The sequence below is a fragment of the Sphingopyxis sp. genome (assembly GCF_036261875.1).
Taxonomy (GTDB): domain Bacteria; phylum Pseudomonadota; class Alphaproteobacteria; order Sphingomonadales; family Sphingomonadaceae; genus Sphingopyxis.
The window spans coordinates 1-55273 of the sequence record NZ_DATAJZ010000034.1 but is presented as its reverse complement, the minus strand read 5'-3'; the positions used below and the strand labels follow the sequence as shown (position 1 = coordinate 55273).

The 55273-nt window shown below is 66.1% G+C and carries 54 protein-coding genes (1 of these 54 cut by a window edge); 23 read left to right on the top strand and 31 right to left on the bottom strand.

Annotated features, from left to right (window positions below; genetic code table 11):
• The 6 genes in view from VHO04_RS14960 to VHO04_RS14935 are tightly spaced (at most 60 nt apart) and all read right to left on the bottom strand, a layout consistent with a single transcriptional unit that may run on beyond the window.
• On the bottom strand, positions 1–679 hold the start of the coding sequence (locus VHO04_RS14960; protein ID WP_329629038.1) for a phosphotransferase family protein. 701 nt of this gene lie to the left of the window's left edge; only the first 679 of its 1380 coding nucleotides appear in the window; it begins with the start codon at positions 677–679; its stop codon lies off the left edge, out of view.
• On the bottom strand, positions 676–2874 hold the full coding sequence (locus VHO04_RS14955) for a CaiB/BaiF CoA-transferase family protein (protein ID WP_329629037.1): 2199 nt from the start codon (positions 2872–2874) through the stop codon (positions 676–678). The genes VHO04_RS14960 and VHO04_RS14955 overlap by 4 nt, the downstream gene beginning before the upstream one ends.
• Before the next feature lie 4 nt (positions 2875–2878).
• On the bottom strand, positions 2879–3307 hold the full coding sequence (locus tag VHO04_RS14950; protein ID WP_329629036.1) for a Zn-ribbon domain-containing OB-fold protein: 429 nt from the start codon (positions 3305–3307) through the stop codon (positions 2879–2881).
• Between the two features lies 1 nt (position 3308).
• Positions 3309–4526, bottom strand: a complete 1218-nt coding sequence (locus VHO04_RS14945; RefSeq protein ID WP_329629035.1) for a thiolase C-terminal domain-containing protein — start codon at positions 4524–4526, stop codon at positions 3309–3311.
• Between the two features lie 60 nt (positions 4527–4586).
• The gene (locus VHO04_RS14940) at positions 4587–5813 is read right to left on the bottom strand and encodes an alpha/beta fold hydrolase (protein ID WP_329629034.1); all 1227 of its coding nucleotides are present in this window, start codon (positions 5811–5813) and stop codon (positions 4587–4589) included.
• On the bottom strand, positions 5810–6493 hold the full coding sequence (locus tag VHO04_RS14935; RefSeq protein WP_329629033.1) for a FadR/GntR family transcriptional regulator: 684 nt from the start codon (positions 6491–6493) through the stop codon (positions 5810–5812). Before VHO04_RS14935 ends, VHO04_RS14940 begins: the two co-directional genes overlap by 4 nt.
• A 131-nt stretch (positions 6494–6624) precedes the next feature.
• Between VHO04_RS14935 and VHO04_RS14930 the strand changes: the two genes are divergently transcribed.
• Entirely contained in the window at positions 6625–7740 is a 1116-nt protein-coding gene (locus VHO04_RS14930; protein WP_329629032.1) for an amidohydrolase family protein, read from the top strand.
• A gap of 84 nt (positions 7741–7824) precedes the next feature.
• On the opposite strand, the gene VHO04_RS14925 is transcribed toward VHO04_RS14930, so the two are convergent.
• The 8 genes from VHO04_RS14925 to VHO04_RS14890 form a co-directional block, all read right to left on the bottom strand.
• Positions 7825–9075, bottom strand: a complete 1251-nt coding sequence (locus VHO04_RS14925) for an MFS transporter (RefSeq protein ID WP_329629031.1) — start codon at positions 9073–9075, stop codon at positions 7825–7827.
• Between the two features lie 81 nt (positions 9076–9156).
• Entirely contained in the window at positions 9157–11571 is a 2415-nt protein-coding gene (locus VHO04_RS14920; protein WP_329629030.1) for a TonB-dependent receptor, read from the bottom strand.
• Positions 11572–11662: 91 nt separating this feature from the next.
• Positions 11663–12703: a DUF2889 domain-containing protein gene (locus VHO04_RS14915; protein ID WP_329629029.1), complete on the bottom strand. Its 1041-nt coding sequence runs from the start codon at positions 12701–12703 to the stop codon at positions 11663–11665.
• Positions 12704–12712: 9 nt separating this feature from the next.
• Positions 12713–13507, bottom strand: a complete 795-nt coding sequence (locus VHO04_RS14910) for an SDR family oxidoreductase (protein WP_329629028.1) — start codon at positions 13505–13507, stop codon at positions 12713–12715.
• A gap of 25 nt (positions 13508–13532) precedes the next feature.
• Complete coding sequence (locus tag VHO04_RS14905; protein WP_329629027.1) at positions 13533–14327, bottom strand: SDR family oxidoreductase; 795 nt, start codon at positions 14325–14327, stop codon at positions 13533–13535.
• On the bottom strand, positions 14327–15148 hold the full coding sequence (locus tag VHO04_RS14900; RefSeq protein ID WP_329629026.1) for an SDR family NAD(P)-dependent oxidoreductase: 822 nt from the start codon (positions 15146–15148) through the stop codon (positions 14327–14329). The genes VHO04_RS14905 and VHO04_RS14900 overlap by 1 nt, the downstream gene beginning before the upstream one ends.
• Before the next feature lie 124 nt (positions 15149–15272).
• Positions 15273–16766 (bottom strand): class I adenylate-forming enzyme family protein, encoded by a 1494-nt coding sequence (locus VHO04_RS14895; RefSeq protein ID WP_329629025.1) that lies wholly within the window; start codon positions 16764–16766, stop codon positions 15273–15275.
• An 8-nt stretch (positions 16767–16774) separates the two neighbouring features.
• Positions 16775–17536: an SDR family NAD(P)-dependent oxidoreductase gene (locus VHO04_RS14890; RefSeq protein WP_329629024.1), complete on the bottom strand. Its 762-nt coding sequence runs from the start codon at positions 17534–17536 to the stop codon at positions 16775–16777.
• Positions 17537–17623: 87 nt separating this feature from the next.
• Here VHO04_RS14890 and VHO04_RS14885 point away from each other — a divergent pair, with 87 nt between their 5' ends.
• From VHO04_RS14885 to VHO04_RS14865, 5 genes are read left to right on the top strand one after another with little or no spacing between them, the layout of a single operon-like run.
• On the top strand, positions 17624–18403 hold the full coding sequence (locus VHO04_RS14885; RefSeq protein WP_329629023.1) for an enoyl-CoA hydratase/isomerase family protein: 780 nt from the start codon (positions 17624–17626) through the stop codon (positions 18401–18403).
• Position 18404: 1 nt separating this feature from the next.
• On the top strand, positions 18405–19316 hold the full coding sequence (locus VHO04_RS14880) for an SDR family oxidoreductase (protein WP_329629022.1): 912 nt from the start codon (positions 18405–18407) through the stop codon (positions 19314–19316).
• A complete protein-coding gene (locus tag VHO04_RS14875) occupies positions 19313–20068 on the top strand; it encodes an enoyl-CoA hydratase/isomerase family protein (RefSeq protein ID WP_329629021.1) in 756 nt (251 codons plus the stop codon). The genes VHO04_RS14880 and VHO04_RS14875 overlap by 4 nt, the downstream gene beginning before the upstream one ends.
• Complete coding sequence (locus VHO04_RS14870; protein WP_329629020.1) at positions 20068–21219, top strand: acyl-CoA dehydrogenase family protein; 1152 nt, start codon at positions 20068–20070, stop codon at positions 21217–21219. Before VHO04_RS14875 ends, VHO04_RS14870 begins: the two co-directional genes overlap by 1 nt.
• A 4-nt stretch (positions 21220–21223) precedes the next feature.
• Positions 21224–22105 carry an acyl-CoA dehydrogenase family protein gene (locus VHO04_RS14865; RefSeq protein ID WP_329629019.1) on the top strand — a complete coding sequence of 294 codons (882 nt, stop codon included), beginning with the start codon at positions 21224–21226 and terminating at the stop codon, positions 22103–22105.
• 7 nt (positions 22106–22112) lie between these two features.
• Here VHO04_RS14865 and VHO04_RS14860 read toward each other — a convergent pair whose 3' ends face one another.
• Positions 22113–22670 (bottom strand): TetR family transcriptional regulator, encoded by a 558-nt coding sequence (locus VHO04_RS14860; RefSeq protein ID WP_329629018.1) that lies wholly within the window; start codon positions 22668–22670, stop codon positions 22113–22115.
• 68 nt (positions 22671–22738) lie between these two features.
• Between VHO04_RS14860 and VHO04_RS14855 the strand changes: the two genes are divergently transcribed.
• Genes VHO04_RS14855 through VHO04_RS14845 form a run of 3 tightly spaced genes read left to right on the top strand, consistent with a single transcriptional unit; the run spans position 22739 to position 26225 of the window.
• Positions 22739–23929, top strand: coding sequence for a cytochrome P450 (locus tag VHO04_RS14855; RefSeq protein ID WP_329629017.1), 1191 nt, complete (start codon positions 22739–22741; stop codon positions 23927–23929).
• A gap of 20 nt (positions 23930–23949) precedes the next feature.
• Positions 23950–25425: an aldehyde dehydrogenase family protein gene (locus VHO04_RS14850; RefSeq protein ID WP_329629016.1), complete on the top strand. Its 1476-nt coding sequence runs from the start codon at positions 23950–23952 to the stop codon at positions 25423–25425.
• 11 nt (positions 25426–25436) lie between these two features.
• Positions 25437–26225 (top strand): SDR family oxidoreductase, encoded by a 789-nt coding sequence (locus VHO04_RS14845; RefSeq protein ID WP_329629015.1) that lies wholly within the window; start codon positions 25437–25439, stop codon positions 26223–26225.
• Between the two features lie 24 nt (positions 26226–26249).
• Here VHO04_RS14845 and VHO04_RS14840 read toward each other — a convergent pair whose 3' ends face one another.
• The 4 genes from VHO04_RS14840 to VHO04_RS14825 form a co-directional block, all read right to left on the bottom strand.
• Complete coding sequence (locus VHO04_RS14840) at positions 26250–27020, bottom strand: FadR/GntR family transcriptional regulator (protein WP_329629014.1); 771 nt, start codon at positions 27018–27020, stop codon at positions 26250–26252.
• Positions 27021–27107: 87 nt separating this feature from the next.
• The gene (locus tag VHO04_RS14835; protein WP_329629013.1) at positions 27108–27971 is read right to left on the bottom strand and encodes a glucose 1-dehydrogenase; all 864 of its coding nucleotides are present in this window, start codon (positions 27969–27971) and stop codon (positions 27108–27110) included.
• On the bottom strand, positions 27964–28467 hold the full coding sequence (locus tag VHO04_RS14830) for an SDR family oxidoreductase (protein WP_329629012.1): 504 nt from the start codon (positions 28465–28467) through the stop codon (positions 27964–27966). Before VHO04_RS14830 ends, VHO04_RS14835 begins: the two co-directional genes overlap by 8 nt.
• Entirely contained in the window at positions 28464–29345 is an 882-nt protein-coding gene (locus VHO04_RS14825) for an SDR family oxidoreductase (RefSeq protein ID WP_329629011.1), read from the bottom strand. Before VHO04_RS14825 ends, VHO04_RS14830 begins: the two co-directional genes overlap by 4 nt.
• Positions 29346–29428: 83 nt before the next feature.
• Here VHO04_RS14825 and VHO04_RS14820 point away from each other — a divergent pair, with 83 nt between their 5' ends.
• Genes VHO04_RS14820 through VHO04_RS14795 form a run of 6 tightly spaced genes read left to right on the top strand, consistent with a single transcriptional unit; the run spans position 29429 to position 34318 of the window.
• Positions 29429–30289, top strand: coding sequence for an SMP-30/gluconolactonase/LRE family protein (locus VHO04_RS14820; RefSeq protein WP_329629010.1), 861 nt, complete (start codon positions 29429–29431; stop codon positions 30287–30289).
• On the top strand, positions 30282–30716 hold the full coding sequence (locus VHO04_RS14815) for a nuclear transport factor 2 family protein (protein ID WP_329629009.1): 435 nt from the start codon (positions 30282–30284) through the stop codon (positions 30714–30716). The genes VHO04_RS14820 and VHO04_RS14815 overlap by 8 nt, the downstream gene beginning before the upstream one ends.
• Positions 30717–30757: 41 nt before the next feature.
• Entirely contained in the window at positions 30758–31216 is a 459-nt protein-coding gene (locus VHO04_RS14810; protein ID WP_329629008.1) for a helix-turn-helix domain-containing protein, read from the top strand.
• Positions 31213–32280: a phosphotransferase family protein gene (locus VHO04_RS14805; protein ID WP_329629007.1), complete on the top strand. Its 1068-nt coding sequence runs from the start codon at positions 31213–31215 to the stop codon at positions 32278–32280. Before VHO04_RS14810 ends, VHO04_RS14805 begins: the two co-directional genes overlap by 4 nt.
• A gap of 14 nt (positions 32281–32294) precedes the next feature.
• On the top strand, positions 32295–33575 hold the full coding sequence (locus tag VHO04_RS14800; RefSeq protein WP_329629006.1) for an acyl-CoA dehydrogenase family protein: 1281 nt from the start codon (positions 32295–32297) through the stop codon (positions 33573–33575).
• A complete protein-coding gene (locus VHO04_RS14795) occupies positions 33572–34318 on the top strand; it encodes an SDR family oxidoreductase (RefSeq protein WP_329629005.1) in 747 nt (248 codons plus the stop codon). The genes VHO04_RS14800 and VHO04_RS14795 overlap by 4 nt, the downstream gene beginning before the upstream one ends.
• Here the strand turns inward: VHO04_RS14795 and VHO04_RS14790 are convergent.
• Complete coding sequence (locus VHO04_RS14790) at positions 34315–35295, bottom strand: nitronate monooxygenase family protein (protein ID WP_329629004.1); 981 nt, start codon at positions 35293–35295, stop codon at positions 34315–34317. The two genes, VHO04_RS14795 and VHO04_RS14790, sit on opposite strands and share 4 nt — an antisense overlap.
• A 67-nt stretch (positions 35296–35362) precedes the next feature.
• On the opposite strand from VHO04_RS14790, the gene VHO04_RS14785 reads away from it, so the two are divergent.
• Complete coding sequence (locus VHO04_RS14785; protein ID WP_329629003.1) at positions 35363–36361, top strand: NADPH:quinone oxidoreductase family protein; 999 nt, start codon at positions 35363–35365, stop codon at positions 36359–36361.
• Here the strand turns inward: VHO04_RS14785 and VHO04_RS14780 are convergent.
• From VHO04_RS14780 to VHO04_RS14760, 5 genes are read right to left on the bottom strand one after another with little or no spacing between them, the layout of a single operon-like run.
• A complete protein-coding gene (locus tag VHO04_RS14780) occupies positions 36358–37248 on the bottom strand; it encodes a nitronate monooxygenase (RefSeq protein ID WP_329629002.1) in 891 nt (296 codons plus the stop codon). The two genes, VHO04_RS14785 and VHO04_RS14780, sit on opposite strands and share 4 nt — an antisense overlap.
• A 41-nt stretch (positions 37249–37289) precedes the next feature.
• On the bottom strand, positions 37290–38348 hold the full coding sequence (locus VHO04_RS14775; RefSeq protein WP_329629001.1) for a DUF7065 domain-containing protein: 1059 nt from the start codon (positions 38346–38348) through the stop codon (positions 37290–37292).
• A complete protein-coding gene (locus VHO04_RS14770; RefSeq protein WP_329629000.1) occupies positions 38345–39718 on the bottom strand; it encodes a wax ester/triacylglycerol synthase domain-containing protein in 1374 nt (457 codons plus the stop codon). Before VHO04_RS14770 ends, VHO04_RS14775 begins: the two co-directional genes overlap by 4 nt.
• Positions 39719–39721: 3 nt before the next feature.
• Entirely contained in the window at positions 39722–40708 is a 987-nt protein-coding gene (locus VHO04_RS14765) for an acyl-CoA dehydrogenase family protein (RefSeq protein ID WP_329628999.1), read from the bottom strand.
• 3 nt (positions 40709–40711) lie between these two features.
• The gene (locus VHO04_RS14760; RefSeq protein ID WP_329628998.1) at positions 40712–41923 is read right to left on the bottom strand and encodes an acyl-CoA dehydrogenase family protein; all 1212 of its coding nucleotides are present in this window, start codon (positions 41921–41923) and stop codon (positions 40712–40714) included.
• Positions 41924–42023: 100 nt separating this feature from the next.
• Between VHO04_RS14760 and VHO04_RS14755 the strand changes: the two genes are divergently transcribed.
• On the top strand, positions 42024–42821 hold the full coding sequence (locus tag VHO04_RS14755) for a thioesterase family protein (RefSeq protein WP_329628997.1): 798 nt from the start codon (positions 42024–42026) through the stop codon (positions 42819–42821).
• On the opposite strand, the gene VHO04_RS14750 is transcribed toward VHO04_RS14755, so the two are convergent.
• From VHO04_RS14750 to VHO04_RS14740, 3 genes are read right to left on the bottom strand one after another with little or no spacing between them, the layout of a single operon-like run.
• Positions 42818–43618 (bottom strand): enoyl-CoA hydratase/isomerase family protein, encoded by an 801-nt coding sequence (locus tag VHO04_RS14750; protein WP_329628996.1) that lies wholly within the window; start codon positions 43616–43618, stop codon positions 42818–42820. The genes VHO04_RS14755 and VHO04_RS14750 overlap by 4 nt on opposite strands.
• A complete protein-coding gene (locus tag VHO04_RS14745) occupies positions 43608–44405 on the bottom strand; it encodes an enoyl-CoA hydratase-related protein (protein WP_329628995.1) in 798 nt (265 codons plus the stop codon). The genes VHO04_RS14750 and VHO04_RS14745 overlap by 11 nt, the downstream gene beginning before the upstream one ends.
• A 46-nt stretch (positions 44406–44451) precedes the next feature.
• The gene (locus tag VHO04_RS14740; RefSeq protein WP_329628994.1) at positions 44452–45738 is read right to left on the bottom strand and encodes an FAS1-like dehydratase domain-containing protein; all 1287 of its coding nucleotides are present in this window, start codon (positions 45736–45738) and stop codon (positions 44452–44454) included.
• A 75-nt stretch (positions 45739–45813) separates the two neighbouring features.
• On the opposite strand from VHO04_RS14740, the gene VHO04_RS14735 reads away from it, so the two are divergent.
• Together VHO04_RS14735 and VHO04_RS14730 are read left to right on the top strand one after the other, a co-directional pair.
• Complete coding sequence (locus VHO04_RS14735) at positions 45814–47301, top strand: class I adenylate-forming enzyme family protein (RefSeq protein WP_329628993.1); 1488 nt, start codon at positions 45814–45816, stop codon at positions 47299–47301.
• A gap of 52 nt (positions 47302–47353) precedes the next feature.
• Positions 47354–47626, top strand: coding sequence for a hypothetical protein (locus tag VHO04_RS14730; RefSeq protein ID WP_329628992.1), 273 nt, complete (start codon positions 47354–47356; stop codon positions 47624–47626).
• 162 nt (positions 47627–47788) lie between these two features.
• On the opposite strand, the gene VHO04_RS14725 is transcribed toward VHO04_RS14730, so the two are convergent.
• From VHO04_RS14725 to VHO04_RS14715, 3 genes are all read right to left on the bottom strand, one after another.
• Positions 47789–48463 (bottom strand): alpha/beta fold hydrolase, encoded by a 675-nt coding sequence (locus tag VHO04_RS14725; protein WP_329628991.1) that lies wholly within the window; start codon positions 48461–48463, stop codon positions 47789–47791.
• A 330-nt stretch (positions 48464–48793) separates the two neighbouring features.
• On the bottom strand, positions 48794–50017 hold the full coding sequence (locus VHO04_RS14720; protein ID WP_329628990.1) for an acyl-CoA dehydrogenase family protein: 1224 nt from the start codon (positions 50015–50017) through the stop codon (positions 48794–48796).
• Position 50018: 1 nt separating this feature from the next.
• Positions 50019–51113: an acyl-CoA dehydrogenase family protein gene (locus tag VHO04_RS14715; protein WP_329628989.1), complete on the bottom strand. Its 1095-nt coding sequence runs from the start codon at positions 51111–51113 to the stop codon at positions 50019–50021.
• A gap of 90 nt (positions 51114–51203) precedes the next feature.
• On the opposite strand from VHO04_RS14715, the gene VHO04_RS14710 reads away from it, so the two are divergent.
• The 4 genes from VHO04_RS14710 to VHO04_RS14695 form a co-directional block, all read left to right on the top strand.
• Positions 51204–52004, top strand: coding sequence for an enoyl-CoA hydratase/isomerase family protein (locus VHO04_RS14710; protein WP_329628988.1), 801 nt, complete (start codon positions 51204–51206; stop codon positions 52002–52004).
• 15 nt (positions 52005–52019) lie between these two features.
• Positions 52020–53108: an acyl-CoA dehydrogenase family protein gene (locus tag VHO04_RS14705; protein ID WP_329628987.1), complete on the top strand. Its 1089-nt coding sequence runs from the start codon at positions 52020–52022 to the stop codon at positions 53106–53108.
• Positions 53105–54310, top strand: coding sequence for an acyl-CoA dehydrogenase family protein (locus VHO04_RS14700; RefSeq protein ID WP_329628986.1), 1206 nt, complete (start codon positions 53105–53107; stop codon positions 54308–54310). Before VHO04_RS14705 ends, VHO04_RS14700 begins: the two co-directional genes overlap by 4 nt.
• 16 nt (positions 54311–54326) lie before the next feature.
• On the top strand, positions 54327–55273 hold a 947-nt coding region (locus VHO04_RS14695; protein WP_329628985.1), incomplete at its 3' end, for an acetyl-CoA C-acetyltransferase.

The window sequence follows — 55273 nt, the reverse complement described above, 5'->3', positions numbered from 1 at the left end:
GCTCCCAGTCGAGCAGCGCGGTGACGCGGTCGCCGTCATAGAGGAAATTGCCCGGCCCGGCATCGCCGTGGACGATGACGGGGGGCGGCATATTCGCCGGAATATTCGCTTCCAGCCAGCCGAGCGACAGATGGATCAGCGGATCCCACGCCCGCCCGCTGTTCGCCTTGCGAAGGTCGGCGATGCGGCGGCGGACGAGGGTTTCAGTGGGCTCGATGGGGCCCATTCCCTCGACGAGGCTTGCGGCGACGTCGATATGATGGAGCGCGGCGAGCTGGCCCATGAAATCCCTGGCAAGCGCGTCGCGCTGCGCCGGGTCGGCGATCGCCGCGAAACGGTCGCGGCCCGGCACCAGCCCGCAGACCAGAGCGCGCTGTTCGGGAACCGATGCATGGTAAGGGGCGACCCGCACGCCTGCATCGGCCAGCGTTCCGGACAGCGCGCGCAGGATCGCCGCTTCGCGCAGGAAAGCGGCGTCGTCGCCGGCGCCCGCCTTGTGGACATCGTAATTCATATAGACGCTCGCCGCGCGCCCGTCGGGCCAGGCGAGGTCGAGTTCGGCCCCCTCGCGCGAGGCGCCGCCGCCGCCGCGCGGACGCACCGCCGCGATACGCGCGCCGGTCGCCGCCTCGACCGCAGCCGCAAGCCCTTCTGGCAGTAGTGCGGCGAGGCCCGTCATCCGACGATCTTCGCAGCGCGCAAGGCGGCGATCTCGTCGTCGGAATAGCCGATTTCGCGCAATATCTCGTCGCTATGCTCGCCGACCGCGGGGCAGCAACGCCTGAAGACGACGGGGACGTCGCCGAAATGCCAGAAGGCGCCCGGCTGTTCGACCATGCCGTAGAGCGGCTGCGGCAGGACGGAGATCAGATTCAATTCGCGATTCAGCGGATCGTCGAAAAAGCGATGCATCGCGTCCTCGAAGACAACCATATCGCACGGGACACCGGCGGTTTCGAACGCCGCGAGCAGGTCGGCGGCGTTGCGGTCCTTTGCGGCGGCCTCGAAATCGTCGCCGAGCAGGCCCTGCATCGCCGCCTGCTGATCCGGCTTGTGCGCGGCGACCGCGATCCAGCGGCCGTCCGCGCAGGCATAGATGCGGTGGTAAGGCGAAAAGCCGGTCTGGTCGCCCGTCAGATGATAGGTATCGGTGAGCGCGCCGTCGGGACCGATCAGCCGCTCTCCCTGCGTGAAGGCCGCCATGCCGAGCAGCGAAGTCTGCGTCGTATAGCCGCGCCCGGTCGTGCGCCGCGCGTAAAGCGAGGCCATCAGTTCGACGAGGCTGCTCTGCGCGGTGGCGACGTCCATCGTGCCGGGACGGTTGAAGACGGGGCGGTTGCCCTCGCCCGCATTCTCGAACTCCCAGCCGGCGATAGCGTTGAAGATCGAGTCGTAGCCCGGCCAGTTGCCGCGGCTCCCGCGCTGGCCGTAGGCGCTCGAATAGTTGAAGGCGACCTGCGGGTTGCACCGGCGGATGCCCTCTTCGCTGAGACCGAGCTTTGCCGCGCCCTTGAAGCGCATATTGTGGTGGACGAGCTCGGCCCACTGGATCAGCCGTTCGAGGATCGGCTGCGCTTCCGGCCGCGTCAGGTCTAGCGCGAGGCTGCGCTTCGATCGCGCCGCGGCCTGATAATAGCGGTGCATGAAGCGGATGCGATCGCCGGTCAGCGCCTCGACCTTGATGACGTTGGCGCCCATGTCGCCCATCATCGACGGTCCCATCGGCCCCGCGAGGAACATGCCGAGGTCGAGGACGCGGACGCCTTCGAGGACTTCGGTGGGTGCTTCGCCGGGCGCTGGTGCCGGCTTGGGTGCCCAGCCCTTGTCGCCGCGCTCGCCGAGCCGGGGAGCCGGACGGCCTTGCGGCAGGTCGGCGTCGCTGTGGAAGGGCGTGTTCGGCTGGCGCGTCAGGCCCAGTTCGGGGTCGTCGACCTCGACGACATAGCGGTTCGCCACGACATCCTCGTGGCGCAGCACCTCTCCCATCGGGAAAGCGGGTTCGGCGGCGATGTCGGCGGCGCGAAGATCGGCGAGCCACGCCGCGAGCGGGCGGCGGCGGAAAGCGTCCGCCTGCCCCGCTTCGGTTTCGAGGTCGATGTCGGCCTCGGCCATCACCTCCCACATCGTGGGCATCGTCGCGTAGTCGAACTGGCGCGTCGGATCCATGATCTGCAGCCAGTCGCCGCCCGCGCACTGGAAAAGCTGCACCGCGATCGGGCGCGGCTGATCGGGCGCATAGGTGGCGGGATTGGGCATCGGCCCTTCGCTGTTGCGCGCCCAGACGAGCGGCAGCGTGGCAAGATAGCCCTGAAGGATCGAGGTATGCGCGGCGCCGCCCTTGCCCGATTGCAGCCGCATGACGAGCCGCGCGAGGATCGACGCGGCAGCAAGATGCGCCGCGGACCAGCTTCCCTGCCGATAGCGATAGACGATGGGGCCCGCGCGGTGACCGTCGTTTTCATAAAGAACGCCGAGCCGCGCGGCGACGAGCAGTTCGTCGTCGCTGCGTTCGACATCGGGGTGATCATGGGGCGACCCGGTGATGCCGCAAACGACCAGATGGGGATGCATTTCGGCCAGCGCCGCATCGTCGAGCCCCAGCGTCTTCGCCCGCGCGGGGGTGAACTGATGGAGCAGCGCATCGGCGCCCGCGAGACGCTCGCTCAGCACCGCGCGCCCTTCCGGCGTGTCGAGGTCGAGGACGAGGCTGCGCTTGCCGCGGTTCCAGTTGGCGAAGGGCGCGGTGCCGCGCGCGGGGTCGCCGCCGGGACGTTCGACCTTCAGCACGTCCGCGCCCAACTCCGACAGCATGAGCCCGGCGACCTGCACCGCCATTCCCTCGCCGATCTCGACAATGCGCAGGTCGCCGAGCATCGCGTCAGCTCTTGCGGAAATTGGGGAGAACCCAATCGTCCTGGATCGACGTCCATTCGACCGCGACCTTCATGCCGATATGCACTTCATCGGCGTCGCAGCCGGTGACATTGGCGTTGAGACGCGCACCGGGGGCACCATCGAGATCGACGACGACGGGAACATAGACATAATCCTCGCCCGTCTTCGGATTCTTGTTGCACACGACATAGCTGAAGACGGTCGCGGTGCCGGGAAGCGCAGGCCAGATTTTCTCGCGGCTGCCGCAATGGGGGCAGACCGCGGTCGGCGGCATGCGGAACTCGCCGCATTCGCCGCACTGGCACGCGGTGAGCTTATGCTCCTTCGCCGCTTGCCAGAAAGGCTCGGTGTCGGGATTGGTGGTGATGCGGATCTGTTCGCCGGGAAGCACCCGCGCCGGACCATATGCCATGTCAGTCCCTCCTCAGGATCAGGCTGGAAACGGGAAGCGAGGCGGGACCGCCCGAGGCGAGCGCGAATTCGGCATCCTTCACCTGATTGATCGCGGTGCCGCGCACCTGTTCGACCGCCTCGACGAGATGCGTCATGCCGATGATATAGGCTTCGTTGAGATTGCCGCCGTGAGTGTTCACCGGCACGCCGCCGTTCGCCTTGCCCCCGGTCGTCGCATCGTAGCGGATCTTGCCCGAGAGGACATAGTCGCTGCCCTCGCCGCGCTCGCAGAACCCATAATCCTCGAGTTGCATCAGCACCATCGGCGAGAAATGATCGTAGAGCAAAGCGACGTCCATATCCTGCGCCTTGAGGCCCGATTGCGCCCAGACGCGATTGGCGGTGAATTCATGCCCCGCGCTCGCGAAATAGGGATCGGGCATTCCCATCCAGGCAAAGGCGCGGCCCCATTCGCGCTGACCGCCGTGCGCGCAGGCGTGGATCAGCGCGGGCTTGTGGCGGCAATCCCTGGCGCGGTTCTTCGTCGTCGTGATCACCGCGACGGCGCCGTCGGTTTCGAGACAGAAGTCGAGGCGGCGCAGCGGATCGGCGAGCATCGGCGAGCCCCAATATTCCTCGTCCGACAACGCGTTCTTGCGCACCGCCTTCGGCCGATTGTGCGTGTTCGCCCGCGTCGCCTGGACGATCTCCTTCAGCGCCTCGGGCTTGGTGCCATAAAGGTGCATGTGCCGCCGCGTCAGCATCGACATCAGATGCCCCGGCCCGACCAGTCCCGATGGCTGAAGGAAGCTGTTCTCGGGATTGGGCGCAGCGGCGCCGAAGACGACGCCCAGACGGTGCTGCGGCAATTGCTGCAGCGCCATCAGCGTCACGACATAGGTGCAGTCCTCGTTCATCAGCCCCGCGGTCGCGAGGCCGACCGCGCCGACGCAGCCACCGCCGCCGCTGGTCAGCGTCGCCGAGAAACTGATGTGCGGCATGCCCAGCGTTTCCATCAGGCTCGCCGTGTCGAATTTGTCGAGATAGCCCGCGCCCGCGGTCGAATAATAAGCGAAGCCGTCGATCTGCCTGTGGCTGATCCCGGCATCGGCACAGGCGTTCATGATCGCCTCGGCCGCCATGTCGTTGATCGTGCGCGGCCAGCTTTTGCCGCGAACATAATAGTCGGTCGCCCCGACGCCGACGATCGCGCATTCATCCTGATGCGACCAGGCCATATGCCTCTCTCCCGAGTCCAACTTATATAACTTAGTATGATATGACGCTTTCCGCGAGCGTCAAGCGAAATGCAGCTTCCGATATTTTCCGCGGAAATAGAGCAAGGGGTCGCGGCGGGGTTCGAAGATCGCTTTCAGCACCCGCCCGACCAGGATGAAATGATCGCCGCCGTCGTGGACCGCATCGCGCGCGCATTCGAAGCTGGAGAGCGATCCGGTCAGCACCGGGGTGCCATATTCGCCGACTTCCCACGATGTCGCAGCAAAGCGGTCCTCGCCCTTTCCGGCAAAGCGGTTCGAGGCCGGCTGCTGCCCGATCTGAAGAACATTGACCGCGAAACGCTCCGCCGCACGCAGCACGGCGGCGCTGCCCGCCGTATGGGCGATGCAGACAAGGAGCAGCGGCGGGTCGAGCGAGACCGAGGTGAAGCTGTTCGCCGTCAGTCCGATCGGCGTGCCGTCGGGAGCGATCGCGGTGACGACCGTGACGCCGGTCGCGAAACAGCCGAGCGCGTCGCGGAAGGTGCGCGCGTCGGACCCGGCGCGATATTCGGGCGAGGCGCGCGGCGCGCGGCGTTCGAGGAAATCGACCAGATAGCCGCCGAGCGCGTCGATCCGGTCCTCGCGCACTACCAGCGCGGCATCCTCGACTTCGGCGAATTCGCCGTCGGGCAGCTGCGCGACGAAGGCAGCGGCATCGGCGTGCGAGACGATCTCGCTCACCGCACCGCGCACATAGAGCGTCGGCAGCGCGATGTTCGGCGCCGCCGACGCCATGCGCCCCGCCGCGGCCGCACTGTCGAGCGCGCCCATCATTCTGGCATCCCACGGCGCCTGCCCCGGCGCCAGCCCCGCAGTCGCGCGCAATCGCTCGCCGATCCGGCGCGATACGTCGGGATCGATCGCGACAGGCACATCGACGAGCACGAGCCCCGACGCCAGCAGCGCCGCGTCACGTTCGAGCGCCGCCGCCGCGACCCAGCCGCCGAGCGTCGAGGCAACGACGACCGGCCGCGTGCCGAGTTGAGCGAGCACCGCGCGCAGATCCTCGACGAAGGCGTCGAAATCATAGCGGCCATCCGTCGGCCATTCGCTGCCACCATGGCCGCGCAGGTCCAGGCTGATCACGCGCCGCCCCGCCATTTCGAGCGCTTCGGCGACGCTGCCCCAGACCGCGCGCGTCTGCCCCGCGCCGTGGACGAGCAGCACCGCGGGATCGGTTTCGGCGCCCGCCACCTCGGCCTCCAGCCGGACACCGGCGAAGCCGCGAAATTCGATTATGCTCATGCCATGCCCCTCAGCCATTCGTCGAACTGGCGCGAGCGCCGGTTCATCATCAGCCGCGCAACCTCGGGGTCGCCGTCGATGATCGCGTTGCACAGGCTGCGCTGCATCGCGCGCGTCCGCTCGCGCCGCTCCGGGTCGGCGTAGAGGTCGCTGCCCCGCTCATCGAGCCCGAAGCTGTATCCGATCTCCATCACCAGCTCGACGACCGGGTTACCGCTCATCCCCGCGATCAGCCGCGCGAGCTCGACCTCGGCGGCGATCAGCGCGCGCGGCGTGTCATGATCGTCGATCGCGGCGACGAAGGCCTGCAGCCGCTCGACGTCGGCTTCGCCGCGCTGCCCGGCCGCCGCGACCGCCGCCTCCTCCGACACCGGCCGCGTCACCTGGATCACGTCGCCGAGCGTCGCGCCCTTGAGGCGCAGGAAGCGCGCAAGCGACTGGATCGCATCGCGCGCGTCGGGCCGTTCCGCGAAATAGCCGCCCTTGATGCCGCGGCGAATGCTGATGAGCCGGTCACGCTCGACCAGCTTCGCCGCCTGGCGCAGCGTCGGACGGCTGATCCCGAAGCGCAGGAGCAGATCGTCCTCGGCGCCCAGATGGTCACCCGGGGCCGCCGCCAGGCTGAGATCGGCCAGCGCCCGCGCGGTCCGGCTGGCGAGCGTTTCGACGCGTTCATCCATGAGCACCTCCTAAATCAGATATCTTTTTATCGCCATTATTCGCTTCAATCCATAAAAACATGCGCTTGACTTATATAACTAGGTAGTTGTTTAATGCTCAAAACCAGAGTCCGAGTCGAAAGGAGACTGCCATGAAACCCTTCGTATTCAGCGCCGACAGCCACATCATGGAGCCCGCGGACATCTTCCTCGAAGGGCTGCCTGCATCGCTCAAGGATCACGCCATCCATGCGCGCAAGGAGGGCGAATATCTGATCACCGGTACCAAGGATAAGATCATCTATCGCCTGCGGGTCGGCCAGCATCGCGAGAAGGAGCTGGGCGATGCGCAGCGCAAGGGCATCCGCGAGATTCCCGGCCGCCTGGAGGATATGGAACTCGAAGGCATCGACGCCGAAATCTGTTTCCCGTCACTGGGCCTGTGGCTCTATTGCCTCGACAATGCCGACGCCGAAGCGGCCTCGGCGCGGCTCTACAACGACTGGAACGACAGCTTCCTCGGCGGTCACCGCAACCGCTTCGTGCGCTGCGGCATGCTGCCCGTGCTCGACTTCTCGAACACGCTGGCCGAGCTCGACTATCTGGCATCGAAGGGCTTCACGGCGGCGATGCTGCCGGCCGTCTCGCCGCCCAACCTGCCGAAATACAACAACGAAGCCTGGGATTCCGTCTTCGCGCGCGCCGCGTCGCTCGGTATCGTCTTCGTCATGCACACCGGAACCGGCCTCGAAACCGTGATCGTCGAGCGTGGCCCCGGCGCGGGCATCATCAACTACACCAACCAGATGAACGACGCGCAGCACAGCGCCATGCATCTGGTCGCGGGCGGCGTGCTCGACCGCAATCCGGGCGCGAAGGTCGCCTTCATCGAAAGCGGCGCGAGCTGGCTCGTCGCGCTCGCCGAGCGCATGGACGAGGTCTCGGTCGCGCACGCAAACTTCGTCTTTCCGAAACTCAGCCGTTCGCCGAGCCGGATCATAGACGATCAGGTCTGGGCGAGCTTCCAGCACGACCGTGGCTGCATCGCATCGGCGGCGGCGGGCCTTCCCGGCGCGCAGAATGTGATGTGGGGGTCCGACTATCCCCATGCCGAGGGCACTTTTCCGATCAGCCGCCGCATCATCGACGAGCTGTTCGACGGGATGACGGTTAGCGAAGAGGTGCGGCGCAATATCCTGGGTCTCAATGCCGCGCGGCTGTTCGGGATCGAGCCCGCTGTGCAGACGAGCGCGAAGGCCGCGGCCTGACCCATTCTCTTCGGCTTCCTCTCCGATCGGGGAGGAAGCCGAAATATGCCATCCCTCCCTCGCCTCCCGTTCGCGGGGGGATTTTTATATCTCCAGCGGGCGCGCCGTCCGCCCGGCCATGATCGCGGCGATCCCGCCGACGAGCAGGCAGACGCTGAGCACCGCGAGCGCGGGCTGAAGCGACAGCGTGCCGTAGTCGGGCGTGAAATGGCGGCTGAGGAAGCCCGCGACCGTACCGCCGAGGCCCACACCCGCGAGACCGATGAACATGTTGATCGTCGCCGACATCATCGCCCGCATCTGTTCGGGCACCTGCGCGAAGCACAGCGCGATGATCGGCCCGAGATGCAGCGTCATCATGAACTTGACGACGACGAAGCAGGCCAGCGCGACATAGGCGTTGCCCGAAAGGGCGAAACCGAGCCCGAAGGGAAAGGAGATCAGCAGGCCGATCCCGGCGAACCAGCCGTTGAAGCGCGGGTTAGCCTTGCCGTAATGATCGCTGACCCAGCCCGCGACGAGATTGCCGATCACCAGCCCCGCCGCCATCGCGCCGCCGAGCCAGAATCCGGTCTCGGTCTTGTCCATCGCGTGGACGCGCTGAAAAAAGGAGGCGCCCCACAGGATGAAAGCGAAGCCGGTCACCGGGACCATGCAGAGCAGCAGCGCGACCCAGCGCAGCGACGGATTCGATGCCATCGTCCGCAGCACCGCTTCCATGCTCGACTGGCTGTTCGGCGCCGGCTGGGCGAGGCCGCGGCGGCGCGGCTCGGCGGCGAGCAGATAGACCAGTAGCCCGATCACGACCCCCGGCAGGCCGACGATCAGGAAGACGGTGCGCCAGCCATACCATTGCGAAAGCCAGCCCGCGATCGCGAGCCCGCCCGACAGGCCCACGGCATTGGCAGCGAGCAGGATCGAGATTACCGTCGTGCGCCTGTCCTTCGGGAATATCTCAGTGAGCAGCGACATCCCGGCGGGCCCCGCCCCGGCCTCCGCCGCGGCAAGCCCGATGCGCGCCAGCAGCATCTGCCAGAAATTATGCGCGAAGGCCGAGAGTGCGGTCGCCGCACTCCAGATCGAAACGCAGACCGCGATCACCAGCCGCCGGTCGCCGCGATCGGCATAGCGGGCGATCGGGAAGGCCGCGAGCGCGTAGAAGGCTGCGAACGCCATTCCCGTGAGCAGGCCGAGTTGGGCATCGTCGAGCCCGAGCTCGACCTTGATATCATCCTGAAACAGCGTGAAGACCTGGCGGTCGACATAGCTCAGGATCGCGACGATCACGAGCAGCCCGAGGGTCAGGCCGCGACGGCCCGAAGCATCTGAAGACATGATCGCCCTTCCGCAAAAAATAAGGGGAGGCGCGGCCAGGCCGCCCCTCCCCCAGTTGCTCCGTGGAGCGCCCTATGGTCCCTAGAATTTATAGCTGGCGGTCACGCCATAGCTGCGTGGTTCGTTATAGGAGGTGCCGACATAGATGTTGCTGAGCAACAACGTATATTGCTGTTCCTGGTCGTTGGTGAGGTTCTTGCCCCACAGCGCGAGTTCGAAATTCTTTTCCGGCCCGAAGCTGAGCGCGACCCGCGCGTTGAGAAGACCGAGCGACCCCGACTGGGCGACAGCGGCAAGCTGGTCGGCCTGTGCCTGCGTCAGGCCGAGCCCGCCGGGCGCCGTCGAGGTGAACATGTTCACCGGGATGTCGATCTGCGGCATCTTGCCCTGCCAGGCGTAGGTGACACTGGCATCGAGGCCGACGCCGCCGAGATCCTGCTTCAGATTGGCGCCGACCGCGAATTGCTTCTTGACGATGCCGGTGAGCAGATAGTCGCTCTTGTCGACCGTGACGATCGACTGATTGGGCGGCACGCCGTCGAGTGCCTTGCCTTCGTAACGGGTATATTTGGGATCGGTCAGCGCGCCCGATGCGAAGAGCGTGACGCCGTCGACCACCTCGAACGAGGTATCGACCTCGACGCCCCAGGTACGCGTGTCGGCATTTTCGATCACCGTCTGGCTGACGCCGTTCGGCGCAAGGACCGGGCTGCGCTGCGCGCCCTTCACGACGTTGTGATAGCCCGCGATATTGAACTTGCCGCGCCCGTCGAGGAAGCTGGTCTTGAAACCGATCTCCTGTTCATAGACGATCTCGGGGTCTGACGGGATCGAATCCTCCAGCGTCACCGTGCGAAGCTGCATCGCGCCCGAACGATAACCCTTGCTGTGCTTGGCATAGAAAAGGATGTCGGGGGTGATGTCGTAATCGATGCCTGCCGTATAGGAGAGGTTGGTGAAGGTCTTATGCCGTTCGCGATCGCACGACGTCGGCGCAGGCACCGTCGCGGGAGTACAGCGGGCGAAGACGTCGGTATTGTCGACCACGTCGCCCGTCTGCGTGACGACGCGCCGGTCGTCGATCGAATAGCGCAGGCCGCCGGTGACCCGCAGCGAGTCGGTCAGCGCATAGTTGAGCTGGCCGTACATGCCGAAGCTGTCGTTATCGAGATTGCCCTCGAAATTCGACCACAGGGTATGGCCGACATATTCGGGGGGAACCGTCGGGCCGGCGGTGAACTTGCCGTTGAACAGGTTCGAACGCGACTGGTCATAGCCGGTTTCGCGGAAATAGGTCAGGCCTGCGGCGAAGTTCAGCCGATCGTCGAAACCGGTGCCGGTGGCCTGCAGCTCGGACGAATATTGCTTGAGGTCCTGACGACCTTCGGTGAAGTGCGCGACGACGCTCGACCCGTCCAGATCGACCAGGTTGCGGCTCTGAACGCCGCGATAGCCGTTGATCCAGCGGATCTGGCCGAAGCTCGTATCGAGGATGAACTTGGCCGAATAGGTCTGCGTCTTCGCCTTGGTAAAGACGCCGCGCGAATCGGCGCCGACGACGGCGCTGGGCGGGGTGATCGCAACGCGATTCTCATTGCCGTCGAATGCCGCGCGGTCCGCAGCGGCTTGTCCGTCGACGAACGCCTTGGCAGGTCCGAACGCCGCGGGGGCGTTGAAAAAGAGATTGGCGCGCGCCGGACCGTCGATATCGGTGTCGTACCATTCGCCCGACAGGATCACCTCGAGATTGTCCGCAGGACGCCAGCCGAGCTTGACGCGGCCGTTGATCGTCTCGCGCCCCTCATATTTGGTTCCGGTGTTGACGTCGGTCCGGAAGCCATCGCGCTTCTGATAATAGAGAGCGCCGCGCAACGCGAGGTTATCGGTGAAGCCGAGGTTGAGCACAGCCTGACCAGTGCGCTCGTCGAAGCGGCCGTAGGTCGCGCTGAGCTTGCCCGAATATTCGCCATAGCGGGGATTGGCGGTCTGGATCAGAATCGCGCCGGCCGACGTGTTGCGACCGAACAGCGTGCCCTGCGGCCCCTTCAGCACCTGAACGCTCTCGACATCGACGAGTTCGGTGTTGAGACCATAGGCGCGCGCGATATAGATTTCGTCGAGATAGGTACCGACCGAGGGTTCGAGCGTCGCGATATTATCGACCTGAATCTGCCCACGCATCGAGAAGTTGACCGCGGTCGGGTTGTTGCCGGCGCCGCGAATGTTGAAGCCGGGGGTGAAGGTCGCGATCTCGTCGACTTTCGAAATGCCCTGTTCGGTGAGCTTCTGCCCGCTGAAGGCGGTGATCGCGATCGGGGTGTCCTGGATATTCGCATCCTGCTTGGTGATGCCCGTGACGACGATTGCGTCACCATCATATTTCGCTTCGTCCGCCGGAGCCGCCTGGGCAAAGGCCGAGGTCGACGAAAAAGCCATTGCTGCCAGCGAAACCGCCGCCAGCATCCGCATCGAATCGCCCTTCTGCTTGAAATTCATGGCCAACATCCTCCCTGCGAGACTGCTGATGTGCTCGCTTCCCGAGTTATATAACTAAGTGGAACAAGATAGACAAGTGCTTAGCTGATTTTTACCGCAGAACGCATTCCTCCACGCCCGGCTCGCCCGGCAACATCCGCGCGAGTCGCGGCACATCGGCCAGCGCGCGCAGCACGTCGTTGAGATGCGTGCATCCCAGGGTTCCCGCCAGCCGGTCGAGCACCGCCTGGCGAAGCTGCCCCACCGGCTCTCCAACCATCCGCGCCGCCTTCATCGAAGCGCCCGGACATTCGCGGAACGGCAGGATGAGCGGCAGCGCCTGCAACGACACCAGAGTTTCGCTGGCCTCGTCGATCTCGGCATAGACCCGATATTCGTGGATCGCGGTTCGCGTGCCTTGCGGGTTGGGACCGCTGTCCTGAAATCCGGCGTCGACCTTCAGCAGGCCCTCGGCGCGCCATATGTCGATGCGCCGCGCCCGCCGCGCCATCGGCCTCCCCGCCTGCTCCGGCATCTCGTGCCAGCCGATCGGATCGAGCGGATTGACGAGTGGACCGACCTCGGTGGCCGACTGGTCGGCGTGATCGACGCTGCCGTCGGCGGCAAGCGAACTCGCGCCTTCGGTGAAGCCAGTGCAGATATTGACCATCCGCCCCTTGTTGCCCGCCGTCGATTGCGCCCGGCTCGCCCGGATGCGCTCGTGCCAGTCGGGCGTCCAGCGCGACCAGATCCAGCCTGCGACAAGGCTGGCGCCGGCAAAGTCGTCGAGAAGCTGAAAGGTCGGCATCCCGCGAAGATCGCCCAGAGTTTCGGCCAGCGCATGGCGGCTCGCCCCGCCTGCGCGCACTCCCACCAGCTCAGGAACGCGCGGGTGATCGGGGTCGACCGCGATCTCCAATATCTCCCGCAGCGGCGAGGCAAGGATGCGAAAGCCCCCCCGCCCCAGTTCGACCGGCTCGCCGTCGAAACCGGTGAGCAGATCGCGCGCCCGGCCGGTCATGACCCACGGCTGGCCGAAACCGTCGGGCCAGTCCGAATCGATGCTGGTCGTGCGCCGGATCGATCCGGGCCGCCGCAGCGGCGCGGGGCCAGCCGACTGACGGGCGAAGGGAAATATCTGGGGGGCGTCCAAGGCGCGAACCTATTTCGGCGGCATGCGGATGGCGCCGTCCAGCCGCAGAGTCTGGCCGTTGAAATAGCCGTTGCGCGCCAACTCGAGCACCAGGCTGCCGAACTCTTCGGGCTTGCCAAGCCGCTTGGGGAAGGGAACCGAGGCAGCAAGGCCTTCGAACACCGCGGGCGCCTTGTCCTTGACCGCGAGCATCGGCGGCGTCGCGAAGATACCCGGCATGATCGAGTTGACGCGAATGCCAAGGTCCATCAGGTCGCGCGCCAGCGGCAGGACAAGGCCATTGACCCCGGCCTTGAGCGAGCCGTAGCCGACCTGCCCGATCTGCGCATCCTGCGCCGCCGCCGATGCGGTCAGCACGATCGCACCGCGCTCGCCATCGTCGTTCAGCGATTCGGCATTCGCCATGCCGAGCGCCGAAAGCGAGGCCAAACGATAGCTCGCGATCAATATGCCCTGCGCCGAAAAAGCATAATCCTCGGTCGAATAGCGGACATAGCTGCCGCTCGTCTTGTCGTAGCGGACGGTCTTGCCGCCCTTCGACACCTGGGCGCAATGGACGAGAATCCGTTCCTGCCCATGGGCGGCTCGCGCGGCCTCGAAGCCGGCGACGACGCTGTCCTCGCTGGTGATGTCGACCTTGCAGAATTGGCCGCCGATCGCATCGGCCACGGCCTTGCCGCCGTCTTCGTTGAGGTCGAAGATCGTCACCTTGACGCCTTCCGCCGCGAGCGCTTCGGCGCTGGCGCGGCCGAGGCCCGAGGCACCGCCGGTCACCACCGCCGCAATATTGCTGTCGAGTTTCATAGGCTGATCTTTCCTTGTTTTCCGGTCATTGCAAAACTTCGAGATTGCCGCCGTCGACCACGAGCACCTGTCCCGTGATGAAGCCGGCGCGATCGGAGCAGAGGAAAGCCGCGGCCGCCGCCATGTCCTCGGGCGTGCCCATGCGGCGGATCGGCCATTGGCTCACCCGCCCGGCGACATGCTCCTCATAGCTCTGGCCCTGCGCCTCGGCGATCTTCGTGAAGACCTCCCTGAACTGCGGCGTCGCGATGGCACCGGTGCCGAGCGTATTTACCGTGATGCCGAACGGCCCCAATTCGGCCGATAGCGTCTTCGACAGCGCCAGCGCGCCGACGCGATAGGTATTCTGCGCCGCGCGCTGCAATTTGCGATGCGGCGCCTTTACCGAATTGGTGCCGATAGTCAGAATGCGCCCCCAACCCCGCGTCCGCATATGCGGCACGACCGCCTGCACGGCCCAGCGGAACGCCATGACATTGTTGTTATTTGCCGCGGCGAATGTTTCGTCATCGACTTCGAGAAATGCGCCTTTCGGGCCCGAATCGACATTGAAGATCAATATGTCCGGCGAACCGAAAGCCTCCGCAGCCGCCTGCACCGCATTGGCGATGCCGTCTTTCGTCGTGCAATCGGCGGAAATGCCGATCGCCTGCCCGCCAGCTTCCCGCACCTCGGCCACGGCGATATCGATGGTCGCCTGCGTGCGCGCGGCGATGACGGTCGGGCAGCCTTCGCGCGCGAACTCGTGCGCACAGCCCAGCCCGATGCCCTTCGATCCGCCGAAGACGAGCGCGACCTTGTCCCTGATGCCAAGATCCATCAGATCGCCTTTCCCTGCTGCGCCTTCAGCTTTTCCTGAAGGATCGCACTCCGCTCCGCCGGGGCGGCGACGGTCGAGCCCCCATCCATCTTGATCGTGGTGCCGGTGATATAATCGGAGCGCGCCGAAGCGAGGAACAGGCAGGCGTGGGCGATGTCCTCGGGCGTCCCGGCCCGGCCGACCGGCACCGTCGCGCCATAGGCGGCGAGCCCGTCATCGCCGAGCACAGCCCTGGCACGGTCGCTCGCGACCAGCCCCGGATTGACGGCGTTGACCGTGATCCCATCACCCACCACGTCGCCCGCCGCCGCGCGGACGAAGGCGTCGAGCGCAGCCTTCGCCATGCCATATGCGGTCATGTTGGGAACGACGTTGAAGGTGCCGTTGATCGACCCGATCGCGATGAAGCGCCCGCCGTCCTTCGCCTTGGCGAGATGGGGCCGTGCCGCGTCGAGCAGCCACCACGCCGCCTTGGCGATGCTGGCGAAGCCCGCCTCCAGCCGCTCGTCGTCGACATGGCCGAGGCCGCCGTGCGGAATGTCCGCCGCGGCATGGACGATGATGTCGACGCCGCCGAACGCCTTCGCCGTTGCTTCGACCAGTGCGCGGCAATCGGCATGGCGCGCAATGTCGGCGGCGAAACAAGCAGCCACTCCGGCTTCAGCCTCGATCTCCGCCTGAACCGACTCGGCATAGGACAGCGTGCGGGCGCCGAGCATCACCTTCGCGTCAGCCGCGGCGAAGGCCTTGGCGATCCCGCGCCCGACGCCGCGGCCGCCCCCCGTCACGATCACCGACTTTCCGGCAAAGCTTTCAGACATTCTCCGCTCCCATGTCCGCGGGGCTCCAGGCTCCCTAACTTATATAACCTAGTGTTATATCTAATGTGCAGGAGGAAGCCATGGCCGTCAAGGGACTGGAACGGGGAATTAATGGGTCCTGACCCTAGAACCGGTCGTCGGCGAACAGCGCCTCGAGCCCCGGCATCGAGGGTTTCATCGACGGGGTACGCGGAAAATCGGGAACGATGCGAATATGGACCGGCACCTGATAGGCGATCAATCGTTCCCTCAGCCACGCCTTGATCTCGTCCGGCGACGGCGCGACAGCGCCTTCCTTCGCGATGATCGCGGCGGCCGGGACTGCGCCCAATCGCGGGTCGGGCACGCCGACCACCGCCGCCTCGCGAACGGCGGGGTGGTCGCCCAGAACCCGGACGATATCGTCGGGATGGACCTTGAAACCGCCGCGGATGATCGCATTGTCGGCACGGCCACGGATGAAGAGGAAACGGTCGTCGTCGAGGATCGCACGGTCGGTGGTACGCAGCCATTGCATGGCGTTGCCGAGTTGCTTGCCCTTGATTTCGAGCAACCCTTCCTCGCCCGGCGGCAGGATCGCGCCGCTTTCGAGGTCGACGATGCGCGCCTCGATGTCGGAGTGCACGCGCCCCGCAGCGCCGCGCTTTTTGCTCCAATGCGCGCGGAAATCGTCGATGGTCCAGCCGGCGATCGCCCCGGCGAACTCGGTCGCGCCATAGTTGGAGCAGATGGGAATGCCATATTTGTCGAGGAAAGCATCGACCAGTTCGGGCGGCAGCGGCGCCGTCCCCGAAATCAGTGCGCGCAAGCTCTTGAGATCGGCGGGATCGACATCGGCGTCGAGCAGCATCCGCACGGCCGAAGGCACCGCGGGCGCGACCGCGGGACGGTTGCGCCTGACCGCCGACACCCACGCCTCGACCGAGAACTTCTCGAGCAGCGCGATCTTGCGCCCCGCCGCAAGTGCACCGATGCAACCATAGATGCCGCCGATATGCGTCAGCGGATTGACGATCATCGTGCAGCCCGAATTGAGCTTCGGCGGATCGTCGAAGCTGCGCCCGCGCTCATATTTGGTGAAACCGCGAAAGCTCGCGTCGAAGGATTCGCGGCTGAGCGGTACGCGCTTCGGCGCGCCCGTGGTGCCACTGGTCAACATCTCGATCGCGACGCCGGGAGAGGTCCGCATCGAAGCGCGCACCGACGCCTCGACCACGCGGACCCCCTCCAGCCGCGGGCCGATCTCGATCACCGCCGATCCGGCGCGGCGCAGCGCATCGGACAGGCCCGGCCGTGCAAGGTCGGTTGCGTCAGCGATCACGGCCGGCAGCCCCAGCCCGTCGACGTCGGCGAATAATCTCCCATCGGGCAGGATCGGATTGAGGGTCACGAGGCAGCGGTCGGTCGACAGCACTGCGACGATCGCCGCGACATGGCCCGGCCGATTGCGCAGCATGACGCCGACGCGCGCATCCTCGGGCAGCCCCATATCGGCGAGCGCCGCCTCGATCGCGCGGACAGTCTTTGCGATTTCGCGCCAGCTGTAATCGCGCCCCTCGAAATCGATCTCGGTCCGGTCGGGATCGAGCGCCATGATCGCGCGAAGCTTTTCGGTCATCAGCGCCATCAGAGCGCGAGCCCGCCACTCGCCTCGATCACCTGCCCCGTGACCCAGCGCGCGTCGTCGCCGACCAGCATCATCACCGCCCCGGCGATATCCTCCGGTTCGCCGATGCGGCCCATCGGGGTATGCTTTGCGGTCGCCTCGTCCCAACCCGGCTGCGCGCGCAATGCGGCGATGAACTCGGTTGCCACCGCGCCGGGGGCAATGCAGTTGCAGGTGATCTGCCGCTTCGCGACCGCAAGCGCGGTCGAGAAGGTCAGGCTTTGGATCGCGCGCTTGGTCATCGCATAGCCGGCGGCGAAGGGCTGGCCGACCTTGCCCGACATCGACCCGATATTGACGATGCGGCCATGGTCGCGCAGCCGCGGCAGCGCGGCCTGCGTGACGAAATGCGGCCCCTTCACATTGACCGCCATCAGTTCGTCGAACAAGTCCTCCGACGCGCCTTTCAGCGTCCCGTCGCGCCCGCCGCGGCCGATCCCGGCATTGTTGATCAATATGTCGAGATTGGGCGCGCCGCCGAACGCAGCGTCGCAGGCCGCGAAGAGCGCCTCGATCCCGGCGAGCGTCGAAACATCCGCCTGCACGGCAAAGCCGCTGCCGCCCGCCGCCGCGATTTCCGCCACCAACGCCTCGGCGGCGGCGCGGTTGCCGGCATAATTCACCGCGACATGGGCGCCCGACAGCGCCAGCCGCCGCGCGATCGCGGCACCGATGCCCCGCGATCCGCCCGTAACCAAGGCGGTCTTTCCGGCCAGCTCCATGATTTCCTGCCTCCCTGCCTGCTCGACATAATTGACTTAGTTATATAACTCGTGCAAGTCCCGTCGAAAATCAAGTGGGAGCGGACGATGACCGAATTGGTCCTGAGCGAACGCGAAGGCGCGCTGCGCATCCTGACGCTGAACCGGCCCGGTCGGCATAATGCGATGGACGATGCCATGTCGGCCTTGTTCCAGCGGCGCCTGGGCGAAGCGCTGGAAGAAAGCGAGAGCAGCGCGATCCTGATCCGCGCGGCGGGCAAGAGCTTCTGTTCGGGGCGCGACACCAATGTGCTCGGCCACCGCGCGCGCGACGAAAGCGATTTCCACTTCGTGCGGCGGCATCAGGAAGGCCGCCTTCGGATGCAGGAATCGACCAAGCCGATCATCGCGGCGCTGAAAGGCGGCGCGATCGGCGGCGGCTGCGAACTCGCGCTGGCCGCCGATATTCGCGTCAGCGACACGACGCTGAAGCTGGCGTTGCCCGAAATTCTTTATGGCGTGCTGCCCGATACCGGCGGCACGCAGATGATGACGGCGCTGATCGGCCCGTCGCGGACGAAATATATGGTGATGACCGGCCGTCCGATCGACGCGCCGACCGCGCTCGAATGGGGCGCGGTCGATTTCGTCGTCGCGCGGGAGGAACTCGACGATCGCGCGCTGGAGATCGCCCGCGACATCGCCGCCAGGCCGCCGATCAACCTCGCCATGGCAAAGGAGATGGTGAATCTGATGCACGGTCCGACGATCCGCACCGGCACCCGCGCCGAGCTGTACGCGCAATCCTACCTCTTCAAGACCGAGGATTATCAGGAAGCGCGCGCCGCACACCGCGAAAAGCGTGCGCCCAGCTACAAGGGGAAATAGGATGGCCCTTCCCGCTCCGCCCCCGCCCGGCGCGAAAGCGCTGCCCGACGGAACCTATGACGGCCAGGTCGTCGCCGTGACCGGCGGCGGTACGGGGCTCGGCAAGGGCATGGCGGTCGAGTTCGCGCGGCTCGGCGCGAAGATCGCGATCCTCAGCCGCAAGCCCGATCATCTTGAGGCCGGCGTTGCCGCGATGCGCGACGCCGGCGCGGAAGCGATCGCGGTCGCCTGTGACGTGCGCGATCCCGCAGCCATCGCGCGCGCCTTCGACGAGATCGAGGTGAAGCTCGGCCCGGTCGATGTTCTGATCAACAATGCCGCGGGCAATTTCCCCGCTCCCGCGGAAGAAATGACGCCGAACGGCTTTCGCACCGTCGTCGATATCGTGCTGAACGGGACATATAATTGCAGCCGCGAATTCGCACTGCGGCGGCTCGCGGCGGGAAAGCCCGGCGCGATCCTCAACATCGGCGCGACCTATAGCTGGACCGGCGGTCCCGGCACGTCGCATTCGGCGGCAGCGAAGGCGGGGGTCACAAACCTCACCCAGAGCCTCGCGGTCGAATGGGCGCCCGACGGCATCCGCGTCAACTGCATCGCGCCGGGGCGCTTCCCGCACGAGGATATGCCCGGCCACATGACGCGCCACCGCGAGGGCGAGCGCGGCGACAATACGATCCCCGGAATGCGCGTCGGCGAGGTGCGCGAGCTCGGCTGGGCGGCGACCTTCCTCTGTTCGCCCTATGCCGCCTATATCAGTGGTCACACGCTCGTCGTCGATGCCGCCAACTGGCTGCGCCGCAGCCTCGTGATGCCCGAGTTCGTGCCGATCCGCGAACAGTTCGGCAGGCGCGCCGTCGAAAGCGGCAGCGCCAAGGCCGCGATCGCCAGGACGCGAGGGGACCGGGCATGAACGGGGAGCCCCTCATCCTCCGCGCCGATGCCGATGGCATCGCGACGCTGACGCTCAACCGCCCCGACAAGCGCAATGCGGTCAACCGCGACCTGTTCCGCCAATTTCGCGACCATGTTCGTGCGATCGAAACCGACGATGCGATCGGGCTGGTCGTCATCACCGGCGCGGGCGCGCATTTCTGTGCCGGCCACGATCTCAAATCGCCGCCGCACGCCGACGCGCTCGGCTGGCTCAGGCAAGAGATGCTGATCCTCGAAACGCTGACGAAGCTGCGCCAGCCGGTGATCGCGAAGGTGCGCGGCAGTTGCTACACCGGCGGCCTCGAATTCGCGCTGTCGGCCGATTTCATCGTCTGCGGGGAAAGCGCGCGCTTTGCCGATACCCACGGCAAATGGGGGCTGGTTCCCGGCTGGGGCATGTCGCAGCGCCTGCCGCGCCGCGTCGGACAAGCGAAGGCGCTGGAGATGATGCTGACCTGCCGGCCCTATAGCGGCGCGGAAGCGGCGGCGATGGGGCTCGCCAACGCTTGCGTGCCCGACGACGAACTTGACGCGAAGGTCGCCGAACTCGCGGCGCTGATCCTCGGCAACAGCCGCCACAGCAATGCCGAGAACAAGCGGTTGGTCTATGAGACCGACGGCATGGCGCTGTCCACCGGGCTCGGCCACGAACTGATGCGCAACGCCGGTTTCGATCCCGCGATGCGCAAGAAGGGCGAGCCGATCGCGGCCGCGCGGAAGCCGGGCTGATGGATATCGGCTTTTCTCCCGAGGAGACGCGCTTTCGCGAGGAGTGCCGCGAGTGGCTGCACGCCAATGTTCCGGCCGAGAAGCGGCCGCTCGACGCCGCCGATGCGATCGACTTCGACAAGGCATGGCAGCGCCGATTGTTCGATGCCGGATGGGCGGGGATCAACTGGCCGGCAGCCTATGGCGGGCGCGGGCTGTCGATCGTCCAGCAGGTCGTCTGGCTCGAGGAATATGCGAAGGCGCACGCGCCGTGGATCGGCGCCAATTTCGTCGGCATCAACCATGGCGGCCCGACGCTGATCCTCAATGCGAGCGAGGAACAGAAGGCGTATCACCTGCCGCGTATCCTGAAGGGCGAGGCGATCTGGTGCCAAGGCTTTTCGGAACCAGGCGCGGGATCGGACCTTGCCGGAATCAAGACGCGCGGGCGGATCGACGGCGACGTGATCGTCATCAACGGATCGAAGATCTGGACCAGCTTCGCCCACGTCGCTGACTGGCAGGAACTGGTACTGCGCACCGAGGAAGGATCGCGGCGACATAGGGGGCTGAGCTGGGTCATCTGCGGCATGCATACGCCCGGCATCACCGTTCGGCCGATCCGCAAGATGTCGGGGCAGACCGAATTCGCCGAAGTCTTCTACGATGATGTCCGCGTCCCTCTCGCCAATGTCGTCGGCGGGCTCGGCAACGGCTGGAAGGTCGCGATGTCGACCCTGAGCTTCGAGCGTGGCACCGGCTTCATCGCCGATCAGGTCAAGCAGAGTCAGGAGATCAGGGAACTGATTGCCGCGGCGCGCGCAAACGGGATGATCAGAGACGATCGGATCGCGGATCAACTGGCGCAGATGCGCGCCGAGGTCGCGGCGGTGCGGGCGATGACCTATCGCAATATTTCCGAGGTCGTGCGCACCGGCCAGCCCGGCCCCGAGGCGTCGGTCATCCGCCTGTTCACCTCCGAACTCGGCCAGCGGCTCGAACGCATGACGGTGCTGCTGAAGGGCGCCGACATGCTGGATTTCCAGTACGGCGACGACAACGCGGTGCAGGATTATCTGCGGGGGTTCGCGGCGACGATTGCCGGCGGCAGCGCGCAGATCCAGCGCGACATCATCGGCGAGCGGCTGCTCGGCCTGCCTAAATCGAGGTGATCGGATGGACCTGACCCCGAACGACGACCAGATCGCGCTGCGGACCGTCACCGCCGACTGGTGCCGCGACAATATGCCGCTCGAAGGCGCGCGCGCCCGCGCGCCCGACCTGTGGATGCAACTGGATACGATGGGCTGGGCCGGCATGACCGCGCCCGGAATGGATCTCGACCATGCGAGCGAAGCACTGGTCTTCGCCGAACTCGGCCGCTTCCTCGCTCCCCTCGCCTTGCTGCCGAGCGCCGTCGCGGCACGCTGGGTCGGGTTTGCGGGAAAGACCGCGCTGGCGCTACCCGCCGACGGCTTCGTGCGGCTGTTCGACAGCAACGGCGCCGCGCGGGCGCTCGGCCTGTTCGGCGATACGGCGGGGCATTTCGCGATCGGCGATGTGCGATCGGCACCGTCGCTCGACCTCTCGACGCACGTGGCTCGCACCGTGCCGCCATCCTCGATCGACCGGATCGACGATCCGCGCGCGGCGCTCCATCTCCAGTTGCTCGCCGCCGCTTTTGCCGTGGGTTGCGCCGACGCGGCGCGCGACATGGCGGCGGATTATGCGAAAATGCGCGAGCAATTCGAACGGCCGATCGGCTGGTTCCAGGCGATCAAGCATCTGTGCGCCGACATGGCGGTGCGCTGCGCGGTCGCCCGCTCCCAGCTCTATTATGCCGCTTGCGCGCTTGATGCGGGGGACGAGGCCGCCTTTCATGTCGCCGCGGCGAAGCGGCTCGCCGATCAGGCGGCGCTCGACAACGGCCGCGCCAATATCCAGATTCACGGCGGCATCGGCATGACCGACGAAGCTGCCCCGCACCTTTGCCTGAAACGCGCGCATCTGCTCGGCTTCGTGGCACCGGCGCGACCCGACGCGCTGCTCGCAGCCTGAGCCCATGTCAGTCGTCGACGATCGCCTGAAATTCCGCTTCGAGCCAGCGGCGCAGCGCGGGGTCGACGCTTCCCGCGAATTCGGCGAGCCGCAATTGGTCACGGTACGTGAAGAAGCCGATCGACACCATCATGAAGCGCGCGGCCTTCACATGCGCCGCCTCGCCGTCGAACCATTGCGTCAGCGGCTCGAACACCCGGTCGCGCAACAGGCGCTCGGCGACCGCGCGCGCCTCGCTGTCCGCAGCAGCCGCGAACATCAGCGGCAGGGGACTGGTACGACCGGTTTCATCGGTAAAGCGGGCGACGATCTGTTTGCCGAAATCCTGCTTGGGCAGATCGGTCATCAGGCGCGCGTCGAGCGCGGCTTCGAGCGCGGCCTCGAACAGCTTGAGCTTGCCGCCGAAATAGCGGCTGACGAGCGACTGGTTGACCCCTGCCCGCGCGGTGATGTCGCGAATGCCCGCCTCGGCAAAGCCCTTTTCGGCGAAAATCTGCTGCGCGGCATGAAGGATCGCCTGTCGGGTGCGGTCGGCATCGCGCGCGCGCGCATCGGAAATCGTCATTGCCATCATCGCTCCCTAGTTGACTTGATATGTAAACGATCGTTTACTTGCGTCAACGGGAGAGACAGATGACCGAGTCGCAGGCGCCTGCACGTTGGCCGATCCATGAATTCGACTATATCACCGACCCCGGCGTGCTCGCCGACTGTCACGCGCGCTATTGGGAATTGAAGGAAACCGCACCGCCGGTTTTCTGGACCAGCGCGCATGGTGGCCATTGGGTTTGCAACACCGGCTCTTCGGTCCAGCACGTCGTGCGCCATCCCGAGATATTTTCGAGCCGCTATCTCTCGATCCCGCCCAATCCGAACCAACCGAAGATGATCCCCGAGATGCTCGATCCGCCCGAGCACCGGCCGTACCGGCAGATGCTGCGTCCCTTCTTCGAATCGAAGGCGATCGCGCCGCTGGAAGCGCGCGTCGTCGAGTGGACCGACCAGTTGCTGGACGAGATCGAGGCGGCGGGCGCGTGCGAATTCGTATCGTCGCTCGCCTCGCGCCTGCCGGTCGCCGTGTTCATGGAGCTGTTCGGCTTTCCGATGGAGAAGTTCGACGAGCTCCGCCACCTGGTGGTGAGCTTCTTCAACGCGCGCGCCACGCCCGAGGAACGCAATGCGCTGGCCCAGCAGATCATCGGCCACCTCGCGCAGCTGATTCAGGCGCGCATGGCCGAACCGCGCGACGACATGATCTCGAAGATCATCGCTAGCGAGATCGATGGCCGCCCGATGAATTTCGAGGAATTGATGTCGATCGGCTTCCTGATGTTCCTCGCCGGGCTCGATACGGTGACCAACGCGATGAGCTTCGGGATGCGCCACCTCGCGCATGACGAGGCACTACGCCAGCGCGCCATCGACGATCCCGACACCATCCCCAATCTCGTCGAGGAATTGCTCCGCCGCTACGCCTTCGTCGCGACGCCGCGCTATGTCGTCGAGGATGTCGAGCTTGAGGGCGCCCGGCTCAGGGCCGGCGATTGCATTCTCGCGCCGCTCCCGCTCGTGGGATGGGACGAAACGCTGAATCCCGACCCCGAGACGGTTTCGATCGAACGGCAATTCTACCGCCACGCCGCCTTCGGGTCAGGCATTCACACCTGCCTCGGCCTCCATCTCGCGCGGATGGAGCTGATCATCTTCTATCGCGCCTGGTTCGGCCGCATCGGCCATTTCCACCAAGTCACGAAGGGCGACGAGAGCTGCCGCGGCGGCAGCGTCATGGCGCTCGAAAATCTTCATCTGGCGTGGAACGCCTGACAGTATCCGGGAGACAGAATATGGCCAGCACGGCACCGACGGTTCATCTGCATCTGGGGCACGAACAGCGCCCCGCCGGAAGCGGCGGAACCCATCCGCATCTCCATCCGGTCAGCCAGACCGTCCAGGCGGACATTCCCCTTGCCGGGGCGAAGGAAGTCGAGGAAGCGGTCGCCAAGGCCGAGGCCGTGCGCGACGCGTGGCGGCGGACCCCACCCGAGGCACGCCGCGACATCCTCAACCGGCTCGCCGACCTGCTCGAAGCCAACAAGCGGAGGCTCGCCGAGATGGCGGCGCTCGACGGCGGCACGACGCTGAGGGTCGGCGAACGCGGCGTCGATACCGCGGTGGGCTGGACCCGCTACTATGCCGGCTGGTGCGACAAGCTGACCGGCGAACTCCTGAGCAGCTTCGACACGCGCGGCGAATTTTCCTATTCGGTGCCCGAGCCGATCGGCATCGTCGGGATCATCATCACCTGGAACGGACCGCTGATCTCGCTCGGCATGAAGGTGTGCGCGGCACTCGCCGCAGGCAATTGCGTCATCTGCAAACCCGCGGAGATCACCCCCTTCGCGCCCGAACTCTTCGCGCAGCTCTGCAAGGAAGCCGGTGTGCCCGACGGGGTGCTGTCGATCCTGCCGGGCAACGCCGAATGCGGCGAAGCGATCGTGCGCAGCAAGAAAATCCGCAAGATCAGCTTCACCGGCGGCCCGATCACCGCACGCAAGATTCTCGCCGCCTGCGCCGAGGAGATCAAGCCGAGCGTGATGGAACTCGGCGGCAAGTCGGCGAGTCTCGTCTTTCCCGACTGCGACCTGCAGGCCGCGGCCGAGCGCGCGGTCTTCTGGACCGTCGGCTGCCTGTCGGGACAGGGCTGCGCGCTTCCCACGCGCCAGCTCGTCCATGCCGACGTCTATGACGATTTCGTCGCGCGGCTGAAGGCAATCATCGGCCAGTTCAAGGTCGGCGACCCGATGGACCCGACCGTCGCAGTCGGTCCCGTGATCAACAAGGCCGCGGTCGATCGCATCCTCGGCATGTTCGAGCGCGCGAAAGCCGATGGCGCCGCGACGTTCGAACTCGGCGGCGGGCGCTGCGGTGGCAGCCTTGCCGACGGCAATTTCATCGAACCGACCCTGATCGTCGACGCCGACCCCGATCACGAGATCAGTCAGGTCGAGATTTTCGGACCGGCGGTGGTCGTGATGAAGTTCCATGACGAGGACGAAGCCGTCGCGATCGCCAACAACAGCGAATATGGCCTCGCCGCCTATATCCAGTCGAACGACATCCAGCGCGTGCATCGCCTGTCGGAGCGCCTCAATGCCGGCGGCGTTTATGTGAACGGCGGCTTCCAGATCAACCCGCACACGCCCTTCGGCGGGGTCGGCATCTCGGGCTTCGGCAAGGAAGGCGGCAAGGCCGGGATCGACGAATTCCTGCACTACAAGACCGTCACTGTCGGCGTCGGCGCCCCGATCTTTCCGAAATGAGGAGGCAGACAATGACCGATTTCACGAACGAGCAGTTCCGTCTCGACGGCAAGGTCGCCATCGTCACCGGCGCGGGCGGGCGCGGCAACAGCATCGGGCGTGCCTATGCCGTCGGTCTCGCCAATGCCGGGGCCAGCGTTGTCGTCGCCGACCTCAACAAGGACGGTGCCGAACGCGTCGCGGCCGAGATCGACGCGGCGGGCGGCAAAGCCGTCGCGCAACAGGTCGACATCGCCGACGAAGCGTCGGTGGCGGCCATGATGGACGCGGCGGTCCAGGCCTTCGGCGGGCTCGACATCCTCGTCAACAACGCGGCGCTGATGGTCGAAGCCGTCGGAACGCCACTGATCCAGACGCCGCTCGCCGATTTCGAAAAGCTGATGCGCGTCAATCTGACCGGCGCGCTCATCTGCGCGAAAGCCGCGGTGCCACTATTCCAGGCGCGCGGCGGCGGCAAGATCGTCAACCAGCTTTCGGCCGGCGGATTCCCGGCGCAGACCCCCTATGGCATCAGCAAGGTAGCGCTGCTCGGGCTGACGACAACCCTCGCGACCGAACTCGGCCGGATGAACGTCAACGTCAACGCCATCGCACCCGGGATGACCATGTCGGATGCGGGCAAGGCGCTGACGCCGGAGGAAAGCCCGTTCGTCCAGGCAGCGATGGCACGGGTGGTGAAACAGCCACGCGGCGAACCGCAGGATCTCGTCGGGGCGCTGCTGCTGCTCTGCTCTCCCGCGGGCGACTGGATCACGGGTCAGGCGCTCAACGTCGACGGCGGCTTCATCATGCGCAATTGAGGGGTCGCGGCGGCGCGAAGCCTTTCAGGACCGCAGCGAGTCGACGATCCGTTCGCCTTCGCCGCGCGTCGCCCAGGTCTCGTTGGCATTGCGCAGGTGCAGACGCCAATGCGCGACAGCACCCTCGACATCGCCCGCCTCGATCAGCTTGATCAGCTTGTCGTAGGATTTGAAACCGGCACGGAAGCTTTTGACCCGGTCCTCGGTCGAACGGGGGTGGCGCCGCTGATAGTCATTCTGGTGATTGCGACCGAGATTGAGCAGCATCCGGTTGAGGAAACTCAGCGTCTTGTTGCCGCTCGCTTCGACCAGCGCCTGATGGAAATGCGAGATATTGTCGATGAACTCGTCGTAGTGGCCCGACTTCAGCATTTCATCGAGATCGGCGAGCGCTTCCTTGAGCTGCGGCATCCACGGCGTATTGCCCTTCACTGTCGCGAGCCAGCGCACCACCGTGGGTTCGATCGCAAGCCGCGCGGCATAGAGATCGGCGATCGTCGTTCCCTGCGATTCAAGTACATAGCCCGCGTAACGCGATACGAGGTCGGTCGACGGCTGATGGACCCGCGCCCCGCTGCGCGAGCCGCGGACGACGCTGATCAGATTCTCGGCCTCGAGGATGCGAAACGCCTCGCGCAAGGTAGGCCGCGAGACGCCGAGCGTGACGAGCAGCGCACCTTCGGGAGGCAGCGTGTCGCCTTCCTTGAGCTCGCCGCGGACGATCTGCGCGCGAATCTGGTCCGCGACAAGCTCCGAGGTCTTGGGAACCCGGATGCGCGCGCTGTGATTTTCCATCTTCATTCCTGCCCCTGCCCCGAACCCGGTTTCGACTTGGCCTTTCCAGCCTTTAGGGCCTTTGCCGGACCCCCGCAACGCCGCACGTCAGGAAGGGCCGAAGGACAGGCCTTCGTTCAAGGTCCACCGCCCGTCGCGTCCGCGCACCCAGCCCGAAGAGGCCCAGGTTCCGCCGTCGACCGGCAGCAGCACGCCGGTGATATAGCTCGCCAGCGCGCTCGACAGGAAGACCGCAGCGTCGCCGCACTCCATGTCCACGCCTTCGCGCCCCAGCGGGATCAGCCGGTTCATCGCGTCGATTTCCTCCGCGCTGCGCCGTTTCCAGGTCGCCGGATCGACCCGGCCCGCGCGATTGCCCTGATTGCCGGGCGTCACCGTGTGGTCGGGGGCGATGCAGTTGACGCGGATGCCATGTTCGGAGAGCTCGACCGCCATCGATCGGGTGAAGCTGAGCATTCCGGCCTTGCACGCGGCATAGACTGCGAAATTGGGCGCGGCGCGGCTCGCCTCGATGCTCGCGACATTGACGATCGCCCCCCCGCGCTTGCCCGCGACCATATGCCTCGCCGCCGCCTGCGTCGCGACCAGCATCGACATCAGATTGATATCGACGTGCTTGCGCATGCTGCGCTCGCTCTGTTCGAGGAAAGGTCGCGCCGAGACGCCGCCGGCATTGTTGACGAGGATGTCGAGGCGGCCATATTCGGCCGCGGCGCGGTCGATCGCGGCGCGCAGCGCATCCAAGTCCATCACGTCGCCGGCGATCGGCAGCGCGCGAACGCCCTGCTCGGCGATGCGCGCCGCCGCCTCTTCGGCGCGCTCAGGGAAAATGTCGAAGATTGCGACATCGGCGCCCGCTTCGGCGAAGCGCAGCGCGATCGCGCGGCCGATGCCGCCCCCGCCGCCGGTGACGAAGGCCGCCTGCCCGTCGAGGCGGGCGCGGTCAGTCATCGAGCGCAATGCCCACCACCGCGCCGGTCACATAGGCGGCATAGTCGCTCACCAGATAGGCGGCGAGATGGCCGAGCGTATCGCCGGTGTCGCGGGTCAATATGCTGTTCACGCGGACCCCGTCGCGAGCCCATTCGACACCGAGCGTCTTCGTAAGATTGCCGAGCGCACCCGCCGCTGCCGCCTGATCGGTCCCGAGCGCCTGTTCGGGCGCGCCGACGAAGAGTATCGCGCCGCCCCGTCCCCGCACGCGGCATTGTTCGGCAAAATCCTTTGCGCCGAGGAAGCGGCGGTCGAGTCCGGTATCGAGACTGGCACGCCATTCGGCGTGCGTGATTTCGTGCGCCGCCTTGACCGCCGGGGGCGGCGCGACATGCACCCAGATGTCGCGATCGCCACCGTCGACCAAGTCTGCGCCCGCGGCTTCGAGCGCCGCGCGGATCGCCGGACTGTCGCCCTCGATGCACGCGCGCTTGCCGGTCAGCCAACCGCTCATTGCCAGCCCCACGGCCCATCGGCGCGTTCGCGCGGCGGGATGAAATCGGGCATGATAAGCGAGCGGCGCAGGCTCTCACCACCGTCCTGCACGATCACCTGTCCGGTCATGCCGCCGAACAACGGCGTGCAGGTCATCGCCGAGAGCCAGCCGAATTCCCATATGCTGCCGGTGCGCCCGGCAGGGATCATCCCCTGCAGGGGCTCGATCCCCTCGTCGCGGCGGCCCGAAACCGAATCCGCGTGCGGAAAGAAGCCCGCCGCGACAGCGTTGACGCGAATACCGTGGGGTGCCCAGTCGGCCGCCAGCTTCTTCGTCATCGTCGCCTGCGCGGTCTTGGCGGCGGCGCTGTGCGCGTCGCCGGGAAAGCCTGTCCAGATATATTGCGCGCTGTTGACGACGATCGCCCCGCCTTCCCCCCGCGCGATGCGGCGGCGGGCAAATTCGGCCGAGCAAAGGAAGGTGCCGTCGATCGCGATCCGCGTCACCGCGGCCCATGCATTGGCCGAGATATTCTCCGCCAGCACCGGAAAATTGGCGCCCGCATTGTTCGCGAGCAGGCCCACCGGCCCAAGCGCCTCCTCGGCCTCGTCAAACGCAGCGGCGACCGCTTCGGGAAGGCGCACGTCGCAGCTCATCGCGTGGACGGGCACTCCCAGCGCCGCAATCTCCGCCGCGCCGTCCCGCGCGCGTTCGAGGCTGCGCCCCATTACCGCAACCTTCGCGCCGCCCTGGGCAAAGGCCTTCGCCATCGCGAGCCCCATGCCCGAACCGCCTCCCGTGACGAGTACGACCTGCCCTGCAAAAATGTCCGCCGGATAGGGCGGTGCGTCGAATGGTGGCGGCGTCGCCACAATGTGATGCGCTGAAACCGACAATTTTCTCTCCCGTCCGAAAAGGTTGCGCGCAACCCCCGTGCATGTCAAGACATCACTAACTAGGTTATACAGGATGCGCACCCATGGAGATTGTCGCCGAAGGCCTCGCCTTTCCCGAAGGACCAGTCGTGATGGCCGACGGATCGGTGATCGTCGTCGAGCTAGCGGGCGGGCGCATCACCCGCTGCTGGAACGGCCGGACGGAGACGGTGAGCCAGATCGGCGGCGGCCCGAACGGCGCCGCGATCGGCCCCGACGGCGCCCTTTACGTGTGCAACAACGGCGGACTCGATCTCGTCAACTTCCAGAACGCGCGCGGCGCCGGGCACGAGGGCCGCATCGAGCGCGTCGACCTGGGGAGCGGGAAAGTCGAGCGGCTCTACGATAGCTGCGACGGCATAGCACTCGAGGCGCCGAACGACATCGTCTTCGATGCCGACGGCCGGATGTGGTTCACCGACCTCGGCAAGAGCCACGACGGCATCCGCACCGCAAGCGGCCTGTTCAGCGCGCTGCCGAACGGATCGGCGATCACGGCGATCAACCGCCACGCCGTCTCGTATAATGGCGTTGGCCTGTCGCCGGACGGTCACCATGTCCATGTTGCCGACACCCATCAGGCGCGGCTGTGGCGCTATGAGCGCAAGGTCGAATCCCAAAAGCCCGAATGGGTTGCGACCGCGCCAGGCCCCGTGGGCTTCGACAGCCTCGCCGTGACGGCGGCCGGCAATATCTGCGTCGCGACGCTCTATGCGGGCGGTATCACAACGATCACGCCCGACGGACGGATGAGCAAGCGCGACATCCCCGGCGAGCGCTATGTCACCAACATCGCCTTCGGCGGCACCGACCGGCGCGACGCCTATGTCACGCTTTCGACCACGGGGCGGCTCGCAAAGCTGCGCTGGGACGAGCCCGGACTGGAACTGCACTACAATGGCTGACCCAAAGGCGAATCTGGCCGCCGACCGCGATGCGATCCGCGATCTGCTCGCGCGCTATACCTATAATGGCGACCGCGGCCGCGTTGCCGATCTCGCCGCCTGCTTCACCGCGGACGGCGTGCTCGAATTTACCGGCAACGCACCCATCGGCCCGGCCGCGATCGCCGCGGCGCTCTCGTCCGGAACGCGCGATCCGCGGTTGACCTTCGTACGCCACCATATCACCAATCCGCTAATCGCGGTCGACGGCGACCGCGCGACTGCGCGCAGCTATTTCACCGTCCACAGCGATTTCGGACCCGATCACAGCGGCACCTATGACGACCGTCTCCTACGCACGGCCGAGGGCTGGCGCTTCGTGCACCGGCGCGTGCGGATCGACTGGCAAGCGGAGACATCGCTGTTCCGGAAGATGATGACGCGCTGATCGATATTGACACTACAGTGTCAATTAGACATTCAGGTGTCATGTCTGAACGCTTCATCGAGTTCGAACGATTCGCCGACGAGGTTGCGCGGCTGCGCGGACGGATGCGCGCGCTCTATGCCGACACCCGCAGCGCGAGCGGGCTCGCCGAGATGGAGCTCACGGTGCTGACCGCCGTTGTCAACGCCGCCGCACCCCCGACCGTCGCGCAGATCGGCCGCAGCCTCGGCCATCCGCGGCAGGTGGTGCAGCGCGCCGCGAATCATCTCGCCGAACTGGGATTCGTCGCGTTCGAGGCGAATCCCGAACATAAACGCGCGTCGCTGATCGTCGCGACCGATGCGGGCCGTGCCTTGAAGGCGGCCGATCATGCGCGTGCGGAGGCGGTGACCCGGGCGGTGCTCGCGCGGATCGACAAGGCCGCCTTCGCCGACGCCGCTGACCGGCTGCACGCGATCCGCAGCGCGATCGAGACCTATCTGAAGGAAGGCGGCGCATGAACGACGATGCAAGAGCGCTCGCCGATCCCGAACGGCTGACCGCATGGCTCGATGCGAATATCCCCGCGCTCGGTGACGGGCCGCTCGCGGTCGAGAAGATCCACGGCGGCACGTCGAACGTCATCCTGTCGCTGAACCGCGGTGGTGACACGCTGATCCTGCGCCGCCCGCCCGCCGTGCCGCCGCCGGGCAGCGAGAAGAGCGTGCTGCGCGAGGCGCGCGTGCTGACCGCACTGGGCGGCACCGCCGTCCCCCACCCTGTCTGCCACGGGAGCTGCGCCGATCCCGAGGTCATCGGCGCCCCCTTCTATGTCATGGATCTCGTCGAGGGCTGGCCTGCCGACCTTCACGATGGGCGCATCCACGACAGGCCGCCTTTCGACAAGCCGCCGCACGCGCGCGAAGTGCCGTTCGCGATGGTCGACGGGCTGATTGCGCTCGCCAACGTCGATTACCGGGCGGTGGGCCTCGAAGATTTCGGAAGACCCGACAATTTTCTCGAACGGCAAGTCGACCGCTGGGAAGGCCAGATCAAAAGCTACAAGCAGCTTTATGATTTCGAGTGGCGCGAACTGCCCGGCTATGCGCTCGCACGCGATTGGCTGCGCGCCAACAGCCCCGACGATTTCCGCCCCGGCATCATTCACGGCGACGTCGGGACGCCGAACGCGCTCTTTGCCTTTGACCCGCCGTGCCGGCTGACCGCGCTGATCGACTGGGAGCTGTCGACCATCGCCGACCCGCTGCTCGACCTCGCCTGGTTCTGCAACGGCATATGCGACGAGCGCTTTCCCGGCCATGTCCCCGAAAAGGCGCTCTACAATGTCGGCGACTGGCCGACGCGGCAGGAACTGATGGCGCATTATGCCGCGGGCACCGGGCGCAGCATAGCGAGCTTCGATTACTATCTGATCCTGGCGATGTTCAAGGGCGGCTGCATCCTCGAATATAAGGTCGCGCAAGCGGCCAAGGGCATATTGAGCGCCGAGACCGGGCGCTTCTTCGACCGGCTGGTGCGCGGCAATTTCGCCGAAGCCGAAAAACTCATCCGCCTGATCGGCTAACCCAAGGAACGCGCATGATCGATTTCCGCATCGAACCCGAATTGCAGACGAAGCTCGACTGGATGGCAAAATTCGTCCGCGAGGAATGCGAGCCTATGGATATGCTCTTCCCGGGGCACGGCGCGCCCTACGATGTCGCGAACGCGGAAGCGCGCGCCTATATGAAGCCGTTGCAGGAGGAGGTGAAGGCACAGGGCCTGTGGGCCTGCCATCTTGGCGCCGATCTCGGCGGGCCGGGCTACGGCCAGCTCACGCTGGCGCTGATGAACGAAATCCTCGGACGCAGCTATTGGGCACCGACGGTCTTCGGCACCGCCGCGCCCGACACCGGCAACAGCGAAATCCTCGCGATGTTCGGGACCGAGGAGCAGAAGGCCCGATATCTCCAGCCACTGATGGAAGGCGAGATCGTCTCCTGCTTCTCGATGACCGAGCCACAGGCCGGCGCCGACCCCAAGGAATTCACCTGCCGGGCATGGCAGGACGGCGACGAGTGGGTAATCGACGGCGAGAAATGGTTTTCCTCGAACGCGCGCTTCGCCGCCTTCCTGATCGTGATGGTCGTCACCAACCCCGAAAACCCGCCGCACGGGCGCATGTCGATGCTGATCGTCCCGACCGACACGCCGGGGGTCGAGTTCATCCGCCATTCGCAGACGATGGGCGACAGCAAGGGCAAGGACGACGGCACCCACGCCTATATCCGCTACAACAAGGTGCGCGTGCCGCTCGACGCGATGTTCGGTGGCCCTGGCGAGGGGTTCAAGGTCGCGCAGGCGCGGCTCGGCGGCGGGCGCGTCCATCACGCGATGCGCACCGTCGGCAAGTGCCAGCGCGCGATCGACATGATGCTCGAACGCGCGGTGTCGCGCCGGACGCAGGGCAAGCAGCTTTCCGAGCATCAGTTCGTGCAGGGCGCGATCGCCGACTCGATCATCGAGCTCGAACAGTTCCGCCTGCTCGTGCTCAAGACCGCGTGGATCATAGACAATGAGGAGCATGGCGCCGCGCGCACGCATATCGCGATGTGCAAGGTGCAGATGGCGAAAGTCTATCACGACATCGTCCAGCGCGCGATCCAGCTCCACGGCAGCCTTGGCATGACGCTCGAACTGCCGCTCGCCGACATGTGGATGGGGCTGCCCGCGCTGGCGCTCGCCGACGGGCCGACCGAAGTCCACAAGGTGCAGGTGGCCAAGGCCTATCTCAAGAACGCGAAGCCCGCGCCGGGACTCTTCCCCAGCGAGCATATCCCGACCCGCCTTGATGCGATCCGCGAAAGGAGCGCCGCATGACCCCCGATCCGCTGTTCGATTTCACCGGCAAGGTCGCGCTCGTCACCGGCGGGTCGCGCGGGCTCGGCTACCGCATGGTCAAGGCGCTCGCCGAACGCGGCGCCGACGTCATCGTCGCGAGCCGCAAGCTCGACAAATGCGAGGAGGTCGCCGGGGAATGCCGCGCGCTCGGAAGGCGGGCGATGGCACATAGCGTCCATTGCGGGCGCTGGGACGAGATCGACGCTCTGATTGCCGCCGCCTATGCCGAGTTCGGACGCATCGACATTCTCATCAACAACGCCGGCATGTCGCCGCCCTGCCCCAGCCACGAAATGCCCGAAAGTCTGTTCGATTCGGTGATGAACCTCAATTTCAAGGGCCCCTTCCGGCTTGCGAGCCAGATTGCGCACCGGATGAGCCAGAGCGAAGGCGGCGCGATCATCAATATCAGTTCGACCGGCGCGTTGATGGCGCTGCCGATGGTGGTGCCCTATGGCTCGGCCAAGGCGGCGCTCAACGCGATGAGCGTTTCGCTGAGCCGCGAATATGCGCCGAAGGTGCGCGTCAACACGATCAGCCCCGGCCCCTTCCTGACCGACATCGCCGAAGCCTGGGAACCGAACAAGCGCGAGACGCAGCCGGTTGCGTTAGGGCGGCCGGGGCGACCCGAAGAGATCGTGACCGCCGCGCTGATGCTCGCGAGCCCGGCCTCCTCCTATACCACCGGCGCGCTGGTGCGCGTCGATGGCGGGCAGCGCTAACGGCGAAAGCTCGCGAGCCGCCGATCGATGATCGCTTCCGCTTCGGCGATGATCCGGTCGATCAGTTCCTGACAGGTCGGAATATCGTGGATCAGCCCTTGCACCATCCCGGCCCAGAAGACGCCCTTCGAAAGATCTCCGGTCTTCAGCAATTCACGCCCTGCCGTCCCGGCGACCAGTTCCTGCACGTCGGCGAATTTCGCGTCGGGTTGCGCGAGGCGGCGGACGACCTCCTCGCTGACTTCGCTCTTCCCGACACGCGCGGTATTCTTGAAATTGCGGAAAATCAGGAAGCTGCCGCGTTCGTCGTTATCGATATAGGCCTGCTTCACATTGTCGTGCACCGGTGCTTCCTTCGTCGCACAGAAGCGCGTGCCCATGTTAATCCCCTCGGCGCCGAGCGCGAGCGCGGCGACAAGCCCGCGCCCATCGCCGAAGCCGCCCGAGGCGAGCATCGGAATCTTCACCCGATCCGCCGCCGCGGGAATCAGGATCAACCCCGGAACATCGTCCTCGCCCGGATGGCCGGCGCATTCGAAGCCGTCGATCGAGATGATGTCGCATCCCGCCTTCTCCGCCGACAGCGCATGACGCACCGCGGTGCATTTATGGAGGATGGTGACGCCATGCGGCTTCACCCGCGCCCAGATTTCGCGCACCGCGGGGGTTCCCGCCGTCTCCATCACCTTGACGCCGCTTTCGATTACCGCGTCGGCATAGGCATTATAGTCCGGTGCGTTGATCGTCGGAAAGACCGTCAGATTCACCCCGAACGGCCTGTCGGTCATCGACCGGCAGCGCTCAATTTCATCACGCAGGGCCTTTGGCGTCGGTTGCGTCAGCGCGGTGATAATGCCGAGGCCGCCGGCGTTCGACACCGCGCTCGCCATATCGGCGGTGCCCACCGCCTGCATTCCGCCCTGGACGATCGGGTGCTCGATCCCCAGCATTTCGGTAATCCGCGTTTTGAACGCCATCGCCTGTCCCCTTCAATTGATATATAACTTAGTTATACTTCTTAGAACAAGCTGACAAGAGGAAGCCATGCCCGACGACAAGCCAGCCGGACCGCGCGCCGCGATAGCGGAGGAACTCGGCCCACCCGATCATTATCGACTCGCCGCACATGATCCGGGACCGCCTTCGCCTACGCAGGTGCGGATTGCGATCAGGGCAGCCGGGATCAGTTTCGTCGACGTGCTGACTGCCGCGGGCGGCTATCAGGTCAAGCCGCCGACCCCTTTTGTCCCGGGCAGCGAATGCGCGGGCGTCGTCGAGGCGGTCGGCGCCGAGGTGGCGGGGATCGCGGTCGGCGACAAGGTCGTTGCGAGCGGATGGGGCGGGCTGTTCGCCAACGTCGCCAACCTGCCCGCGCGGACGGTCCGCGCCATGCCCGAAGCGCTGTCGTTCGAGGAAGCAGCCGTCTTCCCGGTCAGCTATGCGACGGCGTGGCACGCACTCGTCGACCGGGCAAAGCTGCAGACAGGCGAAACCCTGCTCGTCCTCGGCGCGGGCGGCGCGACGGGCTATGCCGCGGTGCAGATCGGCAGACATCTGGGCACGCGCGTCATCGCCTCGGCGTCGAGCGAAGCGAAACGCGCGCTCGCGACGGCGGGCGGAGCCGACGCCGCAATCGATGCCCGCGGCGCCGACTGGCGCGCGGCGGTCAAGGCGGCGAACGGCGACCGCGGCGTCAATGTCGTCTTCGACCCCATCGGCGGCGAGGCGACCGACCCTGCCTTTCGCTCGCTCGCATGGAACGGACGGCATCTCGTCATCGGTTTTCCTGCCGGCATCGCGGCGCTGCGCACCAACCTGCCGCTACTCAAGGGCGCCAGCCTGATCGGGGTCGACGTACGCCAGTTCGGCATCTTCGAACCCGCGAAAAGCGAGACCAATCGCGACACGATCTTCGCCCTCGCGGCAGAGGGAAAGCTCCGGCCCGCGATCACGCGCACCTATCCGCTCGAGGATTTCCGTGCGGCGATGGAGGATGCCGCGGCGGGGCGAAGCGCGGGCCGCATCGTGCTGACGATGGACTAGGCCCAGCTTTCGGCCACTGCCGCCAGCCGCTCGCGCCAGTCGGCAACGGCCAGCAAGGCCTCGAAATCCCGGTGCAGCCGTGCGACCAGCGCGGGCACTGGCTCGACCGTATCGATCATGCCGACGCTCTGTCCCGCGCTCCAGATGTCGCGCCATGGCCGCGCGCCGTCCGGCATCTCCGATCGCACCGCCGGCAACGACCCGGGATCGAGCCCCGCTGCCTCGACCGACTGGCGCAGCCAATGCGCCGGCACGCCATTCATTGCCGCCGAGACGATGATGTCGTCCGCACCGGCTTCGGCGATCATCGCGCGATGCCCCTCCACGACGCCGCTCTCGGGCGTTGCGATGAAACGGGTGCCCATGCAGGCGATATCACCGCCGAGCGCCAGCGCCGCCGCGATGCCATGCGCATCGGCGATGCCCCCCGCAACGATCAGCAGCCCGTCGAACAGCCGCCGCACCGCCGGAACGAAGGTCATCGGCGTCAGGAAACCCGTATGCCCTCCGGCCCCTGCGCAGGTCAGCATCAGCCCATCGGCGCCCGCGGCGATCGCCTTTTCGGCGTGCCGCATCGTCGTCACGTCGTGGACGACGCGCCCGCCCCAACCGTGGACGCGCGCCACCAGTGCCGAGGGATCGCCAAGGCTCGAAAGGATGAGCGGCACGCGGTAGCGTTCGAGCAGATCGAGCCGGGCCGCCCCGGCGGGATCGTGGCCCCAGCGCGCGGGCAGATTGACGATCGGCGGTGCCCCCTCGACCTGCGCAAGCGCGGCCAGATAGTCCTCGAAATGCTCGAACGGCGTGAAAGTCCCGCCCTGCCAGCCGCCGACCACCCCGGCGCGGCAGCAGGCGACCGCGAGCGGCACCGAGGAGGCTATACTCATCGGCGCGCACATCAACGGTAGCGACAATTTGGCGAACATGGTCAGGCCGTCGCCTTCAGCGCATCGAGCATCCGCACGAAATGCGCCGGATTCCACACATCCTGATCCTCGCCCCAGCCGATTCCGCCATCGATGTCCCAGCGCATGAGCTGGTTCACGCCATAGCCCGCCTCGCTCATCGTGCTGACGACGAAGCCCTCGCTTGCCATCGCACGGCCATGCTCGTCGACGAGTTCGACCTGCATATGCGTGCTCCAGCCGGTCTTCGGGCTGCGGAAAGCGCGCATCCGCGAGCGTGCCGGATCGAGGCTGCCGAAGCGGTCGTCGCGGCGAATCCAGCCCGCATTCATCGGCGCCCAGCCGTCGGCGTCGCCCTCGGCCACGCGGACGAAGCCCAGAAAGCCGGTGCCGTCGCGGCGATGGCCGAAGATATACTGGATGCGCCCCCGGCCGCGTTCGCGCTCGATCTCGCGCCAGCGCGCACCGCCGGGGTGCTTCACGCGATCATGATCGCTCGCATAGGTCTTCGGGCTTGCCGCATAAGGCCCGCCGCGCGGACCCCAGGTGCGGTCGCGCACGCCGATGCCGTCGATGCGGATGCGCTCGCCGCGCAAGGTCATCCAGCCCTCGACATGGCCGAGCTGATCATAGTGCGGCGTCGCCATGAACGGCGGCTTTCCGGGCGGAAAGCGATGCGGCGGGTGGAGACCCGTGTGCGTGAAGTCGAGCGCGAAGCCCCGCGCCGGATCGTCATATTGCAGACGATATTTCATCCCGGGTTCGATCATCTTGAGGCTGTATCCCGCCCCGTATTTATCGCCGGGAAAGCTGATGTCGGTGAGGTCGGGACGGTCGGGCATCGCCGCTTCCTCGACCTTGCGGTAATAGGCCATGCGCGCCGGATCATAGCCTTCGTCGTCCCAGGCGAAGATGCGCCAGGTCACGCTTTTGCGGTTGGGATAATAGGGCGCGTGGATCCAGCAGCCGATCTTGCGCTCCGGAATATTGAACGACCACCAGTTGGTCTCGGTCTCATAGGGGTCGTCGGATAGCTGGTGATAGCGGTCGTCCTCCTGCCGGAACGCCAGGTCTTCGGTCATGGGATTGCCTCCAGTTCGTCGAGCGCGGCCACGAACAAGGCCGCGATGCGGCGCGGATCGGCGATCTTTTCGGCATCGACGATCACGCCCATGTCCAGATGGTCGCCGCTGCGCCGCGAAGTGATATTGAGGAAACGGCCCGATCCGATGATCGGCACCGGATAATTATGACGCTGGCGAAAGCCCGCATAGCTGCGCGCCTCGGCCGGGCCCGGGACGTTCGACAGGGTCAGATTGCCGGGAAGCAGCCTTTTCCCGCCTGCCATGCGTTCGGCGAAGGCGGCGCGCCGGTCGCGCGCGCCATGGGGTTTTTCGGCGGCATCGAGCAAAGCCTCATCGTGATGCGTACGCCGCATTTCGGCCGCCATCGACGTCTGGATCGCACGGAGCCGTTCGATCGGATCGGCGAGATGCGTCGCGAGATGCGGATGCAGCGCGACGATGCGGTTGCCGAACGCTCCATGCTCTGCGCGGCGATAGGAGCGTGCCGAATTGACGACGAGCGGCGTTTCGGGAAGATCGCCGACCTCGGTCAGATAGGCGCGAAGCGCGGAACTGGCGAGAGTCAGGAAGATATCGTTGACCGTCGCATCGAGCCTCTTCCCCACCGCCTTCACGCGCGCGAGCGGCAGGCTGATCGTGGCGTAACGGCGCTTGTCCGAGGTCGGCCCGGACATTTTGAGCTGCGGCGTCGGCGCGCGATCGTCGTTGCAGGCTTCGAGCGCGGCCAGCGCTTGCTTGCGGCGCGCCGACTGTTCGGCGCGCAGGCTTTCTTCGGCAGCGAAGCGCGCTTCGGCCTTCTGCTGCCATTTTTCAGGTTCGGGCAGGCGCGCATCGGCAAAGCGTGCGGTCGCGCGCGGCGCGGCGTCGCTGAGCAGCCCCAGCACGGTCTGGAAACCGATGCCGTCGGCGACGCTGTGGTGCATCTTGAGATAGATGGCGCTGCCGCCCTCCGCGAGCCGCTCGAACAGATGGGCGGCAAAAGGTGGGCCCGAGAGATCCAGGCGCCGCATGTTCAGCGCAGCGATCGCTTCGTAAAGATCGGCCTCCTCCCACGCGCCATCGTGCGGTTCGACGGCGACGAGCGTTTCGAGGTCAGCGCGGGCGATGTCGGCCCAGACGTCGCTGTCATAACCCTCCGGCGACTGATGCAACCGTGCGAGCAGCGGCGTCGCGGGAAGCCGCTCGGCGAACTGACGGCGGATCGCCGCGGCGAAGCCGGCTTGCTGGCCTGCGAGGACGTCAAGCAGGAGCAGCGCGCCGACGTGCATCGGCGAAGCGTCGGTTTCGGACAGGATCATGAAATGATCGTCGGGCCGGAGTCGCCGCACCCCCGGCGCAAGTTGCAGATGATCGCCCGGCCCGCTCATCGCCTACCAGCCCGCAAGCGCCGCAGCCCGCGCACGATGCTCGACAGGACTGCCGAGCCAGGCGCGGTCAAACATCGCGCGGCGGAACCAGTAGTGAAGACCATATTCCCACGTATAGCCGATGCCGCCATGGGCCGCGACCGCAGCGCGCGTCGCACGAACATAGACGTCGCACAGATGCGCCTTCGCCATCGCCGCGGCGCGCGGCGCGTCGGGCAGCGCCGCATCCCATGCATAGGCCGCATACCAGACCAGCGCCCGCGCGGGCTCTACGTCGAGCGCCATATGGGCGAGCTGGTGCTTCAACCCCTGAAAGCGGCCGATCGGCTGGCCGAACTGTTCGCGTTCCTTGGCATAAGCGACGCTCATGTCGGTTACCCTCTGCGCGCCGCCGAGCGCATCGGCCGCGACGAGGATCAGCGCCGCGTCGGCGAGCCGGGCGGCCATCGGATCGCGGGGGCCGAACAGCGTCTTGCCCGCATCCGCTGCGATCGCGACCCGCGAAACCGGCCGGCTACGGTCGCTCGCCCGCGCCGCCTCGATTTCGACGCTCTCGCCCACGGGCACCAGCCTGACGCCAGCATCGCGGTCGACGATCAGGAAGACGTCGGCGGCGCGCGCGCAAGGGACGAATGCGCCGCCGCCATGCACCAAAGTCGCGACCTTTTCGCCGCACATCAGCGCGCCGAGTTGATCGCCGCCGTGCACCGCCACCGCCGCGACCGCGAGCATCTGGCCGATCAGCGGTCCCGCCGCCGCGGCCTCGCCCGCAACCTCGCACGCAAGCGCAGCTTCGAGCAGCCCCATGCCGCTGTCCGGCGTCAATATGCCGGCGAGGCCGAGCGCCATCAGCGCGTTCCAGCTCTCGCGGTCGAAATCCGTCTCGCTATCGGCGAACATGTGGAGGCGCTCGATCGGCCAGCAATCGGCGAGCGTGCCGCGGACCGCGTCCTGAATCGCCGTCTGTTCTTCGGTCAGATGAAAATGCATGGCTCAGCGCTCCCCGCTCATGGCAAGGTCGCGCGGCAGGCCAAGGCCGCGCTCGCCGATGATGTTGCGCTGGATGTTCGATGCGCCGCCCGCGATCGAATTGCCGAGGCTGCCCATGATCTGATCGAGCCATTTTTCGGGGCCGCGCGGCCCACGATTGCCGCGCCCGCCCGCTCCGGCGGGCTCGAGGAAGCCATGCTCGCCGATCAGTTCCTGTGCGAGCAGCGCCATTTCGTGCCCGATTTCGGTCAGCAACAGCTTCATCATCAGCGACACCGTGCCGGGATCCTCACCCGCCGCCGCGCAGCTGAAGATGCGATAGCTCGAATAGCGGTGCGACAGGACGAAGCCCTCGATCTGCGCCAGCTTGTCGCGCACCAGCGGATCGTCGATGCGCCCGACCTCCTTCGCCAACTCGATCAGCTTCGCGAACTGGCGGCCGAGCCCGTCGGCACCGCCGATGCTCGCGCGCTCGTGCTTCAGCGTCGTGCGGCTGACATACCAGCCCTGCCCGCGTTCGCCGACCTGCCACGTTACCGGCGTCTGGGCATTGTCGAAGAAAAATTCGCAGAAAGTGTGATCGCCCTCCTCGCCGGTCATCTGGCGGATCGGGCGGCGCGTGATCCCCGGCTGGTCGAGGTCGATCAGCAGATAGGTGATGCCGTCGTGCTTGGGGGCATCGGGCTCGGTACGCACGAGCATGAACATGTGCGTTGCCTGCATCCCCTGCGAGGTCCAGATTTTCTGCCCGTTGATGATCCATTTGCTGCCGTCGGCCGACAGCTCGCCCTTCGTCCGCACGCTCGCGAGATCCGATCCGGCGCCGGGCTCGGAATAGCCCTGCCCCCAGATATAATCGCCCTCCAGCGTCCCCCGGATGAACAGCTCCTTTTGCTCTTCCGTCCCCTTTTCGAGCAGAGTCGGCACGGTCATGTTCATGCCGTTGCCACCAACCTCCATCGGCGCGCGGACGCGGGCGAACTCCTCGCGGATCACCTGGGCACGGATGACGTCGACGGGCTGCTCCGACCCGCCAAAACGCTTCGGAATGGCGCGATAGAGATAGCCCTGTCCGGTCGCGAGCGTACGAAAGGCGCGGACGAACGCCTTGAGGTCGGCGCCGCGCAGGTCGGACGGCGGCGGCCAATGCGACGACAGGAAGCCACGCACCTCGGCGCGATAGGCTTCCGCCGCCTCGCCATAGCTCAGGTCCATCGCTTTCTCTCCCTTGCCGTCCTCCCGAATCCTATGCCTGACTTATATAACTACGTCAAACATGTTGTGCTGGAGGGCCAGCATGGTAGAGGCGAAGGCGATGACCGACAAAGCCACGACCATTCCCCATTATTTCACCACCGACGACAAGGGTTTCGTCCCCTCGGGCCTCGCGCGCAATCCCTGGTTCGCCAACGCGGTCGCGGGCGGGCCGATCGCGGCGCTGATCGGCCATGTCGTCGAGGCGGCGGGTTTCGACGGTCGCTTCGAAATCTGCCGGCTGACGATCGACATATTGGGGATCGTGCCGCGCGCACGACTGGTTCCGCGGATCACCCCGGTGCGACAGGGGCGGCAGGCACAGTTCCACCGGGTCGAACTGCTCGCGGAGGACCGTTGCGTCGCGCAGGCGCATGTCCTGCTCGCACGCCATCTCGACACACCCGAATTTCCGGCCCCGCAGCCGCATCCCGCGCCCGAGGAAGTGCCCGAAAACGACTTCCTCGTCGGTGCCAGCATGGCGGGGGCGATCCGGACGCGTCCGGTCATGGGCCGGGTGCGCGAGCCCGGGCGCGGCGTGTCGTGGATGCGGATGGACGGCGAAGTGGTGCTCGGCGTGCCGGCTTCGCCCTTCGTCAAGGCGTGCCTGTTCGCCGATTTCGGCAATGGCGTCGGCAGCGCGACCTTCGCGCACGAATGGAGCTATGCCAACCTCGACATCTCCATCCAGTTCCTGCGGATGCCGCGCGGCGACTGGCTGTTGCTCGACGCGCATACCGAAGGCGCGGGCAACGGCCATGCGGTCGCGCAGTCGGTCTTCGCCGACGCCGAAGGGGTTTATGCCAAAGGAACGCAGACGATTTTCGTCGCGGCCGGGCAGAAAATCGAGCGGAGCTAACGCCCCTGGAAGCGCGGCGCGCGCTTTTCGGTCACGGCCGCCAGTCCCTCACGATGATCCTCGCTGCCCAGCAGCAGGGCTTGATTGGGCAGGTTCGCCTGCCATTCGGCCTCCATGCTGCTTTCGAGAGCGCGCTGGATCGACTGCTTGACCGTCGCGTACCCGAGCGGCGCCGACGCCGCGAGTTCGCGAGCCAACGCCATGCCGCGCGCGGCAAGGTCGTCCCGCGGGACCACTTCGCTCGCCAGCCCGATGCTCAGCGCTTCCTCGGCACGCACCTGCTTGCCGCGCAGGCACATCTCCATCGCCCGGCCAAGACCGACGATCCGGGGCAACAGGAACGTCCCGCCGAGCGGCGGCATGATCCCCAGTTTGATCCAGCTTTCCTGGAACATCGCATTGTCGGCGGCGACGCGGAAGTCGCAGGCAAGCGCGAGTTCGCACCCGACCGTCACCGCCGCGCCCTGCACCAACGCCAGCGTCGGCTTGGGGCAGCGATAAATGGCGCGCGCCGCCCCCTGGAAATTGGCGTAGACGGTGTCCTTGATCTCGCTCGCCGCCATGCCGGTCAGGCGCTGGAGAAAGGCGAAATCGGCGCCGACCGAGAAATGCTTGCCTTCGGCCGCGAAGAGGATCGCGCGCACCTCGCGCTCGGCGGAGAGCGCAGCGAAGGCCTCGCGAATTTCGCCGAGCATTTCGGGCGAGGAGGCGTTGCCGATATCGGCGCGCGCGACGACGACCGCCGCAATCCCGTCCTCGTGCCGATCGATGCGGATATGGTCGAAATCAGCCGCCACCTTGCTCTTCCCGTTTCTTCTTTTCGCGCCAGATCAGCGCGGTCGCGCTGGTGGCGAGGCCCATATTGAGGGCCTCGGCGTCGAGCGCCGCCTCGAAAGCCCAATCCTCGGCATTGTTGAGGTTGGTCTTCATATAGCGATAGCCCATCCGCGGCCCGTCGGCGAGGCGGCGTGCCGCCTTCTTCGTTTCGATCGCCAACGCCTCATCGTCGAACAGGCGCGTATAAAGCCCCTTCGCGAAGGCCTCCTCGGCCGACAACTTCTCGCCGAGCAGGAACAGTTCGCGCGCGACGCCGGTTCCGACGATCTTGGTCCAGAACCAGGTCGATCCGAAATCACCGCCCGCGCCGATGCGGTCGAAGGCGGTCAGGAAACTCGCGCTCCGCCCCGCGAAGCGCAGGTCGCAGGCGCCGGCGATGCCGATACCCGCACCGGCCACGGGACCGTTGACCATCGCGATCGTCGGCTTGGGCATTTCATGCAGCAACCGCGAGGTCTCCATGAAGCCACGCAGCCGCGCAAAGCTCTGTTCGGTGCGGCTGCCGACATCGGGTCCGGGCGGCACGATCGCCTTGTCCGCGCCACCTTCCTTGAGGTCGCCGCCGGCACAAAAGCCCCGGCCCGCCCCCGTCACGACCACGCAGCCGACCGACGCGTCGCGCGCGGCGTCGGCACAGGCGTCGGCCAGCGGCGCCATGATGGAGCCGGTGAGCGCATTGAGGCGGTCGGGCCGGTTGAGCGTGATGGTGCGGACGCCCGCATCGTCGTCGATCAGGATTTCGGACATGGCAAAGCCTCCCCTGTCCCTCTTGTCAAAGCGAATGACAGGCGAATCAATCCCCGCCGAGTTCGCGATGACGCGCCAGCATCCGCACAGCCTTTTCGGCCAGTTCCTCGGGCACTTCGGGATAGAGCGGCAGCGGCCGTTCCTTGTTCGGCAGCGCGATCGTCGCGGTGGCGCGCACCGTTTCCTCGTCGCGCTGATTGGTGAACTTGACCGCGACGTCGACCAGGCTCTGCTTGCCGTCCTGCCGCTTGGCGAGCACCTCGCCGGTCACGCGCTGAACGTCGCCCATATAGTTGAACTTGCGAATCTCATCATGGATATGCGTGATGATCGCATCGTCGCCCGCCCAATCGCTGAGATATTGCCACAGGAAATTCTCGCGCATCACGCCATAATCATAGGCCATCGGATTGCCGATCGCCTGCGCCCAGGTCGGATCCCAGTGCAGCCGCTGGGCGACGTCGGGGATGCCGTGCTCATTCTTCACATAGAAAGCCGGAATGCGCTGGCGGTTCTTGTGCGCGAGCCGGTTCGCAGTCGGCGCATAGGGCACGAAGCCATAGCCGCCCGCGTGGAAACAGATGACGTCGGTGACGGTCAGCGGCCCCTTCGCCTGCAGGCCCAGCGAATCGCCCTTCTCGACATCCTCGAACCAGCGCCTGGCGCCGCCCTGCACCGCCTCCTTCGCATAGATATCCTCGACCGCCTGCATCTCCTCGTCGGTATAGCTTGCGGGTTCGATCGCCGAATATTTACCCTTTTTCGCCGCCGTCTTGCGCTCGGTCAGCACGCGCAGGATGCGATAGACGGCGACGACCTCGCCGCGCTGGTTGAGCTTGACGTCGCGGCGCACGGTGATCACCGAACGGCCTGCGAATTCGGACTGCTTGACCTCGCAGCTCTCGTCGCCGTTGAAGCTGTAGATGGTGTCGCCAGGATAGATGGGACGATAGAAATCCCATTGCGACCCCGACACGAAGACGTGGATGCCCTTGAACAGGCTCTTGCGCAGTGCCTTGATCTCGTCGGGCACAGGGTCGCCGAGCATCGGCCGGTTGAGGATGCCCGCCATCATCCCCGGCGCGATCACGCTGCCCCAGCGCGTCTTCCGCGCATAGTGCGGATCGCAATAGAGCGGATTGTCGTCGCCCATGCCGTGCGCGAAATTGCGGATATTATCCTCGGTCGCGGTCTGGAAATATTCGCGCGTCTTCGCGGCCTGGTCGAAGCCCAGCAGCGCCCGCTGGCGCTCGATGTCCGCGTCGGTGATTTCGTAGGCGACCGCCTTCTGCCATTCTTCGCTTTGCTTGATATCGCTTTTGGCGTCCGCCATCTCACATCTCCCTTGTCACGAGTTATATAACTAGGTAATACATCCCCTATGACGAAGCAAGGGGATAGTGAAGCAATGGATGTTCGCCGCATCAGCGATGCCTTGAAGGTGCGCGCGTCGCATCAGGCCGACCAGATCGCGCATGACGACACGCGGCGGGCGATCACCTTTGCCGAATGGGATCGCGAGGCCGACGAAGTGGGGGGGGGACTGGCCGCCGCAGGCCTGATCCCGGGCGACCGCGTCTTCCTGCCTATCAGCAATGCCCATGCGGTCGAGATGGCGATCGCGGTATTCGCCGTCTTTCGCGCCGGCGGCATCGCGTGCCCGATCAACACGCGCCTGAACCCCCGGGAAATCGCGGATTATGCCGCGCTGTGCGAGCCGCGTTTCTGCCTGACCGACGCACCGGATCTCGTCGCCGACCTGGACCTTGCCGGATGCTGGCACGTCGATGTCATGCCGCGCGACATGAGCGCACTGCCCGATCAGGCGAGCCTCGACCCGGCCGCCGATGCGGAGATACTCGGCACCTCGGGCACGACCGGCAAGATCAAGGGCGTCGTCGTCTCGCATCCCGACCTGATGACCGGCGTTACCGGGCATAATATGGACCGTTCGCGTTCGACGCTTCATGCCTTGCCGCTCACTGGTTCGGGCGGCAATCTCGGCATCGTGATGCTGCCCGCGCGCGGCGGCGCCACCGCGATCACCCAGCCCAAATTCGATCCCAAGGATTTTCTCGAGCTTGCGAAGGAAAAGCGCCCGAACCTCGTCTATCTCGTGCCCTCGATGCTGCGGCTCGTGCTCGACCATCCGGAGGTGGCGAACTATGATCTCGCCGGGGTCAAATATCTGATGACGGGCACCGCGCCCCTTCCTCACGATTCGGTGCGGCGGGCCGCGGCACTGTGGCCGCACCTGCGCATCCGCAACAGCTATGGCATGTCCGAAGGCGGCGTGGGCGTCGGCACCAGCAGCCAGGACCAGGTGATGAAGCCCGGCTGCGTCGGCAAGCTGCCCAAGCATATGCAGATTCGCGACGAAGCGGGCGAGGTCGTCACCTCCCCCGGCATCGTCGGCGAAATCTATGGCTGGCAGAAGCATTCGCGCCGCTACTGGAACGACGACGAAGCGACACGGGCGAGCTTTGCGGGCGGATGGACCAAGACCGGCGATCTTGGCTATATCGACGCCGACGGCGACCTGATCCTGGCTGGCCGCTCGAAGGAACTCATCATCCGCGGCGGCTACAACATCACGCCGCTGGAGATCGAAACGGCGCTGCACCTTCATCCCGCCGTCCAGCAGGCCGCCGTGGTCGGAGTTCCGCACGAGGTGCTGGGCGAGGATATCGCCGCGGCGGTGACGCTGCGCCCGGATGCGAGCGCGACCCCCGACGACATCCTCATCTTCTGCCGCGAGCATCTCGCCGACAACAAGGTACCACGCACGCTGGTGATCCTCGACACCATGCCGCTCAATCCCAATGGCAAGATATTGAAGAAGGAACTCGCCGAACCGCTGGCGAAAGCGGCGGAAGCGCGACGGCGGGCGGCCTGATCCGCTCCGTCGCGCGACCGGCGCGCTCGGCCGGCGAGGCAATGGGCAAGGCATGGCGACGATCGACGGATATTATTTCGGCATATGCACGAAGGGCGCCGAGCGACGAGGCCGCGCCGTCGCCGAACTGGCGGCAGGCACGGGTCTCGACCCCGCCGACTTCACGCGGCCGGGATGGCGCGGCTCCGCCGAAGCGATGGCGCTGCTCGTGCGCAATATACCCGCCCGCGCCGTCGCGGTCTGGATAGATTCGCGCATCTTCTGCGCTTCGTCGAATCCCAGCAGTTCGCGCTGCCGCTCGATATCCGCGTCGCTGATGGCATAGGAACTGTGAAGATTCAGAGTCTATCGCCGCGATTTTTGTATAAGACCCTGTTCCCCCGCGAAGGCGGGGGGTCCATCTCCTGCCGGTTCCATCTCGAACCGACCGGAAATGGGTCCCCGCCTTCGCGGGGACACACGATAGAGGACGGTGGCAAGATAAGCCTTAGCGGGCCTTTTCGGCCCATTGCCGTAGCGCTGCAGCCGTGAAGTCGGGAGCCTCGCACTGCGGCACATGACCACACGCGGGGGCGAGTCTGAGGTCAGCGTGCGCGATCGCCGTCGCCAATTCCCGCGAGCGGTCGGGATCGACGATGCGATCTTCCTCACCCGCGACGATCAGCGTCGGCACCGCGATGGCGGCAAGCGAGGCGCGATAGTCGGGCCGCGTCGCGGCGGCCCCCTGCTGTTCGGCGAAGAGTGCGGCGCCACAGCGGACCAGCATTGCATGAGTATCGGCGAGCAGCCCGGGCACGGCGCGGCTGACACGCGACAGCATCGCTGGGGCAAGTTTTTCGGCAACTGCGGCAAAATCCTGCCGCGCCTGCACGATCACCCGTTCGCGCGCCGCCTGCTGTCCGGACGTATCGGCCGCCGCCGAACTGCCGAGCAGCGCCAGCCCCGACATCCGCCCGCCCGCCCGCCGCGCGATCTCGAGCGCGACATAGCCGCCCATCGAATGGCCGCAGAGCGCGAAGCGTTCGGGAAGGTCGGCGAGGATCGCCTCGGCCATCGCCGCGATCGTGCGCCCGCGCGGCACGAAGATGCGTGTGGCCGGCATGTTCCGCCAGCTCGCCGCGTCGGTTGCGATGCCGCAGATCGCGATCACCGGTATTGTCATCGGACCTCTCTCCCGCCTGCCTTCACCGAAGCCGTTATTCCTCGGCGATCCCCGCAAGCTCGCACGTGAGGCCCTTCTTCGTCTCGACCTCCATCCCGCGCAGGATCTGACCTCGACGCCGCGACCGCGCAGCGATTCGACATAATCGTCACCGGTGCGGATCGGCCTGAAGCGAGCCCAGCGATCGGCGGCGGTCTCCTCGCGCGGGCGGACGATGTCGGTGGTCATGATGCAGTCTCCGGTTCTTTTCGGAAAGGCTAGATCAGAGACCACCGGCGCAGAAGGTCATGACGGGCGAGGAAAACTCACCAAGTTGCGCAGAGAAGACGATCAGCCCTTCAGCTTCTCGAACGGCACATCCTTGTCCATGCGAACCTCGCCGGGCATTCCGAGCACGCGCTCGGCGATCTGGTTGCGCAGCACTTCGTCGGCGCCGCCCGCGATCCGCATCACCGTCGAATAGATATAGTCATACTGGACGTCACCGGTGGCCGTGTCTCCGGCCTCGGGCGCGATGCCCGCAAGACCGCGCAGTTCGAGCGCCAGCCCGTTCGTCTTCTGATAGCGGCTTGCATAAGCGAGCTTGACCATTCCCGCGAGCGCGCCCGGATTCTCACCCTTCGACACCATCGTCCGGAGCCTCGCCTGGAAGAAGCGCTCGCCCTGCTCATCCGCGAGCGCCTCGGCCAGTTGCTGGCGCACCGCCGCATCGTCGAGCATCGTGCCGCCATGCCCGTCGGGCGTCGTGGCGGCATAGGCAAGCAGCGGTTCGATCCCGCTGCGATGTGCACCCGACCCGAGCCGCTCGCCCATCAGCACCGTCATGCAACAGGCCCATCCCTCGCCCTCGGCGCCGATACGGTTAGCGTCGGGAATGCGAACGTCGGTCAGGAAGGTCTCGTTGAACTCGCATGCGCCCGAAATCTGGCGGATCGGGCGCGTCTCGATGCCGGGGGTCTTCATGTCGACGAGGAAGAAGGTCAGCCCCTTATGCTTGGGCACCGTCGGGTCGGTCCGCACGACGAGAATGGCCCAGTCGGTCAGATGCGCCCAACTCGACCAGACCTTCTGCCCGTTGACGATCCAGTCGCCCGAGCCGTCATCGGCGCGCACCGCCTTGGTGCGCAGCGCGGCAAGGTCCGAACCCGCGGCCGGTTCGGAGAAAAGCTGGCACCAGGTAAGGTCGCCCTTCAGCGTCGCATCGATGAAGCGCGCTTTCTGTTCGTCATTGCCGTGCCGCGCGATGACGGGCAGCGCCATGCCGGTGCCGATCGAGGTGAACGGTCCCTTGGGAAGATGATAGCGCCCTTCCTCCTCGGCGAAGATCACCGCCTCGGCACCCGATAGCCCGCGACCGCCGAGTGCCTTGGGAAAGGTCAGCCCCGACCAACCGCCCGCATAAAGCGCGCGCATCCAGGCGCGGCCACGGTCGGCCTCCTCGGTGTCGGGCAGCGCCGCGCCCGCCGGCAGTTCGTGCGCCGGGGCGTGCGCGACGAGCCATGCTCTGGCCTCGGCGCGGAAGGCGGCTTCCTGGGGAGTGTCGTTGAAATCCATCTTATGCCGCCTTTGCCTGGCTGCCGGGCTGCGCCTTGAGCAGCCGGTCGGCCCAATAACCACGCCCGCCCAGATGGACGGCCAGCAGGCGCTCGCGCCGGTAATAAAAATGACAATTGGCCTCGAACGTATAGCCGATGCCGCCGTGGACCTGCAGATTTTCGCGTGCCGCCATCTCAAAGGCCTTGATCGCCGAAAGCCGCGCCGCGGCGGCCGCGGCGGGCAACTCGTCGGGGGCCGATTCGGCCGCCCAGCCGCCATAATAAGCGTTGGATCGCGCAAGCTCGGTCATAACCGCAATGTCGGCGAGCTTGTGCTTGATCGCCTGATAACCTGCGAGCGGACGGCCGAAAATCTGCCGCTCCATCGCATAGTCGCGCGCCATGTGCAGGCAGGCCTCGGCTGCACCGACCGCCTCGAACGCCGCTTGCACCGCCCCCTGGTCGATCAGTCGCTCGATCGCGGCCGCACCGCCCGGCATCGCCTTGGCCTCCACGCCGTCGAAATCGAGCCGATAGTGCGGGCGAAGCTGATCGAAGCTGCCCAGCTTCGTGCGGGTGACGCCTGTCTGATCCAGATCGACCAGCGCGAGCCCGCCGCCCTCGACCAGAACGACCGCGACGTGAGCGATCCCGGCGTCGGCCACCGGCGATTTGCTGCCGCTGAGGCGGCCGCCTTCCAGCGCTGCGCCGCCCGCGAAGGCCGGACCTGGCCCTGCCGCGTGCGCGAAGGTCGCGATCGCGTCGCCCGAGGCAAGCTTCGGCAGCCACGCCGCCTTCTGCATCTCGCTGCCCGCAAGGCGGATGGCTTCGGCGCCCAGCACGATCGAGCTCATGAACGGAACCGCCGCATTCGCGCCCCCGAGCGCTTCCATGATAACGCCGAGGTCGAGCGCGCCGAGCCCCAGCCCGCCATGCTCCTCGGGGATGGTGACGCCGAGGAAGCCCATCTCGGCCAGGGCGTGCCACAAGGGTTCGTCCCATTCGCTGGCCGAATCGATCAGGGCGCGCAGCCGGTCGAACGGCGTCAGGTCGGCAAGCAGCGCGCGGGCTTGCTCGCCCAGCATTTTCTGTTCATCGCTCAGGTCGAAATTCATCGCAGCTCTTGCCCTTCTGTTGCGATCCATGTCATAGCGAGTTGTATAACTAGGTCAACCATGACAAACTACGGGGAGGAGTCGTCCGCCATGCAATATCAAACCATCCTCGTCGATGTCGCGGACCATGTCGCGACGATCACGCTCAACCGGCCCGAAGCGATGAACAGCTTCACGCGGCAAATGATGGAGGAATTCGCCCATCTGTGGAAGTGGGTCGGACAAGAGGAGGATATCCATTGCTGCGTGCTGCGCGCCGCGCCGGGAAAGGCCTGGTGCACCGGCGTCGACGTCAAGGAATCGCAGAAGCCCGGCCAGTCGGTCGTCGATCTCGCGAACATCTGGCATTGCGAGGATCCGGGCAATTATCTCGGCCCAAAATCGATGAAATGCTGGAAGCCCGTCATCGCCGCCGTCCACGGCATGGCGGCGGGCGGCGCCTTCTATTGGCTCAACGAAAGCGACATCATCATCTGTTCGGAGGACGCGACCTTCTTCGACCCTCATGTCACTTATGGGATGACGAGCGCGCTCGAGCCGATCGGCATGACCTATCACATGCCGCTTCACGACGTGCTGCGGATGGTTCTGCTCGGCAACGACGAGCGGATCGGCGCGGGCACAGCGCTCCGCATAGGTCTCGTCAGCGAGATTACGACGCTGGACGAGCTGTGGCCACGCGCAGAGGAACTGGCCGCGACGATCGCCGCCAAACCGCCTGCAGCGACTGCCGGATCGGTCAAGGCGATCTGGGAGTCGCTCGACCTGCCCCGTAGCGTCGCGCTGCAACAGGGCCTCAAATATTGCCAGATCGGCAATCCGGTCGGGGTACCACAGGTGAATCGCGCCGCGCTGATGGCCGACAAGGCCAAGAAATTCACGATCCGCTGAAGAGGAACGGACCGGATGTCGATCCTATATGACGAAGGACAGCAGGCGATCGCGAGCGAATCGCGCCGCATCCTCGAGGCGCATGTCACAACCGAGGCGCTGCTGCCGCTGCTTGAAACGCAGGATGCGATCTTCGAACCTTTCTGGTCCATCGCGAAGGAGCAGGGCTGGACTGCGGTCGCGCTTCCCGAGGCCTATGGCGGGCTCGGACTGGGACTGATCGAGCTGGGTCTCGTCGCATTGCAGGCAGGGCGCAGCCTGTCGGGCGCGCCTTTCCTGACCCCGAGCTTCGGCGCCGCGCGGGCGATTCTGGACCATGGCGACGAGGCGTTGAAACAACATTGGTTGCCGAGGCTAGCGACAGGCGACGCGATCTGCGCCATCGCCTTCGCTGAAGGGCAACAGGTCATCGGGCGCAGCCTCGCGTTCAAGGACGGCAAGCTCGGTGGAACCAAGCCCGCGGTAACCGGCGGCACTCGCGCCGACGTCGCCGTCGTGACCGCCAGCGACGGGAAGGAACCGATCCTCGCGGTCGCCGAACTCGCGGGCATCGAACGCCAGGCGATCGATAGCTTCGATAACAGCCGTTGCGCCGCCGACCTGATTTTCGCCGACACGCCCGCGACCGTGCTGGCGCGCGGCCCGGCTGCCGAGGAGGCAGCGCTCCATATCCTCGCGCTACAAGCGGTGATCACCGCGCACGAGCAGACCGGCGGCGCCGAAAAGCTGCTCGAAACCGCGCGCGACTACGCGCTGACGCGGCGCGCTTTCGGTCAGCCGATCGGCGCCTTCCAGTCGGTCAAGCATCGTATCGCCGAAATCTATGCGCTCGTCGAACTGGCGCGCGCGGGCGCGGTCCATGCCGCGTCGCGCGAGGGGCAGGACGATTTTATCGCCGCTGCCGCCGCCGCGCGCATCCAGGCGACCGACAGCTACGACACGGCGGCGCGCGACTGCGTTCAGGTCCATGGCGGCATCGGCGTGACCTGGGAAGCCGGCCTCCATCTTCACATGCGCCGCGCGCGCAGCCTCGCGATCGAGCAGGGCAACCTTTTTTTCTGGGAGGATGTCCTCGTCGACCGCCTGCGGGAGAAAGCGGCATGAGCGATATCGATATCTATCGCCGGAAGGCGCGCGCCTGGCTCGAATCGGTCGCGCCGCGCTTCGGCCGCGCGGCGCGCGCAGGGCTCAGCGAGGAAGAAGATCTTGCACTTGGTCGCGCCTATCTCAGGGAGCGCTTCGCGGCGGGTTATGCGGGGATCAACTGGCCGATCGAGTTCGGCGGCCAGGGCCTCGGCCATATCGAGAAGGTCGCTTTCGAAACCGAAGAGATGCCGTTCGGCATGCCGACCGCCTATTTCAGCATCTCGCTCGGGATGCCGGTGCCGATCATCATGCGCTTTTGCGAGGACAAGGCCTGGGTGAAGGAGCGGGTGCTGAAGGCGCTGCAGGGCGAGGAAATCTGGTGCCAGCTCTTTTCGGAACCCGCGGGCGGCTCCGATCTCGCGGGGCTGCGCACCCGCGCCGAGACCGACGGCAACGGTTGGAAGATCAACGGCCAAAAGGTCTGGACGAGCTGGGCGCAATATAGCGACTACGGCGTCATCGTCGTCCGCACCGATCCGACTGTGCCCAAGCACAAGGGCCTCACTTACTTCTGGGTCGACATGAAGGCGCCCGGGGTCACCGTGCGCCCGATCAAGCTCGCGGGCGGCGACAGCCACGTCAACGAGGTCTTCTTCGACGATGTGAAGGTCGGCGACGATCATCGCATGTCGCCGGTCGGCGGCGGCTTCGCGGTCGCGATGGCGACGCTGATGATCGAGCGCTATGTCGCGACCGACAGCGCAGGTTTCGGGCCGCATCTCGACCTGTTCGTTGCGCTGGCCGAAGAAGCCGAGATCAACGGCCGTCCCGCGATCGAGGACGGGCGCATCCGCCAGCAGATCGCACGCAACCATGCGATGCGCAATTCGCTCGACGCGATCACTGCGCGCGCGATGAAGATGATGCAGGCGGGAATGGAACCCGGCCCCGAGGGCTCGCTCAACAAGCTCGTCTCGGTGCGCTCGCGCCAGAAGCTATCCGAACTCGCGATCGACCTGCAGGGCGCGGCGGGGCTGCACTTCGACGCCCACGCGCCGGTCAAGCAGGATTGGGGCGCCAGCTGGATCAACGCGCCGACCGGCCGCATCGCGGGCGGCGCCGACGAAATGCTGCTCAACACGATCGCCGAAAAGATTCTCGGCCTGCCGCAGGATCACCGCCCCGACAAGGGCATCCCCTTCAACCAGATTCCCGCCTGACCACAAGGAACCCATCATGTCCGAAGCCTATATCATCGACGCCGTCCGCACCCCGCGCGGGATCGGCAAGCCCGGCAAGGGCGCGCTGTCGCACCTCCATCCGCAGCATCTCGCCGCGACGGTGCTCGCCGCGATCCGCGACCGCAACAATCTCGATACCGCGACCGTCGATGATGTGGTCTGGTCGACCTCGACCCAGCGCGGCAAGCAAGGGACCGACCTCGGCCGCATGGCGGCGCTATCGGCGGGCTATGACATCAGGGTGTCGGGGGTGACGCTGGACCGCTTCTGCGGCGGCGGCATCAGTTCGGTGAACCTCGCCGCGGCGAGCGTGATGAGCGGCATGGAGGATTGCGTCGTCGCCGGCGGCACCGAAATGATGAGCTACACGGCACAGCTCGCCGCCGACGAAGCCAATGCCGGGATCAAGCCGCTCGGCATGGGTGCGGGTCACGAAGCTCTCAACGAATTGCATCCGCAATCGCATCAAGGTGTGTGCGGCGATGCTATCGCCGCCATGGAAGGCATCAGCCGGGAGGCCGTCGACGCACTCGCACTCGTCAGCCAACAGCGCGCCGACAAGGCGATCAAGGAAGGCCGCTTCGACAAATCGGTCGTCCCCGTCCACAATCCCGACGGCAGCGTCGCGCTCGACCATGAGGAATTTCCGCGCCCCGAAACGACCGCCGAAGGTCTCGCTTCGCTCAGGCCCAGCTTCGATGCGATCGCAGACTTCGACCTCGGCAACGGGGTGACCTTCCGCAAGCAGATTCAACGCCGTTATCCGGGGCTCGAATTCAAGGGCGTGCATCATGCGGGCAATTCGTCGGGCGTCGTCGACGGCGCCGCGGCGATCCTGCTGACGTCGAAGGATTATGCCGACAAGCACGGCCTGAAGCCGCGCGCCCGCATCGTCGCCTATGCCAATATCGGCGACGATCCGACGCTGATGCTCAACGCCCC

What these genes read in the sequence shown, in the direction of transcription:
- VHO04_RS14955 (WP_329629037.1), bottom strand. Translation starts at nt 2,874, where the DNA reads ATGCTCGGCGACCTGCGCATTGTCGAGATCGGCGAGGGAATGGCGGTG.
- VHO04_RS14950 (WP_329629036.1), bottom strand. Translation starts at nt 3,307, where the DNA reads ATGGCATATGGTCCGGCGCGGGTGCTTCCCGGCGAACAGATCCGCATC.
- VHO04_RS14945 (WP_329629035.1), bottom strand. Translation starts at nt 4,526, where the DNA reads ATGGCCTGGTCGCATCAGGATGAATGCGCGATCGTCGGCGTCGGGGCG.
- VHO04_RS14940 (WP_329629034.1), bottom strand. Translation starts at nt 5,813, where the DNA reads ATGAGCATAATCGAATTTCGCGGCTTCGCCGGTGTCCGGCTGGAGGCC.
- VHO04_RS14935 (WP_329629033.1), bottom strand. Translation starts at nt 6,493, where the DNA reads ATGGATGAACGCGTCGAAACGCTCGCCAGCCGGACCGCGCGGGCGCTG.
- VHO04_RS14930 (WP_329629032.1), top strand. Translation starts at nt 6,625, where the DNA reads ATGAAACCCTTCGTATTCAGCGCCGACAGCCACATCATGGAGCCCGCG.
- VHO04_RS14925 (WP_329629031.1), bottom strand. Translation starts at nt 9,075, where the DNA reads ATGTCTTCAGATGCTTCGGGCCGTCGCGGCCTGACCCTCGGGCTGCTC.
- VHO04_RS14920 (WP_329629030.1), bottom strand. Translation starts at nt 11,571, where the DNA reads ATGAATTTCAAGCAGAAGGGCGATTCGATGCGGATGCTGGCGGCGGTT.
- VHO04_RS14910 (WP_329629028.1), bottom strand. Translation starts at nt 13,507, where the DNA reads ATGAAACTCGACAGCAATATTGCGGCGGTGGTGACCGGCGGTGCCTCG.
- VHO04_RS14905 (WP_329629027.1), bottom strand. Translation starts at nt 14,327, where the DNA reads ATGGATCTTGGCATCAGGGACAAGGTCGCGCTCGTCTTCGGCGGATCG.
- VHO04_RS14900 (WP_329629026.1), bottom strand. Translation starts at nt 15,148, where the DNA reads ATGTCTGAAAGCTTTGCCGGAAAGTCGGTGATCGTGACGGGGGGCGGC.
- VHO04_RS14895 (WP_329629025.1), bottom strand. Translation starts at nt 16,766, where the DNA reads ATGACCGAAAAGCTTCGCGCGATCATGGCGCTCGATCCCGACCGGACC.
- VHO04_RS14890 (WP_329629024.1), bottom strand. Translation starts at nt 17,536, where the DNA reads ATGGAGCTGGCCGGAAAGACCGCCTTGGTTACGGGCGGATCGCGGGGC.
- VHO04_RS14885 (WP_329629023.1), top strand. Translation starts at nt 17,624, where the DNA reads ATGACCGAATTGGTCCTGAGCGAACGCGAAGGCGCGCTGCGCATCCTG.
- VHO04_RS14880 (WP_329629022.1), top strand. Translation starts at nt 18,405, where the DNA reads ATGGCCCTTCCCGCTCCGCCCCCGCCCGGCGCGAAAGCGCTGCCCGAC.
- VHO04_RS14875 (WP_329629021.1), top strand. Translation starts at nt 19,313, where the DNA reads ATGAACGGGGAGCCCCTCATCCTCCGCGCCGATGCCGATGGCATCGCG.
- VHO04_RS14870 (WP_329629020.1), top strand. Translation starts at nt 20,068, where the DNA reads ATGGATATCGGCTTTTCTCCCGAGGAGACGCGCTTTCGCGAGGAGTGC.
- VHO04_RS14865 (WP_329629019.1), top strand. Translation starts at nt 21,224, where the DNA reads ATGGACCTGACCCCGAACGACGACCAGATCGCGCTGCGGACCGTCACC.
- VHO04_RS14860 (WP_329629018.1), bottom strand. Translation starts at nt 22,670, where the DNA reads ATGACGATTTCCGATGCGCGCGCGCGCGATGCCGACCGCACCCGACAG.
- VHO04_RS14855 (WP_329629017.1), top strand. Translation starts at nt 22,739, where the DNA reads ATGACCGAGTCGCAGGCGCCTGCACGTTGGCCGATCCATGAATTCGAC.
- VHO04_RS14850 (WP_329629016.1), top strand. Translation starts at nt 23,950, where the DNA reads ATGGCCAGCACGGCACCGACGGTTCATCTGCATCTGGGGCACGAACAG.
- VHO04_RS14845 (WP_329629015.1), top strand. Translation starts at nt 25,437, where the DNA reads ATGACCGATTTCACGAACGAGCAGTTCCGTCTCGACGGCAAGGTCGCC.
- VHO04_RS14840 (WP_329629014.1), bottom strand. Translation starts at nt 27,020, where the DNA reads ATGGAAAATCACAGCGCGCGCATCCGGGTTCCCAAGACCTCGGAGCTT.
- VHO04_RS14835 (WP_329629013.1), bottom strand. Translation starts at nt 27,971, where the DNA reads ATGACTGACCGCGCCCGCCTCGACGGGCAGGCGGCCTTCGTCACCGGC.
- VHO04_RS14830 (WP_329629012.1), bottom strand. Translation starts at nt 28,467, where the DNA reads ATGAGCGGTTGGCTGACCGGCAAGCGCGCGTGCATCGAGGGCGACAGT.
- VHO04_RS14820 (WP_329629010.1), top strand. Translation starts at nt 29,429, where the DNA reads ATGGAGATTGTCGCCGAAGGCCTCGCCTTTCCCGAAGGACCAGTCGTG.
- VHO04_RS14815 (WP_329629009.1), top strand. Translation starts at nt 30,282, where the DNA reads ATGGCTGACCCAAAGGCGAATCTGGCCGCCGACCGCGATGCGATCCGC.
- VHO04_RS14810 (WP_329629008.1), top strand. Translation starts at nt 30,758, where the DNA reads ATGTCTGAACGCTTCATCGAGTTCGAACGATTCGCCGACGAGGTTGCG.
- VHO04_RS14805 (WP_329629007.1), top strand. Translation starts at nt 31,213, where the DNA reads ATGAACGACGATGCAAGAGCGCTCGCCGATCCCGAACGGCTGACCGCA.
- VHO04_RS14800 (WP_329629006.1), top strand. Translation starts at nt 32,295, where the DNA reads ATGATCGATTTCCGCATCGAACCCGAATTGCAGACGAAGCTCGACTGG.
- VHO04_RS14795 (WP_329629005.1), top strand. Translation starts at nt 33,572, where the DNA reads ATGACCCCCGATCCGCTGTTCGATTTCACCGGCAAGGTCGCGCTCGTC.
- VHO04_RS14790 (WP_329629004.1), bottom strand. Translation starts at nt 35,295, where the DNA reads ATGGCGTTCAAAACGCGGATTACCGAAATGCTGGGGATCGAGCACCCG.
- VHO04_RS14785 (WP_329629003.1), top strand. Translation starts at nt 35,363, where the DNA reads ATGCCCGACGACAAGCCAGCCGGACCGCGCGCCGCGATAGCGGAGGAA.
- VHO04_RS14780 (WP_329629002.1), bottom strand. Translation starts at nt 37,248, where the DNA reads ATGAGTATAGCCTCCTCGGTGCCGCTCGCGGTCGCCTGCTGCCGCGCC.
- VHO04_RS14775 (WP_329629001.1), bottom strand. Translation starts at nt 38,348, where the DNA reads ATGACCGAAGACCTGGCGTTCCGGCAGGAGGACGACCGCTATCACCAG.
- VHO04_RS14770 (WP_329629000.1), bottom strand. Translation starts at nt 39,718, where the DNA reads ATGAGCGGGCCGGGCGATCATCTGCAACTTGCGCCGGGGGTGCGGCGA.
- VHO04_RS14765 (WP_329628999.1), bottom strand. Translation starts at nt 40,708, where the DNA reads ATGCATTTTCATCTGACCGAAGAACAGACGGCGATTCAGGACGCGGTC.
- VHO04_RS14760 (WP_329628998.1), bottom strand. Translation starts at nt 41,923, where the DNA reads ATGGACCTGAGCTATGGCGAGGCGGCGGAAGCCTATCGCGCCGAGGTG.
- VHO04_RS14755 (WP_329628997.1), top strand. Translation starts at nt 42,024, where the DNA reads ATGACCGACAAAGCCACGACCATTCCCCATTATTTCACCACCGACGAC.
- VHO04_RS14745 (WP_329628995.1), bottom strand. Translation starts at nt 44,405, where the DNA reads ATGTCCGAAATCCTGATCGACGACGATGCGGGCGTCCGCACCATCACG.
- VHO04_RS14740 (WP_329628994.1), bottom strand. Translation starts at nt 45,738, where the DNA reads ATGGCGGACGCCAAAAGCGATATCAAGCAAAGCGAAGAATGGCAGAAG.
- VHO04_RS14735 (WP_329628993.1), top strand. Translation starts at nt 45,814, where the DNA reads ATGGATGTTCGCCGCATCAGCGATGCCTTGAAGGTGCGCGCGTCGCAT.
- VHO04_RS14730 (WP_329628992.1), top strand. Translation starts at nt 47,354, where the DNA reads ATGGCGACGATCGACGGATATTATTTCGGCATATGCACGAAGGGCGCC.
- VHO04_RS14725 (WP_329628991.1), bottom strand. Translation starts at nt 48,463, where the DNA reads ATGACAATACCGGTGATCGCGATCTGCGGCATCGCAACCGACGCGGCG.
- VHO04_RS14720 (WP_329628990.1), bottom strand. Translation starts at nt 50,017, where the DNA reads ATGGATTTCAACGACACTCCCCAGGAAGCCGCCTTCCGCGCCGAGGCC.
- VHO04_RS14715 (WP_329628989.1), bottom strand. Translation starts at nt 51,113, where the DNA reads ATGAATTTCGACCTGAGCGATGAACAGAAAATGCTGGGCGAGCAAGCC.
- VHO04_RS14710 (WP_329628988.1), top strand. Translation starts at nt 51,204, where the DNA reads ATGCAATATCAAACCATCCTCGTCGATGTCGCGGACCATGTCGCGACG.
- VHO04_RS14705 (WP_329628987.1), top strand. Translation starts at nt 52,020, where the DNA reads ATGTCGATCCTATATGACGAAGGACAGCAGGCGATCGCGAGCGAATCG.
- VHO04_RS14700 (WP_329628986.1), top strand. Translation starts at nt 53,105, where the DNA reads ATGAGCGATATCGATATCTATCGCCGGAAGGCGCGCGCCTGGCTCGAA.